Genomic DNA, 57,671 nt, shown 5'->3' with positions numbered 1-57,671 from the left:
ATGACGTCGGCCAGGACGCCGGCCGTGTAGGGCTCGGTGACGCCGGGGCGCTCGCGCAGGGTCGGGTCGAGGGAGGGGTAGAGGAGGGAGCCGTCGGCGGCGAAGGCGCGGTCGGCGATCATCAGCGGCAGCTCGCGCGGTCCGGAGGGCAGTCCGAGGGCCTCTTCCGCGTCGTCGCGCACGATGTGGAGGCCGGCCAGGCCGCGCCAGATGGCGGGGGCGGTGAAGTCCATGCGGTGGTCGTGGTACCAGAGCATGGTGGGGCGCTGGTCGTTGGGGAAGGTGTAGTCGCGGGTGAGGGTGGTGGTGACGGCGCGGGGGTCGGCCATCCCTCCCATGCCCTCCATGCTCTCCGTCCCGCCCGAGCCGTGGCCTGCGCCCGGGGACCAGTCGGTGGGCAGGACGAGGTCGGTGGGGTAGCCGTCGGACTCGGCCGGGGTGCGTCCGCCGTGCAGGTGGACGACGGTGGGCACCGGGAGCTCGTTGCGGTGGGTGACGGTCACCGGGCGGCCGCGGCGGGCCTCGATGGTCGGGCCGGGGAAGGTGCCGCCGTACGTCCACAGCGGGGTCCGCAGGCCGGGCAGGATCTCCGCGACGGTCTCGCGCTGGGTGATCTCGTAGCGGTCGACGCCGCCCGAGACGGCCACCGGGGCCAGGACCCGGGGCAGTGGCAGCGGCACCTGGTACGCGGGCGGCAGCGGGGCGGTGCTGCGCAGTTCGCCGCCGGTGGCGGCCGGTCGGCGGCCGAGCACGGTGGAGGTGATGAGGCCGCCGGCGGCCAGCGCGCCGAACGCCCCGCCGAGGGCCAGCAGCCGGCGCCGGTCCATCCGCGGGCCCTGGAGGCGCTCACTCATCGCCGGCCCCCTTCGGCCGGGCGGTGCGGGCGGGGAGCGACGTGCGCCACAGGGCGATGGTCAGGGTGACGATGCCCGCGATGGTCATCACGCCCAGCGGCAGGTGCAGCCACAGGGCGCCCTGCAGTCCGGCGAAGTACTGCACGAACTCGGCCAGGACGATGGCGAGCGTGCAGAAGAAGGGCCAGGAGCGGCGCGAGCGGTTCCAGACGACGGCGGCGACGGCCAGCTGCAGGTAGCTGAAGTAGGTGGTGACGTTCGCACCCTGTCCGTGCCAGCGCAGACCGTCGAAGTCACCGGTGAGGTAGACCCCGGCGAAGACGGGCTGACCGAAGACGACGACGGTGTGCAGGGAGGCGATGACCCTCAGGAGCCGTCCGGCGGGCTCGGTCCGCCCTCCCTCCTCGTGCTGGGCCGTGTCGGCTGGGATGGCCATGGGAGTTCCTCTCGTGCGCTGCCGCACCGGTCTTCGGTGCTCGGCCTCCTCCGAAAGTTATTACCTGGCTGTTATCCCGTCTAAGATCAATATTGCTATGGAGCTATGTCGTAGAGGCATGGAGAGAGGTCAGGCCGTGGACATGAACACCCTCACCCACTTCCTCGCGGTGGCCCGGACGGAGCACCTGAGCCGGGCGGCGCAGCAGCTGCACGTCGCGCAGCCCTCGTTGAGCCGCTCCATCGCCCGGCTGGAGGCCGAACTGGGCACGCCGCTGTTCGACCGGGGCGGGCGGCTGCGGCTGAACGACACCGGGCACCTGTTCCGCGGCTACGTGGAGCGCGCGCTCGGCGAGCTGGAGGCGGGACGGCGGGCGGTGGCCGAGGTCACCGGGGACGGGGCGGGGACGGTGCGGCTGGCCTCGGAGACGTTCATGGCCTTCAGCGGGCCTCTGGCGGCGTTCAAGCGGCAGTGCCCCGGCGTGGAGCTCGAACTGCACCAGCTGCCGGTCGCCGAGATGGCCAGGTGTCTGCGGGCCAAGGACACCGACCTGGCCATCGCCTCGCAGCCGATCGCCGCCGACGGCCTGGAGTCGGTCCGGCTCCTCGACGAGGAGGTGGGGCTGGCCCTGCCGCTGGGCCATCCGCTGGCCGACCGCAGCTCGGTCACCCTGGAGGAGCTGGCCGGTCTGCCCTTCATCGCCACCCGCCCCGGCCACTGGCAGCGCCGGCTGCTGGACCGGGTCTTCGCCGGGCGGGGCCTGACCCCCCGGATCGTCTGCGAGGGCGACGAGGCCGGCGCCATCGCCGAACTGATCAGCGCGGGCCTGGGCGTCGGCCTGGTGCCCGTCATCGCCCTGCGCACCGTCAGCCAGGTCCCGATGGCCTTCGTCAGCGTCGACAGCCCCGACTGCCGGCGCGTCCTGACGCTCTACTGGGCCAAGGGCGGACGTCTGTCCACCTCCGCCCGCCGGCTGCGCGACGCCATCGCCGGGTGGGACTGGGAGACGGGCGGGAACGGCGTCGGCTAGGAGCTGTCCGGCCGATCGCTGGTCGGTGCGCACGGTCCACGGCGGTTGTCAGCGCGATCCCACAACCTGCGCCCGCGCCCACCGACGAGCACCTCTCGACCATGGACGCGTTGGCCGTGCAGTCGTTCCCCGGGGTGACCCATGTCGACGCCTCCGGGGGCGGTGGACCAGGGCATCATGTGCGCGAGCTGCAGGTCGGTCGGGACTTCTGATGTGACGACGACGGCGGTGAACTCGCATGCCCCGACGAGGCCGGCGAGGCCGGCTGCGACCACGATGACGTCCGTGTCCACGTGTGCGTGCCTGTCGGTGGAGGGGTGGAGGAGGCCGGGGTGGGGGGGGGGCCCCCGCGGGGGGGCCCCCACCACCAAAACGACCTGCGCCGCCCCCCAAACCGATGGGGGGCGGGGGGGGTCGGGGGGGGGGCGCCGGGGGGGGGGGGGGGGGGGGGGGGGGGGGGGCGGGCGCCCGGGGGGGGGGCCGCCGCCACCTCTACAGGGATCGGGCGCAGCGGAAGCCGGTGTGGCCGCTGGTGCTGTCAGGGGTGTTGGCGGTGCGGGCGGCGACGCGGTAGCGGTTGCAGTAGGAGCGGTGGCACATGTGGGAGCCACCGCGGATGACCTTCGCGGTGCCGGTGGCGGGGCCGGCGGGGTCCAGGAGGGGGCGTTCGCCGGGGTGGTCGGTGGTCCACCAGTCGGCGCACCACTCCCACACGTTTCCCGCCGTGTTGAACAGGCCGTACCCGTTGGGTTCGAAGGCGTCGACGGGGGCGGTGCCGCGGTGGCCGTCGGCGGCGGTGTTCTTCGAGGGGAAGGTGCCGCGCCAGATGTTGCAGCGGTACGTGCCGTCCGGGTCCAGTTCGTCGCCCCACGGGTAGCGCTTCTGCTCCAGGCCGCCGCGGGCGGCGTACTCCCACTCGGCCTCGGTCGGCAGCCGCTTCCCGGCCCAGGCGGCGTAGGCGGCGGCGTCGTTCCAGGAGACGTGCACCACCGGGTGGTCGCCGCGTCCGTCGAGGTCGCTGCCCGGGCCTTCGGGGCGGTTCCAGGCGGCCCCCTGCACACCGCACCACCACGGCGTGTGTTCGGGCCTGGGGGCGCCGCGGCGAAGGGCCGCGGGCAGGAACCCCGCGAACACGTACGACCAGCCGAACCGTTCGGCCTCCGTGACGTGTCCGGTGTCGGCGACGAACGCCGCGAACCGGTCGTTGCTGACCGCGTGGGCGTCCATGAGGAACGGTCTCAGCCGCACCGCGCGCACCGGCCCCTCCCCGTCCCCGGGGAATCCCTCGGCGTCCTCCGTCCCCATGAGGAATCCGCCGCCGGGCAGCGGAACCATGGTGTCGGCGGACTCCGCGTCCCCGGCCGTCCGTGCGGACGTCGCGGGGAGCAGGGCCCGGGCCGGGGCCGGTCCCCTGGGTGGCGTGCAGCAGCGCGGGGGTGCGGTGGGGTCCGGGGTCACGAGTCGCTCCGTGTGCCGCGGACCGGGGCCGGCAGGTCGACCTTCGGCAGGCGGGGGTCGCGGTCGGCGGGGATGACGTCGGCGGTGTCCACCAGCCAGGTGAACAGGGCTTCGTGCAGGCGGCGCCGGGTCCGGTCGTGCTCGGGCCGGCCGGCGAGGTTGTGGCGTTCGCCGGGGTCGGTGGCGCGGTGGTAGAGCTCCGGTTCCTCGTAGCGGCGCCACACGTAGGTCCATTCCTGGTCGCGGACCGCGACGGCCTTGCCGACCACGGCCGGCTGCTCCTGGGCCAGTGTGATGCGCAGGTCGTACGGGAATCCGCCCTGCTCCAGCTGGTCGTGCTCCTCCAGCGAGAACCCGGCCTCCGTGAAGGCGTACTGGCGGTGCTCCGAATCGAGGTCGCGCAGGTGCGGGACGAGGCTGCGGCCGAAGTGGCGCTGGGCGGGGGCGGTCCCGGCGAGTTCGAGGAGGGTCGGCATGACGTCGATGAGCTCCACCATGGAGTCGCTGACGCCGCCCTCCGGCAGGCCGCCGCCGGCGATGATCAGCGGGTCGCGGGTGATGCAGGAATGCATGGCGGTGGGGAACTTCTCGACCAGGCCGAAGTCGCCGAGGTACTCGCCGTGGTCGGAGAGGAAGACGGTGACCGTGTCGCCGGGGTCGATGTGCTTCATCACCCGGCCGAGGTGGTCGTCCAGACGGGAGACCATGCCGTAGTACGTGGCCTTCACCTCCTGCCACAGCTCGGGGGTGACCCGGTCCCAGCCGTGGCGCTCGCGCAGGGCGGCCATGTAGGCCGGTTCGGCGCTGTCGGGGTCCGGTTCCAGGGGAAGGGGCAGGGTCTCGCGGTCGTATATCGAGTACCAGGGCTCGGCCACCTCGAAGGGCGGGTGCGGGGCGAGGACGGGCACGAACAGCACCCAGGGGGTGTCGGGCGGGGTGGCGAGCCACTGCTCGGCGGTGCGGACGGTGGCCTCGTCGACGTCGACGCGGCCGTCGTCGGGCACTTCGCCGCGGTAGTACAGGCGGGCCCACAGGTCGCCGCCGGGCCACTGCGCGGGGTCCTTGCCGTGGCTGGGCAGAACGGTCGGGAACTCGCTGAAGCCGTGCTCATCGACGCTGGTCTCGGTGGCCCCGGGGGCGAAGAGGTCCCCGCGCATGCCGGCCCAGGTCACGTGGTAGCCGGCCGCCTTGAGGGTGCCGAGGAGGTTCGGCTCCCAGGGCTTGACCAGGTGGTTCTGGGTGCGGTGGCCGAAGGTGTGCGGGTAGCAGCCGGTCATGAGGGAGGCCCGGCTGGGGGCGCAGATGGGGTTCTGGGCGTAGGCGTTGGTGAAGCGGGTGCCGCGGGCGGCGAGGGCGTCGATGTTCGGTGTCCGGACGTGCGGGTTGCCGAAGGCGCCGACGGCGTCGGCGCGGAGCTGGTCCGCGACGAAGATGACGAAGTTGGGACGGTCGTGCATGGGGGTGCTCCTGGTGGGCGTGGGGTCAGTTCCCGGTCCGCTGCTGTCGCTGGGCCAGCTCGCGCCACTTCTGGACGAGTTCCGCGGTGCGGGGCTTGTGGGGGGTGTGCCAGGGGACGGGCACGGTCAGGCTGTGGAGGCGCGCTTCGAGGTCCTCGGCGAGGTGGGCGCGGCCGGTGGCCCGCAGGTGGTCGGCGTAGCGGGCGGGGTCGTTGTAGTAGACGGGGCCGGCCTGGAGGGTGGACTGCATGGGGTCGGGCTGCGCGCCGGGGTGGCCGGCGTACCGGTTCCACCATTCGGCGAGGTGGGAGCGCATCCGCGCGGCGAGTTCCGGTTCGTCGTCGAGGAGGTCGCGGGTGAGGTGGGGGTCGTCGGTGACGTGGAAGAGGTGTTCCCACTCGGCGCGGAAGGAGCCGGGGTGGTAGGTGCGGACGTAGAGGTGGTCGCGGGTGCGGACGGCGCGCTGGTAGGTCATGGCGCCGTGGCCGAGGACGAGGTACTCGCGGGAGTCGATCCGCTCGCCGCGCAGGGCGGGGGCGAAGGACTCTCCCTGCCAGCCGGGCGGGGTGTCCAGGCCGAGCAGGTCGCAGAGGGTGGGGGCGAGGTCGATGTTGTAGAGCAGGGCGTCGTTGCGGCGGGCCTCCTGGGGCAGGGCGTCGGTCAGGCCGGGCCAGTACACGACCAGCGGGAGGCGGTGGACGGGCTCGGTGGCCATGCCGTGCTCGGCGTACATGCCGAGTTCGCCGAGGGATTCTCCGTGGTCGGCGCTGACGATGACGGCGGTGTCGTCCGCGATGCCGAGTTCCTCCAGCGCGGCCAGCAGCCGGCCGAAGTGGTGGTCCCAGTAGGCGATGGCGCCGTCGAAGCCGTTGATCAGGTGCTCGAAGTCGGCGCGGGAGCGGATGGCGTCGGGCATGTTGTGCGGGACGGGCGACTTCGATTCGCCGATGCCGGCCCACATGGAGTGGTGCAGGTCGAGGGCGCTTCGCGGGCCGTAGACCTCGGCGTGTTCGGCGATGGTCCGCTCGTCGGGCCACTCCTGTACGGGTCCGGAGGCGGCCATCGTCTCGGTCCACTCGACCGGCTGGGTGTAGTTGGTGTGTGGTTCCCAGTAGGTGAGGTGGAGGTACCAGTCCTCCTCGTCGGCGTGGCGCCGGATCCAGTCGATGGCGGCCTTGTTGACGTCCTCGGCGTCCTCGTCGCCCCAGTGCGGGGTGGCGCGCAGGGTCTCGCGGAAGTTGCCGTTGAAGAAGTAGGCGCGGTGGCGTTCGGCGAAGACGGAGATCGCGGCGGTGTAGTGGCCGGCGAACTGCAGGGCCTGGCCGAGCAGCGGCCGGTCGGGCTCGGGGCCGTGGCCGGTGTCGAGGCGGAACTGGGCGGCTTCGCCGTAGTGGCCGATGACGCCGTTGGTGATGCCGAACTGGCCGCTGGTCAGGGCGGCGCGCGAGGGCATGCAGGGCGAGTCGGAGCAGTAGTAGCGCTCGAAGGTGACGGACTTGTCCGCCAGCCTCTGCAGGTTGGGGGTGGTGGGGCGGTGGTAGCCGTAGGGGGTGGTGTGGTCGGCGCGGAGGGTGTCCACGTCGACGTAGATGATGCGCATGCGTCTTCTCCGTACGGGTGCGGGTCTTCGGGGTTCAGGGGGTGGTGAGCCACCAGGTCCAGGCGTACTCGCCCGGTCCGACGCGGAAGGCCGGGAGGGTGTCGGGGCCGACGGAGGCCGATCCCAGGCCGCGGTGGGCGACGTCGAAGTGGACGATCGTCTCCGCGCGGGGCGTGAGCTCCCAGTAGTGCGCGGCGGCTTCGAGGTCGGCGACGGTGTGGTGGGAGACGTTGAGTTGCAGGGGCCGGTCGAAGCCGAGGGTGAGGGCGGTGTCGCCGGGGCCGGTGAGGCGGGCCTCCACGGTGCGGCTGCGGCCGCCGTTCTCCTGGGGGCGGAGGTAGGGGACGGGCAGGTCGTCGATCGGTGCCGTCCAGCGGCCGGTCAGCGCGGAGGCGCGGCGGTCCGGGTAGCACTCGTGGGGTCCTTCGCCGAGCCACTGGACGGTGTCGAATCCGGCCCGGGCTTCGAGGACGACGCCGAGGCGGGGGACGTCCGGGAGCGTCGTGGGAATCACGACCCGCTCGTCGAACCGGATCCGCCCGGAGGCCTCGCGGGTGACGGTCTGCTGGTGGAGGACCTCCTCGCCGTGGGGGGTGAGGTACCGGGCCCGGACGACCGCGCTGTCTCCGGCCGGTGACACCTCCCGGCGGTCGACCTCCCGGACGGTCCTGTCCAGGCCGGTGGCGCTGAGGCGTCCATGGACGAAGCGGGACTTGTCGTTGTCGGTCAGGGCGCGCCACAGGCTCAGGCGCGGTCCGGTGGCGAGCAGGGGGTGCTGGAGCAGTCCGGCCTCGTCGAGCACGAGGGCGGGCGGGTCCCCGGCGGTGCCGCGCCCGGCCCGGGCCTCGGCCGCCGGCCGGTGCGCCGGGTGGCCGAGCGGCAGCTGGCGGACGGTGAGCTCCGTTCCCGCCGGCGCCCAGGCCTGGTCATGGGCGGTGACGACGGTCAGCCGCAGGGCCAGGACGCCGGTGCGCTGCCGGAGCTCACGCACCACGGTCTCCGGCAGCCGGACCTTCGCACGGCCCCCGGCGGCCAGGGTCGGGACGGGCAGGCCGGCGGCGGGGCCGGTGCCGGTTTCGGTCACCACCTGAAGGGCGAACCGCAGGTCGTCCAGGTCACGGAAGTGGCGTTCGTTGCGCACCTCGATCCAGCCGTCACCGGCCTCGACGGCGCCCGAGGTGATCGTCACGGGGGCGAAGAGGTGGCGCAGCTCGTACATCGCGGGGTGCGGGGTGCCGTCGGGGAAGAGCAGGCCGTCGATGCAGAAGTTGCCGTCGTGCGGCTGCTCGCCGAAGTCGCCGCCGTAGCGGTGGCGGCCGTCGCCGTCCGGGTCGAGACCGTGGTCCCACAGCTCCCAGACGAAGCCGCCCTGGAGGCCGGGGGTGGAGCGGATCGTGTCCCAGTAGTCGTCCAGCGAGCCGTTGGAGTTGCCCATGGCGTGCTGGTACTCGGACATGATCAGCGGGCGGTCGGCGCGCGGGTGGGCGGCGTAGGCCTTGAGCGCGTCGAGGGTGGGGTACATCGGGCACACGATGTCGGTCTGGGTGCGGCCGCCGTACCAGTCGCGGTTGATCGCGCCCTCGTAGTGCAGGGGGCGGGTGGGGTCGTGGCGGCGCACCCAGGCGGCGGCCGCCTCGTGGTTGGCCCCGCTGCCGCTCTCGTTGCCGAGGGACCAGGCGATCACGCACGGGTGGTTCTTGTCCCGGGCGACCATCCGCGCGACCCGGTCCAGGAAGGCGCCGAGGTAGCGCGGGTCGTCGCAGAGGGCGGAGGCGTGGTCGTGGGCCTCGATGTCGGCCTCGTCGACGACGTAGAAGCCGTACTCGTCGGCCAGGTCGAGCAGGTCGGGGTGGCCGGGGTAGTGCGCGGTGCGGATGGCGTTGACGTTGAAGCGCTTGAGCAGGCGCAGCTCGCCGGCGATGTCCTCGCGGGTGAGGGTGCGGCCGGTGCGCGGGTGGAAGTCGTGGTGGTTGACGCCCTGGATCCAGATCCGCTCGCCGTTGAGGAGCAGGTCGCGGCCCTTGATCTCGACGCGCCGGTAGCCGACGCGCAGGCGGGTGGTGTCGAGCCGGATGCCGGCGGCGTCGAGGAGGTCGACGTCCACGTCGTACAGTGCGGGCCGTTCGGCGCTCCAGGGGGTGACCGGGTGGGCCGGGACGGTGAGGTGCGCCCGGCCGCCGGGGGGCGGGAACATCCGGGCGAGGGCCTGTTCGGCCACGCCTTCAAGGCCGGGCGGCAGCGGGACGCCGGCGGCGGTGGCGCTGTAGAGGCCGAACAGGTCGGTCCCGGCGACGGCGGCCGGCAGCGCCGGGGACCCGTTGCCTTCCTCACCGGGGAGCGCGCGGGCCCGGCGCAGCGGGACCGGGGCGAGCAGTTCGTGCCCCGCGGCGCGGACCCGGACGCGCAGGTCCTCGTCCAGGGCGGTGCCGCGCGTGCCGACGGTGATGGTGAGGGTGAGGGTGCCCTCGCCGGACGCGGGGTCGTAGTCGGCGACGGCGGCGACGTCGGCGAGGTGGGTGGGCGGGGTGCTGTAGAGGTGGACGCCGCGGGTAATGCCGCCGTGCCACCACTGGTCCTGGTCCTCGATGAAGCTGGCGTCGGACCACTTGACCACCGTCAGCACCAGTTCGTTGACGCCGTCGTGCAGGGCGTCGGTCACGTCGAACTCGGCCGCCAGGTGGCTGTCCTTGCCGATCCCGACCTGCTGCCCGTTGACCTGGACGAGCAGGACGCTCTCGGCGGCGCCCACGTGCAGCACGATCCGGCGCCCGGCCCACGTCGCGGGAACCTCGAACCGGCGGCGGTGGACGCCGGTGGGGTTGTCCTTCGGCGGGTGGGGAGGGTGGGTGTCGAAGGGCATCCGTACGTTGGTGTAGTGCGGCAGGTCGCCGGTGTGCTGCATGGTCCAGGCGCCGGGCACGGTGAGCGGGCGCCAGTCGTCGGTGGGCTGCGCGCCGGGCGCGGGCAGGAGCTGGAAGTCCCACACGCCGTTGAGGTCGAGGCGGTCGTGGTGGGACAGGGCGTGGGCGGGCTCGCGCCCGACGGCGACGAGTTCGGGGGTGTTCCACGGCTTCATGAGGGTCCTCAACGAACGGATTTGATGGGAAGCAGGAACAGGGCGCCGAGGAGGGCGGCCGTGCCGGCGAACAGGAAGAGCACCGGGTAGCCGCCGGCGTTGACGACGACGAAGCCGGCCACAGCGGGTGCGAGGATCTGCGGCAGGTGGCTCGCGAGGTTCGCCACCCCGAGGTCCTTCGCGGCGTTCTCCCGGGACGGCAGCACCATGGAGACCAGAGCGGCGTCGAGCGCCTGGTAGCAGCCGAAGCCGAAGCCGACGACGGCTCCGTACAGCAGGAAGCCGGCGACGGACGGCAGGAGGAACGGCATCAGCAGGCCGAGGCCGATGGTCAGCGTCGAGGCGAGGAGGAACGGCTTGCGACGGCCCGTCCGGTCCGAGAGCCAGCCGGACAGCAGCAGCGACACGAGCATCACACCCATCGCGATCAGGATGGTCCTGGGCAGGATGCGCAGGGCCTCCGCGCGGTCGAGCCCGATGTGGTCCTGGAGGATGTAGAGCTGGTAGGCGCCGACCGTGTGGTAGCCCAGCAGCAGGAACAGGCGTGACAGGAAGGCGAAGGCGAAGTCGGGGTGCTTCCTCGGGTCCACCCACACCAGCCCGAGCAGCGACCGGAACGAGAACGCCTGCCGCTGTGCCGCGAGGCTCGGCTCGTCGGGGTTGACGAGGACGAAGACGGCCGTGGCCGTCACCAGCACCACCGCGACGACCGCGTAGGGCAGCAGGTGTCCGCGCGGGACGAGGGCCGCTGCCACCAGTTGGCCGCCGAGGATCCCGGTCATGGTGCCGAGCCCCATGACGGCCGAGAAGATCCCCCGCACGCCGACCGGCACGCGGTCGGGCAGGACCGCGGTGAGGATGCCGTTGGCGCCGGCGACCGCGGCCTGTACGACGCACCAGGCGAGGGCGATGGTCAGGACGGTGTCGGCGAGGGCCGTGGCCAGCAGCCCCAGGGCGCCGAGGGCGGCGCCGCCGAGCAGGTAGGGCGCGCGTTTGCCGTAACGGGTGCGCGTCCGGTCGGAGGCCATGCCCCACAACGGCTGGACGACGGTCGACACCAGCGCGCCCAGACCGACGACGAGCGCCAGGTTGGCCTCCTTGCGGCCGGGATCGAGGTCCTCCAGGTGGACGGCCAGCAGCACGCCCGGGACGGAACCCCACACCAGGAAGTGGCCCAGCTGCGCGAACCCAAGAGAGGAGGCGAGCCTTCGGTCGACGCGTCCTCGCACGCCGGGCGGGGGCTTCACCGGGGCCATAGACGTCTTTGCCATGTGCATCCCTTTCGGGCGGAGGCGGGGAGCGCCTCCTGCTTGGAACGGGTTTCTATCACAGCGATTGACCATGTGGTAACTTCCTTTGACCAGATGGTTACATCCCATCGGTTCGCGATAGCCTCGAACCCCTGAACCCGCCACCGGAAGGAAGCGATCGAGTGCCTCACGTGAGCGGCGCGCCGAACCGCCGGGGACTGCTGCGCCGCGAGCAGATCCTCCGGGCCGCCGAGGAGCTGTTCGGCACCGACGGCTTCGAGGCCACCTCACTGCGCACGCTGGCCAAGCGCGTGGGGGTCACCCACGCCGGCGTCCTGCGGCACTTCTCCTCGAAGGAGGACGTGCTGCACGCGCTGCTCGACCGCCTGGCCGAGGACCCGGCGCCCGGCGCGGACCTCCCCCGGGCCGCCGACCCCCAACGGGCGCTGGAGGCGGCGGCGCGGACCAGGACGCGGTCCCGGGCCGAGCTGTACACCACGCTCCTCGGCGAGGCGGTGCCGTCCGGACATCCGGCGCACGCCTTCGTCGAGCGGCAGCTGCGGACCGGCAGGGCACGGCTTGAGCAGGCGTTCGGAGACCGCGGGGCCGACGCCCTCGCCGTCTGGGACGGCCTCCAGGTGCTCCGGCTGTACCTTCCCGAGCGCGTCTCACCGCCCGACGTCCTCGCGGCCCGCCCCCTGCACCGCCGGCACGGCGCCGGCGAAGCCGAGACGGCGGCCTGGATCACGGCGGCCGTCGGCTCGGCGCGCGGTGAGGGCCGGACGTCCGGACATCCGGCGGTCACCGCCGCCGCCGACCGCACCGACGAGATCATCGACGCCGCCGCACGCGCCTTCGCCCGCCAGGGGTTCCAGGCGACGAGCCTGCGCGGGCTCGCCGGCGAACTGGACCTGACGCACGGCACCCTGCTCTACTACTTCGACTCCAAGGAAGCCCTGCTGGAGGCGGTCCTCAACCGCCGTGACCGCCAGGCCGACACCGCCTACATCACGCCCGTCACCAGCTACGACAAGGTGTACAACGTCTACCGGCGGGCCCTGCACAACGAGGCCCACCCGGAACCCGTGGCCCTCTACTCGGCCATGCTCTGCGAGGCCACCGACCCCGGCCACCCCGCCCACGCCTTCTTCGCCACCCGCTACACCCGCGTCCTCGACACGCTCACCACCGAGATCGCCTCCCTGCAACAGCAGGGCTTCCTCCACCCCCGGCTCGATCCCGAGACGGAGGCCGCCCTGCTGACGGCGCTGTGGGACGGCCTTCAGCTGCACTCCCGCTACCTCGGCGACGCGGGCATCCCCGAACGGCTCCTGCGTCACCTCGACGACCTGATCGCCGACTCCGTCCCCACCGAGCGCCGGTCCGACCTCCTGACCCGCGCGCCGGCCTCCTGACGACGGCCGGAGCAGCGCCCCCTCACAGCCCCCGTCCCGTACTGATCGGAGCCCTCATGGCCAGCCGTGATCCCGGCCGTCCCAACGTCCTGCTCATCCTGTCCGACGACCAGGGCGGCTGGGCGATGGGCTGCGCGGGCAACCACGAGATCCACACCCCGAACATCGACGGCATCGCCCGGCGGGGAATCCTCTTCCACCGGTTCTTCTGCACCTCCCCGGTCTGCTCACCGGCCCGGGCGTCACTGTTCACCGGCGAACTGCCCTCGCAGCACGGCGTCCACGACTGGATCTCGTACCACGACGGCGGCCGCACCGACACCGACTTCCTCGCCGGCCGCACCCTGTTCACCGACCTGCTGGCCGACGCCGGCTACCGGTTGGGCCTGTCCGGCAAGTGGCATCTCGGCGCGAACGACAAGCCCCGCAAGGGCTTCGTCCACTGGTACGCCCACGAGAGCGGCGGCGGCCCGTACTACGGCGCCCCCATGTACCGCGACGAGGTCCGCACCGAGGAACCCGCCTACCTCACCGACGCCCTGGGCGCGGACGCCGAACGGTTCCTCACCGCGGAGGCGGCGCAGGAGGACACGCCCTTCTACCTGTCCCTCCACTTCACCGCCCCGCACAAGCCGTGGAAGGGCCAACACCCCGAGCAGTACACCGACCTGTACGCGGACTGCGCCTTCGAGACCTGCCCGCAGGGCCCCACCCATCCGTGGCAGGCGCTGACCCCGAAGGGCCACCCGGTCGGCGGCGAGGCCGACACCCGCGAGGCACTGATCGGCTACTTCGCCTCCGTCACCGCGATGGACGCCGCGATCGGCCGCGTCGTGGACCGCCTCGACGCCCTCGGCCTGACCGAGTCGACCCTCGTGATCTTCAGCAGCGACAACGGCTTCAACGCCGGCCACCACGGCATCTGGGGCAAGGGCAACGGCACCTACCCCCAGAACATGTACGACAGTTCGGTCCTGGTCCCCTGCGTCATGGCCCAGCCCGGACGCATCCCCGCGGGGCAGGAGTGCGACACCCTGCTGTCCCAGTACGACGTGCTGCCCACGCTCACCGAGTGGCTGGGCCTCGACCACACTCCCGACCCCGCCCGGCCCGGCCGGTCCTTCGCCGACATCCTCGCGGGCACCGCCACCGGCGACGATCCCGACCGCGAGCGCGTCGTCGTGTACGACGAGTACGGGCCGGTGCGCATGATCCGCACCCGGGACTGGAAGTACGTCCACCGCTACCCCAACGGCCCTCACGAGCTGTACCACCTGACCGCCGACCCCGGCGAGGAGCACAACCTCGCCGCCGCCCCGGACCGCGCCGGCGTCCGGACCGACCTCGCCTCCCGGCTCGACGCCTGGTTCGCCCGCTACGTCGACCCCACCCTCGACGGCGCCCGCCTGCCCGTCACCGGCGCGGGACAGCGCAGCCCCGTCACCCCGGGCTCGCTACCCACCGCCTTCTCGGCAATACCCGACGCCGTCCGCTTCGCCGGCGACCCCGAGCCGCGGCCCGCCCCACTCCCGTAGAGCCCTCCGCGGGCAGCCGGACCCCCCGCGGTCCCGGGCCTGGCAGGGCCAGGAGCAGACGGCGCGCGGGGGCGGCCGTTCGAGCCGTCGACGGCCACCGCCCCCGGTCCACCGCGGTTCTCGCCGACCGCCTCACCGAAGGGAAGCCCCGTGCCCACCCTGCCCCGGCCCAGCCGCACCGTTCCCTGGTACGAGGAGGGCGAGGAACCGGACTACCGCTTCTCGCTGGCCAACGAACGGACGTTCCTCGCGTGGTTCAGAACCGGTCTCGCCCTGATCGCGGCCGCCCTCGCCGTGGCGCAGTTCGTCCCGCCCCACGCCCGCGGGACGGCGGGGACCGTGTTCGGCGCGCTGTTGGCCGCGGTGGGCGCCCTGCTCTGCACGACCGCCTACTTCCGGTGGCGCGCCGTCCAGCGGGCCATGCGCCACAACCGGCCACTGCCGGTGACCCGGCTCCTGCCCGTCCTGGCCGCAGGTGCGTCGGTGACCAGCCTCGGCCTGCTCCTCCTGATCGTCAGGTCGTCATGACCCCACAACAGGACAGTGGCCGGCCGGACGACCCGGGGCTGCAACCCGAACGCACCGCACTCGCACGCCGCCGCACCGCACTGTCCGCACTGGTCACGGCTCTCCTGGCACTGCGCGGCGCACTGCCCCACCGCGCCGTGACCGAGACGGCCGCGGCAATCCTGCTCGCCATGGCGGCCGCGCTGGCCGTCGCCCCGCCCACCGGCACCCGGGTCAGGCAGGCGGCGATGACGACCTGCGCGGCGGCCGCGGGCCTCCTCGTCGCCGTACGGACCACCACTCCGGGAAGCTGATGAATCCGGACCGGCGGCCGGTCACCCGGTCGCGGCGCGGCCTGTGGACGGGGCGCCTTTCAACCGCACCCCGCTCTTCCCCGCCAAGCCGATGTCCGGGCCCGGACCCTCCGGCTCGACGCCGCCGGCTGCCGCCACCACGGCCACCACGGCCACCACGGAGACAAGCGTGACGGCCTCGGCGCCCTCGGTGGAGTTGGCACGGCGCCATACCCTGACGGAAGCTTCGCTTCGCTCCGCGAGATCGCGGCTGCGCTTGGGCAGGAAACTGCCGCCGTGAATCGTAAGGGGTTCAGTGTCTATTCAGATATCCGCTACCGGGCCGCTCGACGGAGAGGTCCTCGCGCAGAAGGTCTGCGACCTTCTCGGAGTCTTCAACTCGGTCCCCCAGTTCATCGCATCGGCTGACTGGGAGATCGAGATCCTCGACGATGAGGATGACGATGAGTCGGAAGGGTGGACGATCGAGTGCTACCCCTCGGACGGACTCAGCCCAGAAGAGATTTCCCGAGTGATCTCAGCCATCGAGGGATTCATTGCAGAGTCAGGGGGGCTCAAAACCTCGACGCATCGCGATGTGTGAGATTCGGGACTGACTCTCCGGGGGCCGGACTTGCGGCAGCGTCCAGGGGCTCGCCGCCTTGACGTCGTGACCGTGCTGGGTGACGGGGTACCGGCCGGTGCTGGTGCGGCCTTCGGGGCAGTGCGGCGAGGCTGCTGAGCGGCCCGCTGACCCCGGCCGCAATCCGCCTCCGGCCCCGCTCCCGGCCGTCCCCGTCGCCCCCCACGGGTCGATCGTTTCCTGCACATGGGTGCCGGCGCTGTTGTCCGCCACGGCCCTGCGCGTCCTTCCGGCTGGTTCGCTGCCGTCCTGGGCACCAGCCAAGCCCTCGGACGGCGGAAGGAACGTCGTGACGCGACACCCCGCAAGGGTGGACGGGGCGACACCGGCGGACGAACAGCCGGGGGCCGAGGCACCCGGACGGTCGGGGCGACCTGCGGGAACGCGGCACCTCCCACCTTCCAGGGACTTTCGGGGGCCGGGGAGGCGACCCGAGGATGCCGGTGCCCACCTGCCTGCCCGTCCCCGACCGGGAGTCCACGCCCATGCTTCGCCTCGCCGCCCGGGCCGCCTCGGCCCTCGCGCTGGCCTCCGCGCTGGCCCTCACCGTCACCACCCCCGCCCTCGCCGACCCGCCCCAGCCCGTTCCGGTGCCCCCGCCCGCCGCGACCGACATCGTCGGGGTGGGCGCGGGGGTGACCGAGTCCCTCCTCAACCAGTTCTCCACCGACTACAACGCCGCCCTGACCGCCGCCGGGGACAGCACTTCGCCCCGGCTGTACAGCTGGGACTCGACCGGCTCAAAGGTCATCACCCCGAAGTCGGGAGCGACCCCGATCGTCCGGCCGGAGACCTCCACCGCGGGCATCCTCACGTTGAACGCGAACACCCGCGGTACCGTCGACTTCGCCCGGAGCACCCGTGCCCCGCGGACCGACGACCCCACCACGGACCTGTTCGTGGCCATGGCCAAGGATGCCGTCAGCTGGGCCGCCCCGACCGGCGGCAACGCCCCGGCCAGCCTGACCACCAGCCAGTTGACCCAGATCTACACCTGCACGATCACCAACTGGCGGCAGATCGATCCGGCCCTGCCCGACGCCACCATCCGCCCGGTGCTGGCCGGCCACGTCCTGGTGGACCGCAGCGGGGCGGAGGGTACGTTCGTGGAGTCCTCCTCCTTCCTCCTCCAGGCAATCGACTACTTCCCGGCCCTGTGGCGCGACTCCTGGACCGACCACTCCTGCGTCAGCGTGGTCGAGCGGGGGAACCAGGGCACGGACCCGGTCCTGCACGACCCGAACGCGATCGTGCCCTACTCCGTCGGCCGCTACGTCGGCCAGGCGTACGGCGGCTACACCAAGCCCGGGGACGAGCCGGGCCTGCTGGTGCCGCGTGCCCTCGACGGCATCGCGCCGGTCAACCCGGCCGTCGGGGCGATCAGTGCGACGTTCGCGGACACGAACTACGGGTACGTCCTCTACAACACGCTCCGCGCGGCCGACTGGAACGCCATGGACGGCCACGCGGCGGCTCTTCACAACATCTTCGGCGTGACGGGGTGGATCTGCCGGAACGCCGGAGCGGGCGTCACCCTCCGCAAGCACGGATTCCGGACGCTGCCGGCGGGTGCCTGCGGCTCGGGGGTGCACTCCTGAGACTCTGCTGTCGGCTCTCGGACGCGGGCCGCGTCCGAGAGCCGCGTCCGAGAGCCGACGGCCAGTCGTGCGGCTCGACCTGGCCGCGGAAGCGGGCCGTCGCGAGGTCTGTGGTCCGTGTTTCGGCCGCCCGCCACGGGCGAGGCTGCACTTTCGTGCAAGAGCAGGAGCGCGAGCCCTCCGCCGGGAAGCACACAGCCCGTGGCGAAGGCTCGCCGTGCTCAGGAGGTGGCGACACCCCAAGAACGGCTGCTCGGTGATCACGCTTCCACGACGAGCCCGTTCACGGCAGACGGCGCGCGGAGCATTCACGGCGGCGCGCCTGTTGGTGAACGAGGACGAGCGGAACGAGGACCTCGAACGCATCCCCGGCCGGCTGGAGCACGAACTCGCGGACAAGCCGGCCGCACACGCCAACCTCGCCCGACCATTCCTGCATGGGTTCCTGCTTCGACGAGCACGCCAACGGGCGCCCCACCGTCGCCATCCCGCCTCCGCCGACCGCGATCTCCGGCGTCGCGTCAGCGTAGTCCTGGAATTCCTGGCCTGGATGGACCAACGCGGCCTGGCCCTCGCCGACCTCGCCCGGGAACACATCGACGACTGGATCGCCGGGGCCACCAGCCAGCGGCGCTACCTGATCCGCCTCCGCTGGGTCGCCTACGCCCGACGCGGCTGGGCCGAGTACCTCGCCCCCCGAGCTGCGGACAAATCATGAGTGCTCGTTCCAGTCCTCGACTAACCTCGCAAGGTTGTCGTCGCGCGGCGAAACGTCGCAATACCGCCTTACCTCAGCATTCAGATCTCCCCTAGCATCCTCACTATGATGCTGATCAGGAAGCGGGCTGTGAAGATCCTGACGGTCGCGACACTGTCCATGGTCACTGCAGGAATGAGCTCGGTAGCCGCACAGGCTGCCTCCACGGCACAGAACCCGAGCGCAGTCGACTACTGCTCCGAAAGCTACAGCCAGAACCACCCCACCATCGCCCGGGGAAGTGCCGGAAACGCCGTCCGCCACGCCCAGTGCAAGCTCGGCAAGTGGGGCCACCCCGTCACTGTGGACGGCATCTTCGGCGACAGCACCTATAACGCAGTGAGAGCGGTCCAGGGCGACTGCAACCTCACCCGTGACGGCATCGTCGGCCCCAAAACCTGGCGCTGCCTCGACTGAGGCTGCTGGTGCGTCCACAACCGGCTGAGGAACAGCACGGATGAGGCAGTCCGGAGAAAGGCCGCGCGGGACGGGTGCACTTGGGAGGACGCCGTCATCGCCCAGGAGGCGGCGCATACGAGCCGAAGATTGCGAGTCCTGGAGAGGATCGTGCCCGAGGGCGGATTCCTGCTCGGCTCCTCCTACCACTACGCCCAGGAGCGCACCGGCGCCCTCAGGGCCGACACCCTGAACGTCCGGATCAAGGACTTTGTGACCTGGATCGACCACGAGCCGATCCTGGCTCCAACTCACCACCCACGGAGCAGGCGTTGACCACCGAAACCTCTGGCCCCGGCCCGCTGGCCACGTGAGAATGCTTCATGCGCTTTCCTCGTGCCTCCGCCCCCGTGCTTCTCGACGTCATTGATCGCTACGTCAAACCAGCAACGCAAGGTGGCGCGCGCTACCTGCACCTGTTGCACGGCAACTTCGCGCGTGATGACGAGAGCGAGCGCGCGCCCTTCCTGCAGTCCATGCGTGCGGCCGCCCGGGAGATCACCGATGAAGAACTCGAAATCCTGCTGGAGAGCGAGTGGCGCTCCCGCCTGACGGCATCGTGGCTGATCGGCTTCGACCGCCGCGACCACTTCCGTGACATTCTCGGCGATCTTCTCCTGGCCAGTCAGCTCTGCTTCGCTGGTCAGGGCTACTGCTTTGCCCTCGCGCGCTTCGGCACCGACGAGGACGCCCAGCACCTCACGGTCTACCTGGACCGCTACCTCCAACGGCCCGACTGCCACTACGACCAGGACTGGGCCATCAGCGCGCTCCTCCATGTCGACAGCCTCACGGGAAGCAACCACGCCGCCCTATTCCTGGCGCCCGGCGGCCTCTGGGACCAGTGGAACGAGCCGCAGCCGAGGGCATCGTCGCCGAGCCGGTTCATGGACGATCTCTGCAGCCTCGCTGCGGGCAGCGAAGCCGGCGGAGGCATCGGCTCGGAGCGACCGGAAGGGAAATGACAACACACACCCCTTCGCACACGGCCTCTGCGGACACAAGCCGCACCCTGGCCTGGCACATCGCCCGCAGCCCCGGCGGCCGGGTCGCCCCCGCCCCCCAGTACGGCCACATGCGCCCCGTCCTGGACGCCCGCACCTCTGCCCGCTACGGCTCGCGCAGCCGCGGAGGCATCCACACCGTCCTCGACGTCGGAACCGCGCTCGCCGCGGCCGACACCGCCGCCTGCGCGACCAGCTCGCCGACGGCGCGCGCAGGTGGTGGACGGCGGTGGCCGGCCGGCGGGCGGCCAGCAGCCGCAGGTAGGAGGGCAGTGCTTGGAGCACCTCGTCGCCGCCCTCGCCGCTGAGCCGGATCCGGGCTCCGTGCGCCGCGAGGAGGCGGGCGACCACTTCGTCGCGGGCCCGGGTACGGGTCCAGGGGAACGGTTCGTCGCCCTGCGGCCCGGGGGTGTCGACGGCGGCGAACATCGCATGCCGGGACAGCGCAGTGGCGGGAGGGCCGACCGGCGACGGCCTTGCCGGCCGGGCGAACCGGCGTGGACGTGCGAGCCCTGTGGAGGACCGCCGACCAGGTGGCCTCCGCGTCCCGGGCCGTTAGGTGAGGGCCCGGGCGGGTACGCGACGGAGTCGGAGAATCCGGTTCCGTCCTGGAGGCAACGGTGAAGGCTTCGACCGATCGGATCGCGGACCCCTGGGGCGGCCGCACTCCGTACCCGCCCGGCGCCCCGTGGCCGACGCGCATCGACACCCACCTGGCCGGCGGGCGGCCAGCAGCCGCAGGTAGGAGGGCAGTGCTTGGAGCACCTCGTCGCCGCCCTCGCCGCTGAGCCGGATCCGGGCTCCGTGCGCCGCGAGGAGGCGGGCGACCACTTCGTCGCGGGCCCGGGTACGGGTCCAGGGGAACGGTTCGTCGCCCTGCGGCCCGGGGGTGTCGACGGCGGCGAACATCGCATGCCGGGACAGCGCAGTGGCGGTTGGGCCGACCGGCGACGGCCTTGCCGGCCGGGCGAACCGGCGTGGACGTGCGAGCCCCGTGGAGGACCGCCGACCAGGTGGCCTCCGCGTCCCGGGCCGTTAGGTGAGGGTCCGGGCGGGTACGCGACGGAGTCGGAGAATCCGGTTCCGTCCTGGAGGCAACGGTGAAGGCTTCGACCGATCGGATCGCGGACCCCTGGGGCGGCCGCACTCCGTACCCGCCCGGCGCCCCGTGGCCGACGCGCATCGACACCCACCTGGCCGCCGGGCTGACGCCCGCCGACGTGGACCGTTGGGCGCAGAGCGCGTCACTGCTGCACTCCAATGGCGACGCGATGGACATCGCGGTGAAGGACGGCCGGATCGTCGGCGTGCGGGGCAGGGCGGACGACCGGGTCAACCGGGGACGACTCGGCCCCAAGGACCTGTTCGGCTGGCAGGCCAACGCCTCGCACGACCGCCTCGCCCGCCCTCTGGTGCGCACCGGCGGGCACCTGGTGGAGTCCGACTGGGACACCGCCATGGACCGGATCGTCGCCCGGACCAGGGAACTCCTGCGCGAGCGAGGACCCGGGGCGATCGGCTTCTACACCACCGGCCAGCTGTTCCTGGAGGAGTCCTACACCCTCGCGGTCATCGCCCGCGCCGGCGTCGGCACCAACCACCTCGACGGCAACACCCGGCTGTGCACCGCCACCGCGGGCGAGGCGCTGAAGGAGACGTTCGGCTGCGACGGACAGCCCGGCTCGTACGGTGACATCGACCACGCGGACACCATCGCCCTGTTCGGCCACAACATGGCCGAGACGCAACCGGTGCTGTGGATGCGGGTGCTCGACCGGCTGGCCGGGCCGGACGCGCCCCGGTTGCTGTGCGTCGATCCGCGCCCCACCCAGGTGGCCCGGCACGCCGCGGTGCACCTCGCGCCACGCGCGGGCACCAACGTGGCACTGATGAACGCCCTGCTGCATGAGCTGATCCGCACCGGCCGGGTGGACCACGACTACCTCCGGGCGCACACCGTCGGCTTCGAGGAGCTGGCGGCCCAGGTGGCCGCGTGCACGCCCGAGTGGGCCGCCGGGATCTGCGACGTGCCGGCGGCCCGGATCGCCGAGGCCGCCGCGCTGCTGGGCAGCGCCGAGCGGCTGCTCTCCACCGTCCTGCAGGGCTTCTACCAGTCCCACCAGGCCACCGCCGCCGCCGTCCAGGTCAACAACCTGCACCTGATCCGCGGCATGCTCGGCCGCCCCGGCTGCGGCCTGCTCCAGATGAACGGCCAGCCCACCGCCCAGAACACCCGCGAGTGCGGAGCCAACGGCGACCTGCCGGGCTTCCGCAACTGGGAGAACGACCAGCACGTCGCCGACCTCGCCAGGATCTGGAACGTCGCCCCCGAGAGGATCCCGCACTACGGGCCCCCGACTCCGGCGCTGCAGATGTTCCGGTTCGCCGAGCAGGGCAGCATCCGGCTGTTGTGGATCAGCGGCACCAACCCCGCCGTCTCCCTGCCCGAGCTGCACCGCATCCGCCGGGTCCTCGGCCAGGAGCAGCTCTTCACCGTCGTGCAGGACCTCTTCCTCACCGAGACCGCCCAGCTCGCCGACGTGGTGCTGCCCGCCGCGACCTGGGGCGAGAAGACCGGTACCTTCACCAACGCGGACCGCACCGTCCACCTCTCGGAAGAGGCCGTGGAACCGCCCGGAGAGGCCCGCCCCGACCTGGACATCTTCCTCGACTACGCCCGCCGGATGGAGTTCCGCGACAAGGACGACGGCCCGCTGATCACCTGGCACGACCCGCAGTCCGCCTTCCGGGCATGGCAGGAGTGCAGTGCCGGCCGTCCCTGTGACTACACCGGGCTCAGCTACGACAAGCTCCGGGGCGGCGGCATCCAGTGGCCCTGCACCGAACAGGCTCCGGACGGCACGGAGCGCCTGTACGCCGACGGGCCCGCCTGGGCGCACCCCGAGGTCTGCGAGAGCTTCGGCAAGGACCTGGTCACCGGCGCCTCCGTGACCGAGGTCGAGTACCGGGCCCTGAACCCCGGCGGAAGGGCGGTGCTGAGGGCCGCCGAGTATCTGCCGCCGCACGAGGACACCAGCGACGAGTACCCGCTCCAGCTGACCACCGGCCGCACTCTCTACCACTTCCACACCCGTACCAAGACCGGCCGCGTCCCCCAGCTCAACGCCGCCGCCCCCGACGTGTGGGCCGAGATGTCAGCGGCCGAAGCCACCGCCCGCGGCCTGCACGAGGGCGACCTCGTCGAGGTCACCACCGCGCGCGGGGCGGTGTCGGCCAGGCTGCGCATCACCGCCATCCGCGACGGCATGGTGTTCCTGCCCTTCCACTACGGCTACTGGGACACCGCCGAGGGCCACCTCCCGCCCCCGGGCGGCGCGGGACGGGCCGCCAACGAAACCACCATCACGGACTGGGATCCGGCGTCCAAGCAGCCCCTGTACAAGACCGCCGCCGCCCGGGTCACGCTCCTGGAGCGCACCGACGGCACCCCCGGCCCCGCACCCACCACGACCGCTTCCGCGCCCGTCGACCCCGACAGCGCACCGGCCACCACCGGTGGGCCCGCCGCCCACGCCACCCAGCACACCGCCGGCGAGGAAGGAACAGGAACGCGGCCATGAGCGGCATCACCCTCACCCTCACAGCCCTGCACCGCGGCGAACGCGGCCTCCAGGAGGAACTCCTGAAGGCCGCCGAACGCCACCGCACCGACCACGAGATCCACCACGTCGCCACCGACATCGCCCGCTGGTCCCGCGAGCACGCCGCCCGCCTGGCCGACACCGGCCGGCACTACGGTCTCGACCTGTCAGGTCCGGCCGCCGACCCGTCCTCCGGCTTCCCGGCGATCCTGCGCGAGAAGGCCGCCGAGGCCACCGGCCGCCACCCGGAACCCGGTCTGCTGCTCCTGCACGACCTGCGCGACCTCCACCTGGCCGCCACCGAGAACTCCCTCCACTGGGACATGCTCGCCCAAGCCGCCCGGGCAACCACCGACAGCCGCCTCGTCGAGCTGGCCGCAGCCTGCCACCCACAGACCCTGCGGCAGATGCGCTGGACCAACGCGATGATCAAAACGCTCTCCCCCCAGCTCCTCACGAGCGTGTGACCGCGGCGCTCCCGAACCCTGCGATCATGAGCGCCGCGTCCCCGTAGCGGGTCCTGCTCGGCAGAACCGCTACCGCTCCGACGGGGGCCGAGACCGGCCGGATGCCCCTGCCGGAGGTCGGTCAGGTGCTTCGGCCTTCCAGACGATGCGCTGGACGGCGGCTGCGGAGATCCACGTTTCGTCTCCGTCGTCGGCGGGGCGGACCCTCACCCAGCGGCCGCTCAGGCGTACCCGCCCGGCGACGTGCACGGCGGCGGTGCCCGTCACCGCGCCGGGCAGGCAGTGCACGACGGCTGCGGCCCACTTCTTTGTGCCCATGCCTCCGACCATCGGTGCTCCTCGGGCGGCCTGCTACCGGTGTGCGGCGTCCGGGTCAGCGATGTGTTCTCAGTCGGGCCAGGTGCCGGTGAGCCGGCGAGTGGCGGCGGCACCGCCCCGGTCCACCGCCGCCTTGACCAGGGCGAAGACCGCACCCTGCAGCGCGGCTGCGGTCAGCACCTCTTTCCAGGTGCGCTCGGGGTCGGTGGGGGACGGCGCGTCCTCCTCGTGATCGAGGAGCGCCCACAGGCGCCGGAACAGCGCCCCGGCGGCCACTCCGCCGAGCGCGCCGAAGAGCAGCCCGAGCGGCTTGTAGAGGATCTTGACCATGACGGGCCTCCCGTGCGCGGTGCCGATGGTTGTGGTCATCAGCCCGTCTTTCCGGAGGATCGGACAGCAATCCCTCGGCCCCGAGGTCATTGAGCCTCGACCGGCCGGCGGTGGCGCCGGCCGCGCCCCTGGCGCCACCGCCTGACGCCGGGCGGACGCCACCTGCCCGGCAGCCGGCCTGCGGCCCCTCCGGCGCCGCGTCTCAGCTGACAGGATTTTCAGCACCGTGGGCGATCTTCCCCCGGCCCGCGGGTAAGGTGGTGGATCATGTCTAGCCGTAAAACGTCGATCATGGAAGCAGCGGCGCGGGTGATCGCGCGGCGCGGGGTGCGCGGGCTGCGCGTGGAGGAGCTCGCCGCCGAGGCGGGCGTGTCCACCGCGCTGATCTACTACCACTTCAAGGACCGCACCGGGATCCTCCGGCAGACGCTGGAGTTCATCAACGACCGGGCCGAGCGCTACACGACCGAGCGCGCCGCGGACGCGCCGCCGCTGACCGCCCGCGAGGAGTTGGAGCAGACGCTGCTGCTGGAGCTCCAGGACACGGTCGAGGTCCGGGAGAACAGCACCGCCTGGGGTGAGCTGCGGGCGAGCGCGGTGTTCGACGAGACCCTGCGCGAGGACCTGGCGCGGGCCACCCGGGTCTGGGTCCAGGAGATCGCCGAACTGCTGGGCAGCGTGCAGCCGATGTCCTCGGCGGTCGCGCTGGCCGGCGCGGCGGAGCGGCTGACCGCGCTGCTGGAGGGGCTGAGCACCCGCTGGCTCAGCGGCAGCCTGCCGCTGGCGCACGCCAGAACGCTGATGATGGACGCGATCGACGCCGAGGTGTCCCGGCTCGGGTCCTGAGCGGCACCTGATCAGGCTCTGACCGGCTGCTCCCCCGCCGAGGCGGCACCAAGCCCGGTTCGTCACGCTCCGTACGCGCCTTCCATCCACAGAGTCATGGCGCGTCGCCGAGTTTGACTGATTTTTCAGTCAGTGCGAGCCTGAACCACAGGCAGGATGCTGCCGCCGGCCCGCTTCCCCTGGGCGCCGGTGCGTCGCCTCGCGAAGAGCCCGGCGGCCCCGCACCCTGGCCCGGCACCGTCGCACGAACTGGAGACCCTCATGACCGGCTACCACGACGTCCCCTCCGCCGAGACCTTTCCCTGGGTGCCCGCGGACGATGTCCCGCACGCGCGGACCTGGATGTCCTGGCCCTCCCGACGGGGCGTATGGGGACTGCGCCTGGGCGGCGTCCAGGACGACATCGCCCTGATCGCCCGCACGATCGCCGAGTTCGAGCCCGTCGTCATGTGCGCCCCCGACGACTACACGGCCGGCAAGGCCCGCGCGAAGTGCGGGCCGGGCGTCGAGGTGACCACCGCCATCCCCACCGACGACCTGTGGATGCGCGACATCGCCCCGGTGTTCCGTCGGGACGGCTACGGGGGCCTGGACGCCGTGGTCCTCAACTTCAACGGCTGGGGCAACAAGCAGGTCCACCACGACGACGCACGGGTCGCCGAGCTCCTGGCCGCCCGCCGCGGGCTGCGCCACACCTACGCGGACTTCGTCGGCGAGGGCGGCGCGATCGAGACCGACGGCGACGGCACGGTGATGGCCACCGAGAGCAGCCTGGTCAACAAGAACCGCAACCGCGGCATGAGCCGGGACGAGATCGAGGAGGCCGTCCTGGAGGCCTACGGCGCGGACACCATGATCTGGCTGCCCGGCATCAGGGGCCAGGACATCACCGACGACCACGTGGACGTCACCTCCCGGTTCGTCCGCCCCGGCGTGGTGATGGTGCAGCTGCCGCCGGCCGACCGCAACGACGTGTGGGCGCGGGACGCCCGCGAGCAGTTCGCGATCCTCTCCTCCGCGACCGACGCCCGCGGCCGCCGCCTGCAGGTCCTCGTGGTGCACGGACCGGACACCGTCCGCTCGCGCAGCTCCAGGTTCGTGGACTCCTACCTCAACTTCGTGCTCGTCAACGGCGGGGTGATCACCGCCGGGTTCGGCGACGCGTACAAGGACGCCGCAGCCCGGGACACCCTCGCCGCGGCCTTCCCCGGCCGCGAGGTGGTGCAGCTCGACGTCGACCGTCTGATGGCCGGAGGCGGCGGCATCCACTGCTCGACCATGCACGAGCCGATGCCCTAGCGGCACCGGCCACCCTCCGCACGACCACCCGGGGGCCCGCGCACGCCTCCGTCCTGCCACCCTGACCGGAGTTACCCGTATGACGAACGCCCTGTCCCGCCGCGCCGTGATCCGCTCCCTCGCCGGCGTCGGCGTCCTCACCCTCGGCCTCACCGCCTGCGACCCCACCGAGGCCGAGGACATGGAGGGCGCCGCAACGCCGTCCCAGCCCGGCAGCGTCCCCGGCACCCCCGCCACCCCTGGCACCCCCGCCACCCCCGGCACCCCGGGTGCCCGGCGCTTCGGCGCCGAGTGGGAGAAGCACCTGCGCACCGTGATGTCCTGGCCCGCCTCCGAGGACGTCTGGGGCGACCAGCTGCCCGACGTCCGCCGGGACGTGGCCGGCCTGGCCCGGGCGATCTCGGCCCGCGAGCCGGTCGTCCTGATGGCCCGCCCCGAGCAGGTGGACGCCGCCAGGAAGGCCTGCGGCTCGGCGGTCGAGGTGGTGCCGATCGCCGTCGACGACCTGTGGGCCCGGGACACCCTGCCGGTGTTCGTCGAGGAGGGCGGCAAGGTCAAGGGCGTCGACTTCAACTTCAACGGCTGGGGCGGCAAGCAGCAGCGCGGCAACGACTCCAAGGTCGCCCGGGCGGTGCTGGCCACGTACGGCGTGGAGCGGATCGAGACCCGGCTGGTCGGCGAGGGCGGCTCCTTCGAGACCGACGGCCTGGGCACCCTGATGGTCACCGAGAGCTCCGTCGTCAACGACAACCGCAATCCGGGGATGAGCCGAGACCAGGTCGAGGCGGAGCTCAAGAAGGTGCTCGGCGTGACCAAGGTGATCTGGCTGGCGGGCGTCAAGGGCAAGGACATCACGGACGCCCACGTCGACTGCCTGACCCGGTTCGCCGCCCCCGGCGTCGTCCTGCTCGACCAGGCGTTCCCGGGCGGCCCGGCCGACGTCTGGTCCCGCGCGGCCGACCAGGCCCGTGGCGTCCTCACCGGCGCCACCGACGCGACCGGCAGGAAGCTGCAGGTGATCGAGCTCCAGCAACCCGACCCGGACAGGATCACCGGGCGCGGCGACGCCTTCGTCTCCTCGTACATGAACTTCTACATCGGCTCCAAGGGCGTCTACCTGCCGAAGTTCGGCGACGCCCGGGCCGACGACCGGGCGCAGCAGGTGCTCAAGCAGTACTTCCCGGACCGGGAGATCGTGCCGGTGAAGATCGACGCGATCGCGGCCGGCGGCGGCGGGATCCACTGCGCCACCCACGACATCCCCGCGCTCGGCTGACCGGGTGGCCGGCCCGCGACCCGTGGTCGACGGGCCCGGGCCGGCCGCCCTCCGGGGCCGGGTCCGGTCGGTGGGCCGGCGGGTCGGCGACCGGACCCCGTCGCGCCGGGCTCGCGCGCGGCTTCAGGCGGCGGGCTGCTGCTGGGTGGCGCAGTGGATGCCGCCGCCGCCCGCAGCGATGTGGTTGATGGAGACCTGGGTGACCTTGCGGCCGGGGTGGAGGTCGGCGAGGATGCCGGCCGCCCGGTCGTCGGCGGCCCTGTCGCCGAACTGCGGCACGATCACGCCGCCGTTGCAGACGTAGTAGTTGATGTACGTGGCCAGGAAGTCCTTGCCGGCGCCCTGGAGCAGGTCCACGTCCGGTTCGGGCAGGTCGACGATCTTGAGGCTGCGGCCCTTGGCGTCGGTGGCGGACTGGATCACCTGGATCGCCTGGTCGGAGGCGGTGGTCCAGACGTCCGGCGGGGCGTCGGCGGTCGGCCGGTGCAGCACGACGGTGCCGGGTTCGGCGAAGCGGGCCAGGGCGTCGACGTGGCAGTCGGTGATGTCCTGTCCGGCGACGCCCTTGAACCAGATCACCTTGTCGACGCCGAGCAGGTCCTTGAAGGCCGCCTCGATCTGGTCCCGGGTCCTGCCGGGGTTGCGGTTGTCGTTGACCCAGCAGCTCTCGGTGGCCATCAGGGTGCCCTCGCCGTCCACCTCGATGCCGCCGCCCTCACCGGTCACCGGCGCCTGCAGGCGGGTGATGCCGTAGTGGCCGAGGAGGGTGCGGGCGACCTCGGCATCGTGGGCGTGGGTCTGCTTGCCGCCCCAGCCGTTGAAGTTGAAGTCCACCCCGGCGAGGCCCTGGGGGCCGGTGACGAAGGTGGGGCCGGTGTCCCGGGCCCACAGGTCGTCGACCATCAGTTCCAGCACCTCGACCGAGGAGCCGCAGGCCTGCCGGGCCTGGTCCGCCTGGTCGGGCCGGGCCAGCAGGACGACCGGCTCGAAACCGGCGACGGCCTGGGCCAGCGAAGCGATGTCCTGGCGGACGCCGGGCAGTTGGTCGCCCCAGACCTCCTCCAGGGCCGGCCACGCCATGAAGGTGCGGGCGTGCGGGGCGGACTCGGCGGGCATCGCCCGCCGGGCGGCTGCCGGACCGCTGGACGGCGCCGCGCCCGAGGTCGCGCCACTCGGCCCGGGCTGTTCCTCCGACGGACTGCCGGAGGAACAGCCGCCGGCCAGGGCCAGAGCAGCGAACGCGGCGCCGGACTGGAGGAGGGTGCGGCGGGACGGCCGGGAGGGAGCCATGGGGCCTCGTTCCGGTAGGTGTCGGGTTCGGCTCCGCACGCTACTGAGGAAGCGGCCGGGTTCCGGCGCGGCGTGGCTCCGCCGTCCGGGGGAATCCGAGGCGCCCGGCGCCCCTCGCGGCGGCCCGGCGCGGTCCGCCGGCGGTGCTCGTTCGCCCTGGGGCGAGTCCTGCTGGTCCCGGGGCCCGGCAGGTCCCACCACCTGCCGGGCCCCGGGCCGTCTCACAGCGCGCGGCGCGCGGCGGCGATCCGGTCGGGATCCCAGCCGGGCCGGGGGACGGACTCCAGCAGCAGCCTGGTGTAGGCGTGCTCCGGGGAGTCCAGGACGTGGGCGGTGGGGCCGGATTCGACGATCCGTCCGTGGCGCATCACGACGACCTCGTCGGTGACGCAGCGGACCACGCCGAGGTCGTGGGTGATGAAGAGGTAGCCGATGCCGGTCTCCTCGCGGATGTCGGCGAGCAGGTTGAGCACCTGCGCCTGGACCGAGACGTCCAGCGCGGCGACCGCCTCGTCCAGGACCAGCACGGCCGGTCGCACGGCCAGTGCCCGGGCGATGGCGACGCGCTGGCGCTGGCCGCCGGAGAGCTGCCGGGGCCGTGCCTCGGCGGCCCGGGTGCCCAGGCCGACCTGGTCGAGGAGTTCCCGGATCCGGGCCGGGTGGTCGGTGCCGGGGAAGTGCAGCCGCAGGGTCTCGCGGAGCACGGCCTCGACGCTGGTGCGCGGGTCCAGGGAGAGGTACGGGTCCTGGAAGACCATCTGGACCTCGCGGGCGCGGGCCAGCCGCTCCGCTCTCCCCCGGGCCCGGCCGCCGCGGGCCCGGCCGTGAACCAGCACCTCGCCCGCGTCGGCCTGGTCGAGGCCGACCACGATCCGGGCGGTGGTGGTCTTGCCGGAGCCGGACTCGCCGACGATGCCGAGCGAGGCGCCGGCGTCGAGGGTGAAGGAGACGTCGTCCACGGCCTGCACGGAGCCGAAGGTGCGGCGCAGTCCGCTGACCCGAAGGACGGGCTCAGCCATCGGTGCGGCTCCCTTCGAGCGGGTGGTGGCAGGCGGCCGGGTGCTCGCCCTGCTGCACGGGCGCCTGCTCGCGGCAGATCCCGATCGCGTGGCGGCAGCGTTCGGCGAACGCACAGCCGGTCAATTCCTGCCGTAGGTCCGGCGGTTGTCCGTCGATGGCGGCGAGCCGGCCGGCCGGGGCGTCCAGCGCCGGGGTGGCCGCGAGCAGCGCGGCGGTGTACGGGTGGCGGGGCCGCTCGAACAGCGCCCCGGCGGGGCCGTGCTCGGCGATCCGCCCGGCGTACATCACGTAGACCCGGTCGCTGATCGCGGCGGCGAGGCCGAGGTCGTGGGTGACGAACAGCAGGCCGGTGCCGAAGCGTTCGCGCAGCCGGCCGAGCAGGGCGGCCACCTCGGCCTGGCTGGTCACGTCGAGCGCCGTGGTGGGTTCGTCGGCGAGCAGCAGCACCGGGTCGCCCATCAGGGCGGCGGCGATCATCACCCGCTGCAGCATGCCGCCGGAGAGCTGGCCGGGGTAGCGGCGCAGCAGGTCCGGCGTGAGGCCCACGGCGTCGAGGAGTTCCACGGCCCGCCGGTCGGCGTCCGCGGCGCTCATCGTGCCGGTGAGCCGCACGCTCTCGGTGAGGAAGTCGCCGATCCGGCGCAGCGGGTTGATGGCGGCCCGGGGGTCCTGGAAGATCATCGCGGCCCGGCCGGTGCGCAGGGCGCGCAGCCGGCCGCGGTCCATGGTCAGGACGTCCTGGCCGCCGACCAGGACCTTCCCCTCGGACGCGGCGCCTGGTGGCAACAGGCCGAGGGCGCTGCGGGAGGTGAGGGTCTTGCCGGAGCCGGACTCGCCGACCAGGGCGACCGTCTCGCCGGCACCGACGGTGAGGTCGACGCCGTCGAGGAGGGGGCGGGCGGTGCCGGGCAGCCGGAGCCGGAGGCCCTGGATGTCGAGGGCGTTCACGCGGTCCTTCCAGTGGTGCGGTGGTCGTTCACGTGCTTCCCGTTCATGCGGACCTCCGGGCGACCTGATCGGCCCAGCGTTCGCCGACCACGTTGAAGGCGACGACGGTGAGCACGATCAGGGCACACGGCAGGACCGCGGAGAGCGGGTAGCCGTGCTGGATCGCGGTCTGGCCGTCGAAGACCATCCGGCCCCAGTCCGGGGTGAGCGCGGGGACGCCGAGCCCGAGGAAGGACAGGCCGGCGAGGTCCATCAGGGCGTAGCCGAAGTTGACCGCGGACTGGGCGAGGACGATCGGCGCGGTGTTGGGCAGGACGTGCCGCAGGCAGATCTGCACCGCGGAGTGGCCCTGGACCTGGTACGCGGAGACGTACGGCCTGGTCCGTTCGGCCAGCACCAGGGAGCGGGTGAGCCGGGAGACGTACGGCAGATAGGCGATCGCCAGGGCGACGACGGGGGCCATCAGGCCCTCCCCGTACACCGAGACGATCAGGATGGCGAGCAGCATGCCGGGGAAGGCGAAGACCAGCTCGGTGCTGCGGGAGAGCACGGAGTCGATCCAGCCGCCGCGCCAGCCGGCCGCGAGGCCGACCGCGAGGCCGGCGACGGTGGAGAAGACCACCACGCCGAGCGGGCCGAGCAGCGAGGTCCGGGCGCCGGTCAGCAGCCGGGAGAGGGTGTCGCGCCCGGCGGCGTCGGCGCCGAGCAGGTGGTCGGTCGAGGGCCCGGCGAGTGCGTTGCCGAGGTCGACGGCGTTCGGGTCGTAGGGCGCGAGCCAGGGCGCGAGCAGCGCGGCGAGCACCAGGAGGGCGGCGAAGCCGAGGCAGACCAGGTGCAGCGGTCCGCCGGCGGACCTGAGCCGGGCGAGGCCCGGGCGCCGGGTGAGGCCCGGCCGTTGGGTGAGACCGGTACTCATGCGCCGGACCTCCTGGAACCCAGGGTGACCCGGGGGTCGACCAGCGGGTGGAGCAGGTCGACGATCAGGTTCACCGTCATGAACAGGGCGACGATGATCAGCGAGATGGCCTGAACGGTCGGGAAGTCCTTGGTGGTGCTGGACAGTTCGAGGAGCTGGCCGAGTCCGCCGATGCCGAACGCGGACTCCACCAGGATCGTGCAGACCAGCAGCGTGGAGACGATCAGGCCGCCGGTGGTCAGCACGGTGCCCAGCGCGTTGCGGAACACGTGGCGGCTGATCACCTCGCGCTCCGGGACGCCCCGGCTGCGTGCGACGGTGACGTGCTCGCCCTCCAGGGCCTCCAGCATCGCGGAGCGGGTGACCCGGGCGAGCATGCCGATCAGGTACAGCGCGAGGGCGATCGCCGGGAGGGTGAGGTGCCAGAGCATGTCGCCCAGGCCGTCCCCGGCGCCGCTGGTCGGGAACCAGCCCAGCTTCACCGCGAACAGGCCCTGGAGCAGGACGGCCGCGACGAAGGAGGGGGTGCCGAGGGCGAAGGTGGTGGTGACCAGGATGGTGGCGTCGGTCGCGCCGCCGCGTACCGCGCCGAGCCGGCCGAGCAGCAGGCCGACGACGACCACGACCACCAGGGCCATGGCCACCAGCAGCACGGTCGCCGGGAGCCGGTCCGCGAGCAGCTTGGAGACGTCGGTGCGGTAGGTGAGGGAGCGTCCGAAGTCACCCTGGATGACCTGGCCCAGCCACCGGAGGTAGCGGACCAGGAACGGGTCGTCCAGGTGGTACTGCGCGTTGATCGCCCGGAGGGCCTCCGGGGAGGCCGACCGGCCGGACAGCAGGAAGCTCGCCGGGTTGCCCGGCGCGAGGTACATCGCGCCGAAGACCACGAAGGACGCGCCGAGCAGGGTGACCGCCATCTCGACCAGCCGCCGGGCGGCGAATCGGAGGAAGCTCACCGGGCGGCCCCCACGTCGGCGGCCCACGGGTAGTACATGTACGAGATGGTGGTCGGGGCGCCGGTGATCCGCTTGTTCAGGAACAGCGCGGTGGGCCACTCGGCGACCGGGATCCAGAGCAGCTGCCGGGAGGCGGTCTGCTGGAGCTCGGCCTCGATCGCGGCGCGCTTGGCCGGGTCGTACTCGGCGGTGGCACGGTCGACCAGGTCGTCGTAGGCCGGGTCGGTGTGGCCGCCGAAGTTCTGGTACGCGCCGGTCTTGAAGTTGGCGAGCAGGTCGAGCGGGTCGGTCACCGAGTCGTAGTAGGTCTCGGGGAAGAGGTCCAGGCCCTCACGGGCCTCGGGATCGGTGAACAGCGCGGTGAAGGCGTTCGGGGCGATCGTCTTGAGCCGGACGTTCAGCCCGATCCGCGCGCCGGCCGACTGGACGGCGGTGGCGAGCAGCGAGACGTCCTGGCCGATCGTGCTGGTGGCGACGGTGACGGTCTTGCCGCCCGCACCGGCCTCCTTGATCAGCGCCTTGGCCTGCTCGACGTCCTGGGCGGTGGGGGTGAGGTTCTCGAAGGCGGCCTGGCGGACCTCGTCGGGGGCCCCGGCCCAGGCGGCCCTGGTGGTGAGCGAGCCGGTGACGGTGCCGGCGCCGGCCAGGCCGGTCTTCACGAAGCCGGAGCGGTCCAGCGACAGCGACAGCGCCCTCCGGACCCGGACGTCGCCGAGCACGCCCCGCAGGTTGGTGACGTTGAGGTTGACGGTGCTCAGGCCCTCGCCGAAGTACAGCGTGCCCGGGCCGGTCCTCTTCAGCCGGTCGTAGCTCTCGGTGGGGATCAGGTAGCCGCCGTCGACCTCGCCGCTGAGCATCGCGTTGGTGCGGGCGGAGGGGTCGGTGAGGAAGCGGAAGACGACCTTCCCGGCCTTGGCCCTGGTGCCCCAGTAGTCGTCGAACCGCTCCAGCTCGATCGACTGGCCCTTGGCCCAGGCGCCGAGCAGATACGGCCCGGTGCAGTCCAGGCCGCCGGTGGTGCCGTAGTCCTTGCCCGCCGACTCGACCCCGGCCTTGGCGGCGACCACGCCGGCCGCGGTGGCCATGTACTGCGGGAACTGGGAGTCGGGGCGCTTGAGCTTGACGGTGACCTGGAGCGGGCCGGTCGCGGTGACCGAGTCGACGTTCTGGAAGGTCTGGGCCCAGGCCGCGGCGTTGTCCGGGGCGGTCTGGCGGCCGAGGCTGTAGACCACGTCGTCGGCGGTCATCACCGAGCCGTCGTGGAAGTGCACGCCGGAGCGCAGGTCGTAGACCCAGGTGGCCGGGTCCGGGTTGGAGGCCTTCTCGGCCAGTCCGGGGGCCAGGGTGAGCTGGGGCGTCCAGCGCATCAGGCTCTCGCAGACGTTGGACAGGATGGTGTTCTGCGGGTAGTCGAAGGCCTGGACGTAGTCGAGCGTGGGCGGCTCGGCGTAGGTGGCCCAGGTGAAGGAGTCGATGTCGCCCTTGGCGGTCGGCGTGGTGGCGGAGAGCTGGACGTCGGCCTGGTCGCTGCCGTTGCGCGGCGGGCCGGAGCAGGCCGCGACCAGGGACGCGGCCGAGAGGAGGGCCGTGGTGGCGAGGACGAGCCGGCCCGGGGAGGGGGTGCGTCTCGCGGGGGTGAGGGTCATGAGGGTGGGCTTTCGGTCGGAGCGGGGAAAGGCCGTGGGGGCCGCGCGGGGTGGGACGTCAGGCGCGGGCGGCCGGGACCTGCTGGGTGATGCAGTGGATTCCGCCGCCGCCCCAGGCGATCACCCGGGAGCGGACACCGACGACCGTGCGGTCCGGGTACGCCCCGGCCAGCACGGCGAGGGCACCCTCGTCGGCGGGGTGATCGGCGACCGGGACGACGACCGCGCCGTTGGCCAGGTAGTAGTTGAGGTAGCCGACCTCGACCTCCCGGCCGTCGACCTCCACGAACGCGGCCTGCGGCACGTCGACGATCTCGAAGGGGCGGCCCTGGGCGTCGGTGGAGTGCTCCAGCACGGCGCGGTTGGCCCGCATCCGGGCGTAGTCGGGGTGCTGCGGGTCGGCCGGGAGCTGGACCACGACCTTGCCGGGCGCGGCGAAGGCGCACACGCCGTCCACGTGTCCGTCGGTTTCGGTGTCCAGCAGCCCCCCGTAGGGCAGCCAGATCACCTTGGTGACGCCGAGGCGCTGCTTGAGCTCGGCCTCGATCTCCTCGCGGCTCATGCCGGGGTTGCGGTTGGGGTGGAGCAGGCACTGCTCGGTGGTGATCAGGGTGCCTTCGCCGTCGACGGTGATTGCGCCGCCTTCGAGGATCATCTCGGAGCGGACGGCCGGGACGTCGAGGTGCTCCAGCAGCAAGCCGCTGATCCGGTCGTCGGCGTCCCAGGGGTGGTGCTTGCCGCCCCAGGCGTTGAAGCGGAAGTCCACGCCGGCCCGGCGGCCCTCGGCGTCGAGCACGAAGACCGGCCCGGAGTCGCGGAACCAGGAGTCGTCCAGCGGCAGCTCGACGACCGTGACGCCGGCGGCGCCCGCGCCGCACAGGGCGCGCGCCTCCTCGCCGTGGCCGGGCGGAGCGACCATCGTCACCGGCTCGAACTCGGCGATGGTGCGGGCGACTTCGGCGTACTCGCGCTTCACCTCGGCGAGCGTGTCGCCCCACAGGTCCGCGCGGACGGGCCAGGCCATCAGGCAGCCCTCGTGCTCGGTCCACTCGGCGGGCATGCGGTACGGGACGGTCACGGGATACCTCTTCGGGGTCGGGTGTGCGGGTGGAACGGTGTGCGGGTGGGACGGTGGCCCCGGCGGCCCGCTCCGTGGGGTCGGCCCGCGGGCCGCCGGGGTCTCGGGTGGTGGCTCAGCCGGCCGGCGGGACGCTGGGCTGGGACTGGGTCGCGCAGTGGATGCCGCCACCGCCGCCGGCGATGTTGTCGATGTTCAGCTGGACGACGTCGCGGTCCGGGTGGGCGGCCTGGAGGATCGCGTAGGCGGTTCCGTCGGCCACCGCGTCGCCGAACTGCGGGACGAACACGGCGCCGTTGGCGGTGTAGTAGTTGGTGTAGCTGGACAGGAAGTCCCTGCCCCCGCCGCGGATCAACCGCCGGTCCGGACCGGGCAGTTCCGTGACGGCCAGCGGGCGGCCCTGCGCGTCGGTGGCGTTCGCCAGGATCCGCTTGGACTCCTGGTAGACGTCGATCCAGATCTGCGCGGTGCCCGGGCCGGGCCGGTCGAGGATGACCTTGCCGGGCGCGGTGAAGCGGGCCAGGCAGTCGATGTGGCAATCGGTGATGTCCTGGCCGGCCAGGCCCGGGAGCCAGATCACCTTGCTCACGCCGAGGCCGGCCTTGAGGGCCTGCTCGACCTGGTCCCGGGACCTGCCGGGGTTGCGGTTGGCGTTGACCAGCGAGCTGACGGTGGCCAGCAGGGTGCCCTGGCCGTCCGTCTCCAGTGAGCCGCCCTCACCGGTGAACGGGGCGGTGATCCGGTCGACGCCGCAGCCGCGGAGCAGGGTGGCCGCGACGGCGGCGTCCTCGGCGTAGGGCTGGTAGTAGGGCGTGCCGCTCTTGCCCCAGCCGTTGAAGTTGGTGTCGAGCCCGGCGACCGCGCCCGGGGCGGTGAGGAAGGTCGGGCCGAAGTCCCGGATCCACAGGTCGTCGTTGGCGATCTCCAGCACGGTGATGCCGTAGGTGCTGCCCCGGCCCAGCCAGTACCGGGCGTCGGCGGCCTGGCTCGGGCGGGCCACCACGACGACCGGCTCGTACCTGGAGATCGCGTGGGCGACCCGGGCGATGTCGTCGCGGACGCCGGAGAGCTGTCGGCCCCAGATCGAGGACAGGGCGGGCCAGGCCATGAAGGTGCGGTCGTGCCGGTCGGTCTCGGCCGGCATCCGCAGCGGCGCAGTGGCTGTGGCCGCCTGGAGACCGGCGCCCGCCGCATGGGCGGCGGTGGGCAGCACCGCGCCGAGGGCGAGTACCGGCAGGGCTGCGGCTCCGAACTGGAGCAGTTTTCTGCGCGAGGTCGTGGAAGCGACCTCGGGGGACGTGGAGATGGTCATGAAACGCTCCCTGGAAGTGGTGGGAGGTGTGAGGGTTGCCCCGCATCCTGCATCTAACTGAAAATCCAGTCAACCCTGCGGGACGAATCAAGTGAAATGAACTGATAAAATGATCAGACTTTCTCCAAGATCGCATCCGGGGCGGGTACAGTTGGCGTCCATGTCAGACCGCCGGACAGCGATACTCCAGGCCGCCACCCGTGTCATCGCCCGACGCGGGGTGCGCGGACTGCGGATGGGCGAGCTGGCCTCCGAGGCCGGCGTGTCCACCGCACTGATCTACTACCACTTCACCGACCGGGCGGGGATCCTGCGGCAGACGCTGGAGTACATCGGCGACCGCGCCGACCACTACACCGCCGAGGACCACCCCACCCCTGACCAGGGCCGCAACCAGCCCAAGGACCCGCGCGCCGACCTCGAACAGGTCCTGCTGCTGGAGCTCCAGGACACCACCGAGGTCCGCGAGAACAGCACCGCCTGGGGCGAGCTGCGGGCCACCGCGGTGTTCGAACCGGAGCTGCGCCAGGACCTCGCCCGCAGCACCCACGGCTGGGTCCACGACATCGCCGGCCTGCTCTCCCAGGCCGCCCCGGACGGCACCGCACCCTCCCACACGGCCGCCGCCGAGCGCCTGACCGCGCTGGTGGAAGGCCTCAGCGTCCGCTGGCTGAGCGGTTCGCTGCCGATCGAGCAGGCACGCCGGCTGCTCCGCGGCGCGGTCGAGGCCGAGCTGGACACCCCGCGACCGGGTCGGGCAGCCCCGGTCGCCGGGGGCGGATTCGGCGGATCCTGACGAAACCTCTAAACTCTGCGGCGCCAGCGGGCCGCGCCTGCCCACACCCGGGCGGCCCGGCTCCGCCGTCCCGTCCCTGTCCGCCGAGAGAGGCAGCCCGCATGTCCGCTGACCGATCCCCCTTCGCCCTCCAGCCCGTCTTCCAGGCGCTGACCGCGGACGACCCGCGCGAGATCGACGGCCACCGGCTGTACGCGCGGCTCGGCGCGGGCGGCATGGGCCGGGTCTACCTCGCCCACACCCCCGGCGGGCGCCCGGTGGCCCTCAAGGTGGTGCGCCCCGAACTCGCCGGGGACCCGGACTTCCGGGCCCGGTTCGCCCAGGAGGTGGCCAGCGCCCGGCTCATCCACGGGCTCTTCACCGCCCAACTGGTCGACGCCGGCCCGGACGCCCCCACCCCCTGGCTGGCCACCACCTACGTACCGGGCCCCTCGCTCCAGCAAGTGGTGCAGCGCTTCGGCCCGCTCCCCGAGCGCACCGTGCTGCTGCTCATGGCCGGCATCGCCGAGGCGCTCCAGGCGATCCACGCCAGCGGGGTGGTCCACCGCGACCTCAAGCCCGCCAACGTGCTGATCGCCGCCGACGGCCCCCGGGTGATCGACTTCGGCATCGCCCGGGCCGCCGACGCCGTCGCCCTGACCGGCACCGGACTGCAGATCGGCTCCCCCGCCTACATGGCCCCCGAACAGGCCACCGGGCAGGCCGCGACCACCGCCACCGACGTCTGGGCGCTCGGCGCCCTGGCCGTCCACATCGCGGGCGGCGCCCCGCCGTTCGGCGACGGCCCGCACCCGGCGACGCTCTACCGGACGGTCCACGAGGAACCCGCCCTCGACCACGTGCCCGAGGCCCTGCGCGACCTGCTCCGGCGCTGCCTGGCCAAGCACCCCGGGGACCGGCCGACCACCACCGAGGTGATCGCCGCCGCGGCCGGGCACCCCGCGGTCGGCGGGCAGCTGCGGTTCGGCGAGGACTGGCTGCCCCAGCCGCTGACCAGCCAGATCACCCGGCACGCCGACCTGCCGCAGGTACCCGCCGAGGCCTCCGGGCCGGGGCTGGACTCGGCCCCGACGATGCCGGCCCCGGCCGCGGTGCCGACGCCCACGCGGCTCGCCTCCGTCCCGGGCGCGCCCGCCGTCGCTGCGGCGACGTCCGTTCCGGCGGCGACACCCGTTCGGGCGACGGCCGCTCAGGCCGCTCAGGCCGCTCCGGCGGGACGGCTTCGGCGGACCCGGGGGCGCACGCCACTGATCGCCGTGGCCGCCCTGGCCGTCGGCGCGGTGGCCACCGCCTTCGTGCTGGACGACTCGGACCCGGTGGAGGCGGCCACGGCCGACGCCCCGGTCGCCGGCTCCCCCGCGCCGGGCGCGCCCGTCGTCACACCGACGCCGGCCGGCCCCTCCGGTCCCGCCCGCCCGCCCTCCGCCACCGCCGGTCCGGGCCGCACGACGCCGCCGCCCCCCACTGCCGCCTTCGCCCCCGACTACCGCGCCGTCGAACTCACCTCGGCGGACCCGGGCTACGAGTTCGACCTGGCCACCGGCACAGTGGTGCCGGTCGACACGGTGAACTGGTACGTCGGGCGCACCGACAGCGAGTTCCTCGTGCCGGAGACCGCCGACTCCTACATCGGCCGGGACTCCGGCCTCGGCCTCGCCGAGTGCCTCCAGGGTCTCGGCAGCCGGCCGACCGCACGGCTGCCGTTCAGCGCCCTCGGAGCGCGCGGGGCCTTCTGCGTCCGGTCCGCGGACGGCAAGGAGCTGGCTCTGGTCCGGGTGCTGTCGACGGCGGGCTCGGACGGGCCGGTCAGCGTCTCGCTGGACCACTACCGCCGCAACGACTGACACCCCCGGGAGCGGCCGTTCCGGAGGTTGCCGTTCCGGAGGTTGCCGTTCGAGGGGTTGCGGTCCCGGGGGCGGGCCGTGACGGCGGACTGGTCCTCCGCCCGCAGGGCCGCCGTCTCCGCCTTGAGGCTGCGCAGCGCAGCATCGTCGCCCCACCCGGCCCTTCGTCGCCGGGACTGCCGGGACCCGGCCCGCACGCGGGGGCGGCCCGGCTCGCCCCGGGGAGGCGGGCGGCTTCACGCGAGAACTTGACTGACTTTTCAGTCAATGCAAAAGTGCAGTACACACGACGTCGGGCCGCTGAGCCCGCCGCCGAGCGGCGGCCCCGTACGGCATTCCCCGGAGGCTCGCCGCCGCGCCGGACCAGATCCACCCTCGGCCCACCGGAGTCCACCGTGTCCCAGTCCTCCCTCGCGCGCCGCACGGTGCTGCGTTCCCTTGCCGGCGCCGGCCTGATCGCCGTCGGCGCGACCGCTTGCGCCGCGGCCGGCGACGACGCGGCGGAGCCCGCGGCCCCGTCCTCCACGCCCGCCGGACAGCCCTCCCCGCACGCCACCGGCGCGCCTGCCGCCCCCGCCGGCGGACGCCGGCTCGGCGGCGAGTGGGAGAAGCACGAGCGGACCTTCATGGCCTGGCCCGCCTCCGAGGACGTCTGGGGCGAGCAGCTCGGCGCCGTCCGCAAGGACATCGCCTCCGTGGCCCGGGCGATCGGCAGCCGCGAACCGGTGGTCCTGCTGGTCCGCCCCGGTCAGGAGGACTCGGCCCGCAACGCCTGCGGCAAGGACGTCGAGCTCCTGTCCGTCCCGGTGGACGACCTGTGGGCCCGCGACACCGTGCCGGTGTTCGTCGAGGAGGGCGGCAAGGTCAAGGGCGTCGACTTCAACTTCAGCGGCTGGGGCGGCAAGCAGCAGCACGACAACGACGCCCGGATCGCCCGCGCCGTCCTGGACACGTACGGGATCGAGCGGGTCACGACCCGGCTGGTCGCCGAGGGCGGCTCCTTCGAGACCGACGGCCAGGGCACCCTGATGGTCACCGAGAGCTCCGTCGTCAACGACAACCGCAACCCGGGCCGTGACCGCGACCAGATCGAGGCCGAGCTCAAGCAGAGCCTCGGCGTGACCAAGGTGATCTGGCTGGCCGGCGTCCGGGGCAAGGACATCACCGACGCCCATGTGGACTGCCTGGCCCGGTTCGCCGCCCCCGGCGTGGTCCTCCTGGACCGGGCCTTCCCGGGCACCCCGCCGGACGTCTGGTCCCGCTCGGCCGACCAGGCCCGGGCCGTGCTGGCCGAGGCCACCGACGCCACCGGCAAGAAACTCAAGGTCATCGAGGTCGGCCAGCCCGACCCGGACAGGATCACCGGGCACGGCGACTCCTTCGTCTCCTCGTACATGAACTTCTACATCGGCAACAAGGGCGTCTACCTGCCGCTGTTCGGCGACGCGAAGGCCGACGGGCAGGCCCAGGAGGTCTTCAAGGACCACTTCCCGGACCGCGAGATCGTCCCCCTGCAGATCGACACCCTCGCCTCCGGCGGCGGCGGCATCCACTGCTCCACCCACGACCAGCCCGCCGGCTGACCCCTCCCGACCACCCCCACCCCTTCGCACCGAGGGAGAAGAGACCCCCGTGCAGCTGACCCCCACCGAACGCGACCGGCTGCTGATCTTCACCGCCGCCGAACTCGCCCGCGCCCGCCGTGCCCGCGGCCTGCGGCTGAACGTCCCCGAGGCCACCGCGCTGATCTCGGACACCGTCTGCGAGGCCGCCCGCGACGGCCTGCGGCTGGCCGAGGCCGTCCGGCGCGGCCGTGACGTACTCGCCCCCGGCGACGTCCTGCCCGGCGTCCCCGACCTCGTCACCGAGATCCAGGTCGAGGCGGTGTTCCAGGACGGCACCCGACTCGCCGTCATCCCCGACCCGTTCGGCGGCGGCGGCCTGGGCGGGGCCGCACCGGGCGCCGTGCTCCCCGGCCGCCCCGCCGAGCCGGTGCCCGCACCGGAGCGCGTCCTCACCGTCCGCAACACCGCGGACGTGCCGGTCTCGGTCACCTCGCACTTCCACTTCTTCGAGGCCAACCCGCGCCTGGCCTTCGACCGGGCCGCCGCCTACGGCATGCACCTGGCTGTCCCGGCCGGTTCCTCGGTGCGCTTCGACCCCGGCGCGGACGTCGAGGTCGGGCTGGTCCCGATCGGCGGCGAGCGGGTCGCGATCGGCTTCGCCGGGCTGGTGGACGGACCGTTGGACTCGCCGCGGGTCCGACGGGAGGCACTGCGCCGGGCGGCCGAACAGGGCTACCTCGGGGCGGACCGTGACAACGAGGCAGATCAGGCAGAGGAGAGCCGGCGATGAGCAGCAGCGAGGCGATCGAGGCGTCCGAGTACGCCGCCGTGCACGGCCCGCGGGCCGGCGACCGGGTCCGGCTCGGCGACAGCGGGCTGGTCGTCCGCGTCGAGTCCGACTCCCAGCGGCCGGGTGACGAGTTCCTGGTGGGCTTCGGCAAGACCGCCCGCGACGGCCTGCACCTCAAGGCCGCGGCCGTCCGGGACACCTGCGACCTGGTGATCAGCAACGTCCTGGTGATCGATGCCGTGCAGGGGATCCGCAAGACCTCGATCGGCATCCGGGAGGGCCGGATCGCCGCCATCGGGCGAGCCGGCAACCCCGACACCCTGGACGGCGTGGAGGTGGTGGTCGGCACGGGGACGGCGATCGTCTCCGGCGAGGGCCTGATCCTCACCGCCGGGGCCATCGACACCCATGTCCACCTGATGTCCCCCCGGATCATGGAGGCCTCGCTCGCCTCCGGCGTCACCACGATCATCGGCCAGGAGTTCGGCCCCGCGTGGGGCGTCGGCGTCAACTCCCCCTGGGCGCTGCGCCACGCCTTCAACGCCTTCGACGCCTGGCCCGTCAACATCGGCTTCCTGGGCCGCGGCTCGTCCTCCCACCCCGCGCCGCTGGTCGAGGCGCTGGCCGAGGGCGGCGCCTGCGGGTTCAAGGTGCACGAGGACATGGGCGCGCACACCCGGGCGCTGGACACCGCGCTGTCCGTGGCCGAGGCCCATGACGTCCAGGTCGCCCTGCACACCGACGGGTTGAACGAGTGCCTGTCGGTCGAGGACACCCTGCGCGTGCTCGAAGGCCGGACCATCCACGCCTTCCACATCGAGGGCTGCGGCGGCGGCCACGTCCCCAACGTGCTCAGGATGGCCGGCGTGCCGAACGTCATCGGCTCCTCCACCAACCCCACCCTGCCCTACGGGCGGGACGCGATCGCCGAGCACTACGGCATGATCGTCTCCGTCCACGGCCTCAAGACCGACCTGCCCGGCGACGCCGCGATGGCCCGCGACCGCATCCGCGGCGGCACGATGGGCGCCGAGGACGTCCTGCACGACCTCGGGGCCATCGGCATCACCTCCTCCGACGCCCAGGGCATGGGCCGGGCCGGCGAGACCGTGCGCCGCACCTTCGCCATGGCCGGCAAGATGAAGGCCGAACGCGGCCCGATGGAGGGCGACGGCCCCTCCGACGACAACGAGCGGGTGCTGCGCTACATCGCCAAGCTGACCATCAACCCCGCCATCGCCCACGGGCTCTCGCACGAGGTCGGCTCCGTCGAGGTCGGCAAGCTCGCCGACCTGGTGCTCTGGCACCCGGCCTCCTTCGGCGCCAAGCCGTACATGGTGCTCAAGGCCGGCTTCCCCGCGTACGGCGTCACCGGCGACCCCAATGCCGCCACCGAGAGCTGCCAGCCCCTCGTCCTGGGGCCGTTGTTCGGCGCCCACGGCGCCACCCCGGCCGACCTCTCGGTGGCCTTCACCAGCCGCGCCGCCGCCGAAGCGGGCACCACCGCCCGCCCGTACGACACCATGACCACCCGGCGCCGGCGCGTCCCGGTCCGCCACACCCGCGGCATCGGGCCGGCCGACCTGGTCCGCAACAGCCGCCTCGGGCAGATCCTGGTCGACGGGCAGCGCGGCCTGGTCACCCTCGACGGCGCCCCGCTGTACTCCGACCCGGCCGAGGAGGTGTCACTGAACCGCCTCTACTTCCTCTGACACCGCCGCGGAGGCACGGCTCGCCCTCGGCGCCGCAGGCAGACTCGGCCGGCCGTTGACACGCTCCGCGCCCGGCCCGCACCGGCGTTGCCCGCAGAACCTCGACGATGGCGAAGGCCCAGAACGAAGGCGCAAGCCCCGCGTCGGGCGTCGGCGCCGGGCCGAGCTGTCGCCGGGTCCGCGAGGGGTGGGGCCGGGCCGAGGGGTCAGCCCCAGGTGAGGGGGTCGAGGTCGAGGTAGTAGCGCAGACGGTCGTGGTCCAGGGCGAGGCCGTACCTCTCGGCGAACGCCACGTCTGCGGCCCGCGCCTGGTCCTCGTGCCTCCAGGTCTCCCGCGCATTGGCCAGGAGCAGTGCGAGGTCGGCGTAGCGGTCGGCCCGTCCGAGGCGGCCCAGGTCGATGAAGCCGGATACGTCCAGGGTCTGTGGATCGAGCATGATGTTGGGCAGGCACAGGTCACCGTGGCAGACGACTGCGTCGTGGGCCTCCTGGGCCCGTCGCCGAGGAATCTGCGGGGTCAGGCGGGCCAGCAGGTCGGCGGGAGGGGTGTGCTGCTGCTCGACGGGGAGGAACTGCGGATTCACGGCGTCACGGGCGACGACGTCGCGTGCCAGGGCGATCATGGTGTCCAGGCCCCGGTGGTACGGGCACTGTGACACGGGCACCTCGTGCAGCCGACGGACCGCGTCCGCGACGCGGTCCCAGGAGCCCCGCAGATCCTCGGCCGACACTTGATCAGCAGGAACACCGGAGACGGCGCTGGTCACCAGACAGGCTCCCGCGCCGGTGTCGCACCAGTCGAGGACGGCCGGGCCCGGTATCCCCTGGGCGCCCAGCCATGCGATCCGGTCGCGCTCCGCCGCCAGGTCCGCCGCCTCCGCCGCGCGGACGCACTTGGCGTACCGGCCGGCATCCGCGCTGCGAAAGACGAAGGCCCCCGACTCGCCGGCGGTGACGGGCCGCCAGTCGCCGCCGATGCCGAGCCATGCCGGTGACAGGCGCCGGGGTGCCGAGTGATCGTCCATGGCGGCCACCCTACCGAGTGCTGTCTCCCCCGCCGCGGGAGCCGCCTGAGCCGTTGTCAGCGCGCGGCGGCGGGGGCGGCTTCGGCGCTCTCCAGGGCGGCGAGGGCGGCGAGGGCGCTGCGGGCCCGGTCGCGGTACTCCGCGAGGCGGGCCAGCTTGATGTCCTCGTAGCCGCGGACGCCGTCGACCAGCCCCACCAGGGTCTCGACCTCGGCCGCGTTGTCCGGGGTGAGGTGCCTGAGCGCGGTGCGCACCAGGCGCGGGTACTCCTCGCGCAGGGCGCGCTCCTCGCGGCGGACGCGGGCGTAGCCGAACACGTCCAGCGAGGTCCCCCGCAGTCCGCGCATGGCGCGCAGGGTCCGGAAGGCGAGCGGGGCGGTGCGCCGCAGCCGGATCTTGCGCTTCATGCCCAGGGCCCGGAGCACGGGCGGGTGCAGCATCACCGACACCTCGGCGTCCGGGCCGAACTCGTCGGAGAGCCTGGCCTTCTCCACGGTGTCCAGGTGCAGCCGGGCGACGTCGTACTCGTCCTTGAACGCCATGACCTTGTACAGGCCCTTGGCGTACGCCACCGCGATCCGCTCGCCCGCCTCCTCGCCGGCGAGCCGCTTGGCCGTGGCGGCCACCGAGTGCACCTCCAGGACGAACTTCCGCGCGTACGCGTCGTTCTGGTAGGCGATGAGGTCCGCGGAGCGCAGGGCGACCGCGTCCCGCAGCGCTCCGGCCGCCAGGTGCTCACCGGCCATGGCGAGCGCCTCCGGGGTGACCTCGACGACCGGCCGGGCGGGCCCCCGGACGGCCTTCAGCACGGCCGCGTGGTCGAGGACGGCGGCGCGGCCCCACCGGAAGGCCGCCAGGTTCTTCTCCACGGCGGCGCCGTTGAGGCGGATCGCCGCTTCGACCGCCGCCGAGGACAGCGGGAGGCAGCCGTGCTGGAAGGCGGCGCCGATCAGCAGCATGTTGGCCGGCATGTGGTCCCCGAAGAGGTCCTCGGACAGCCCCTGCGCGTCCAGGTGGAGGTTGCGCTCCGAGCGGGTCAGGGCGGCGATGCGCTCCAGCGCGTCGTCGGGCGAGTCCGGGACGACGACCCGGTTGGTCACCATCGCCGCCGTGGGCACGATGGCGGTGTTGATCACCGCGACGGTGCGGTCGGGCCGCGCCACCGACAGGTTCCCCTCGGCGGCGGCGCCCAGCAGGTCGAAGCCGATGAGCACGTCCGCGGTGGCGCGGGAGGCGCGCAGCGCCCCGGTGACCGGCGTGCTGGAGATCCGCAGGTCGCTGACCACCGGTCCGCCCTTCTGGGCCAGACCCGTCTGCTCCAGTCCCGCGGCGTAGCGGCCGTCGAGGTGGGCGGCCATCTGCAGGATCTGCGAGACCGTGACGACCCCGGTACCGCCGATGCCGGGCATGCGCAGCAGCACGCTGTCGCCCGGGACGACGCGGACCGGTTCGGTCAGCTCCACCGGGAGCGGGGGGACCTCCCGGCGCACCGCCTTCCCCCGCTTCGGTTCCACCAGCAGGAACGAGGGGCAGTCGCCCTTGAGGCAGCTGAAGTCGGAGTTGCAGGACGCCTGGTGGATCCGGGTCTTGCGGCCGAACTCGGTGTCGACGGGCAGCACGGACAGGCAGGTCGACACGTCGCCGCAGTCGCCGCAGCCCTCGCACACCCGCTCGTTGATGACGACCTTCTCGGCCGGGGTCGGCAGCTCGCCGCGCTTGCGCAGCCGGCGTTCCTCGGCCGCGCACCGGTCGTCGTGGATCAGGACGGTCACGCCGTCGACGGCGGCGAGGTCCTTCTCGGCCGCGGCCAGCTCGTCGCGGTGGCGGACCTCGGCGATCGGGTCGAGGCGGACGCCCCGGTAGCCGGCCGGAGCGGCGGTGGTGACGATGATCCGCCTGACGCCCTCCAGGGCGAGCGAGCGGGTCAGCGCGGGAACGTCGAGGCGGCCCTCCGGCCGCTGACCGCCCGTCATGGCCACGGCGTCGTTGTAGAGCAGCTTGTAGGTCATCGTCACCCCGGCGGCGGCGGCCGCGCGGATGGCGAGCGAGCCGGAGTGGTGGAAGGTGCCGTCACCGAGGTTCTGGACGAAGTGCCGGTCGTCGGTGAAGGGTGCCATCCCGATCCACTGGGCGCCCTCGCCGCCCATCTGGGTCAGCCCGGTCCGGTTGCCGCGGCCCGCGCCGTCCAGCGCGATCATGACGTGGCAGCCGATGCCGACGCCGACCAGGGTGTCGTCGGAGGCCTTGGTCGACGCGTTGTGCGGACAGCCGGAACAGAAGTAGGGCGTGCGCGAGGGAACCACCGGCAGGGAGATCCGCTGCTGGGCCTGCGGGGCCAGCGCGGCCAGGTACGCGCCCGCCGTGCGCGGCAGCCGCTCCGGTCCGATCCGCGCGGCCAGCGCCCGTGCCACGTCCTCCGCCGCCAGGGTGCCCCGGGCGGTCAGCAGCGGGCGGCCGTTCTCCTCGCGCCGTCCCACCACGACGGGCGGGTCGGCGATTCCGTAGAGGGCCTGCTTCAGGTGCCCCTCCAGGAAGGGGACCTTGTCCTCGACCACCAGGACCTGGTCCAGGTCCCCGGTCATCGCCACCAGCTCCTCCGGGGAGAGCGGGAAGGGCATGCCGATGCGGATCAGCCGGAGCCCGAGGGCTTCCATGGCCTCCTCGTCGAGGCCGAGATCGGCGAGCGCCCGCTGCACCACGGCGAAGGAGGTGCCCGGGGCGAGGACGCCCAGGGTGGCGTGCCGGGCGCTGAAGTCGATGCGGTTCAGGCCCGCCCGGCGGGCGTAGTCGCGGGCCAGGTCGAGCCGGCGGGTGAGCATGTCGTGCTCGGCGTCCAGCGAGGCGGGGCCGACGAGGGTCGGGGGCGCGCCGCGGTCGGTCCGTGAGGGGGCCGGGATGTCGGGCAGCAGCCGGTCCAGGTCGACCACCGCGGAGGCGTCCGCGATGTCCGCGACGATCTTCAGCCCGGCCCAGAGGCCCGATGCCCGGGAGAGCGCCACGGCATGCAGGCCGAACTCGATGATCTCGGCCACCGAGCCCGGCGCGAGCAGCGGCATGCTCAGGCTCTGGCACATCGGCTCGCAGGAGCTGGGAACGGTCGAGGACTTGCTGCCCGGGTCGTCACCGATCCAGGCCACCGCGCCGCCCAGCGCCGTGGTGCCCGCCACGGTGGAGTGCCGGATGGCGTCGGCGGCCCGGTCGAGCCCCGGGTTCTTGCCGTACCAGAAGCCGGTGACGCCGTCGTGGCGCCGGCCGGGGACCTGGCCGAGCATCTGGGTGCCGGCCACGGCGGTGGCCGCGAGTTCCTCGTTCAGCCCGGCCCGGAACACCACACCGGCGGGGTCGAGGAAGCGGCGGGCACGGCCCATCTCCAGGTCGACGCCGCCGAGCGGGGAGCCCTGGTAGCCGCTGACGAAGGCCCGGGTGTCCAGGCCGTGCGCCTCGTCGAGGCGACGCTGCTCCAGGGTCAGGCGCACCAACGCCTGGATGCCCGACATCAGGACACGACCGCCGCGGGCGGCGTACTTGTCGTCCAGTGTCACGGCGGCTGGGTCGGTGCTCATGCGAGCCTCCTCGGCGATCGGGTGGGGCGCCCAGGACAGCAAGTCCCCCGGAGCACCCGCAAGCACGTTGCGAGTTGTCGGGGCAAAGACGCAAACCACTGGTCATATACGAGCATTTCGTTGAAACTTATTGCTTCCCCACCACTGCTGCGCCGGGAGTTCCAGGTGACCGAGATCGACGACGTGGACCACCGGCTGCTGCGCCTGCTGAGGGAGGACGGCCGGCGGACGTTCTCCGAGATGGCCCCCGAGGTGGGGCTCTCGGTCGCCGCGGTCAAGCGCCGGGTCGACCGGCTCCGGGACAGCGGCGTGATCACCGGCTTCACGGTCCAGATCGACCACGCGAAGCTCGGCCGGGCCGTGGAGGCCTTCGTCGAGATCACCTACACGGGCAGTACCCCGGTGGGCGAGATCGTCCGCACCGCCTACCGGGCGCCCGAGGTGCAGGCCGTGTTCACCATCGCCGGCGCCCCCGACGCCCTGGTGCACGTGCGGGTGCGCGACATCGCCCACCTGCAGCAGGTCATCGACGGGCTGCGCCGCACCGGCCACGTCACCGGCACCAAGACCCTGATGGTGCTGGGCTCCTGGACGAGGAACTGACGGGCCGTCCGGCGACGGGCCGCCCTGTCACGGGCCGCCCTGTCACGGGCCGTCCTGTGACGGGGCGTCCTGTGACGACGGTCCGCCGGGTGACGGAGCGCCCGGGCGGCCTCCTCAGCCGAGGTGGGCCGGCACCCCGCGCCGCCGGCGCAGGGCGAGGTGCATGGCGGCGCGTCCACCGAGTTCCAGGTCGTCCTCCAGCGCCCGCAGGGCCGTCTCCCCGCCCACCAGGAGCTGGTCGAGCAGGTGCCGGTGCACCAGGGCCAGCCGGGCCGCCGAGAAGTCGGTCCGGATCGTCGCGAGCATGCAGTTGAGCTCGTTCTGGCAGGCCCGGTGGGCGGCCACCACCCGGGGATTGCCGCCGGCCGCCACGACACCCGCGTGCACCGCGCTGTGGGCCTCGACCACATGACGCCACGGGGCCCCGGCGGGGAGGGCCTCCAGCCGGGCGACCGCCTCGGCGGCCTCCGAGAAGTCCGCGTCGCGGGCGAGCGCCAGCCGCAGTGCGCCCAGTTCCAGGATCGACCGGTAGGAGCACATGTCGTCGATGCGTTCGGCCGTCACGGCGGGGACGACGATCCCCTTGTTCCGCTGGTGTTCGAGGAGACCCTCGGCCACCAGGGTCCGCAGGCCCGCCCGCACCGAGTGGCGGCCGCACCGGAAGCGGGCGCTCAGCGCCTCCTCGGTGAGCCGGGCCCCGGGTTCGAGGACGCCGTCCAGGAGGTCGTCGCGCAGCGCACGGGCGATGCCGTCCGGCGTGCTGCCCGTCTCGGCTCCGTCACCCACATGCGTCACCCGATTCGGCAAGGACTCTCCCGGTGGCCCCTGATCATAGTCGCCCGCCGGCCGGCGCGGCGCCGCCGGTGCGGGGGCGGGTGCGGGTGCGGGCGCCCGGCCCTCATCGGCGTCTCAGCGAGGCGTGCTCGGCGCCGATCCCGTCCGTGCTCGCCACCCCCAGCAGCCGCATCGTCCGCGCGTACTCGGCGCCGAGGATCTCGATCGCCCGGTCGACGCCCCGCTCCCCCGCCGCCATGAGGCCGTAGAGGTAGGGCCGGCCGACCATCGCCGCGGAGGCGCCCAGCGCTCGTGCGGCGAGGAGGTCGGCGCCGGTCCGCACCCCGGTGTCGAGCAGGATCTCGCAGTGGTGCCCGACCGCGTCGACCACCCGGGGCAGCAGTTCCAGCGGCGTGGGCGCCCGGTCGAGCTGCCGCCCGCCGTGGTTGGAGAGCACGATCGCCTCCGCCCCGAGGTCGGCCACCATCCGGGCGTCCTCGACGCTCTGGACGCCCTTGACGACCAGCTTTCCCGGCCAGCACTCCCGCAGCCGGCGCAGGTCCTCGACGGTGACCGACGGGTCGAACATCCTGCCGACCAGCTCCTCGACCGTGCCGTCGAAGCCGCTCAGCGCGGCGAACCGCAGCGGCTCGGTGGTCAGCAGGTTCATCCACCAGGCCGGACGCACCGCCATGCCCGCGAGCGTGCGCAGCGTCAGGGTGGGCGGGATGGTGAGCCCGTTGCGGATGTCGCGCATGCGCGCGCCGCCCACGGGTGTGTCGACGGTCAGCACGAGGGCCTCGTACCCGGCGTTCGCGGCGCGTTCGACGAGCGCCTCGCTCGCCTCGCGGTCCTTCCAGAGGTAGAGCTGGAACCACTGGCGCGCCGTCGGCGCGCAGGCCCGGACGCTCTCGGGGTCGGTGGTGCCCATCGTCGACAGCACGTAGGGGATGCCCGCCCGGGCCGCGGCCCGGGCGACGGCGATCTCGCCCTCGTGGTGCATCATCCGGGTGAACCCCGTTGGCGCCAGCACGAGCGGGAGGGCGGACCGTGCACCGAGGACGTCGGCGGACGCGTCGACCCGCGAGACGTCGCGCAGCACCCGGGGGTGGAACTCGACCTCCTCGAAGGCACGCCGGGCCCGGCCGATGCCGATCTCCTGCTCCGCCGCGCCGTCGACGTAGTCGAAGACCGACCGGGGGGTGCGGCGCCGTGCGGCGATCCGCAGGTCCTCGATGGTGTGGGCGCGCGCGAGCCGGCGCTCGCGGGCGTCGAAGCGGGGCCGTCGGAACGCGACGAGCGGCCGGATCTCCGAGGGCCGCGGGAGCCGTCGCTCCGGCCTCCTCCTCGGCAGGTTCGCGGTTCCGGGGTCGGGCGTGGTCATGTTCGGATCCTCCTCGTCGCCGAAGCGGACGTGCTTACGGGGTGACACTCGGCAGGATTGGGACACAATGTCCGGTCAGGCTGCGGGTCGGTGACGGGGTGCCGCCGGAGGACCTCATCGTGGCCGGATGCCCCGTGCCCCGTTATCCGGCGGCTGCTCCTGGGCTGCGGACCTGTTCGGGTGCGGGCATGGCCGCCCTGGTGGCCGGTGCAGGGGTGACCGGCCACCGACTGCAGGGATTGTGACACAATTTCTGACGGCAGGGCGAGCAACTCGGCGGCCGGATCAACGACTCGCGGCGCCCAGCGCGTCCAGGGTGTCGAGCTCGCGCTCGAACGCGGTGCGGGCGAGCGCCGTGCGGTTGGGGCGGTCGAGCTTGATCAGCAACGACTCGACGTGGCTCCGCACGGTGCGGACCGCGATGCCGAGGGCCAGCGCGATCCGCTCGTTGGACCACCCCCGGGAGACCAGGCCGACGACGTCGAGTTCGCGGCCGGTGAGCCCGCCGAGCGCGGGGGCCCGGCCGATCCGGACGAGGACGGCGTCCGGCCGGCGCACCGCGCGGACGTGCCACCAGGTGCCGTCGGCGGACCGGTGGTAGAAGCCGACGCGGCCGCCCGCGCCGAGGGCGGCGGCCCGGACGGCGAGGCGCAGCTCGGCGCGGCCGAGCGGCGCCCGGGCGAGGTCTCCGGCCCTGACCTCGACCGCCTCCCCGGTGATCCACAGGACCAGGTCGGCCGGGTCGCCGTCGCCGTCCGCCCCGGGGTCGACGAGTCCGGCGAGGTCGTGCGACAGCATCGTCAGCGCCAGGCACGACCCGTCGTCGAGCGGCACGGGGCGACTGGAGCTCATCACGACGTATCCCGGGGCCGGTTCGCGGGCGGTGGCCGGCGCCAGGGGCAGCGTCAGCCCCTCGCGGAAGCCGTTGGGCAGGATCGCGTCCCGGTACGTCCGGGTCTCCCGGACGTCGAACGGGACGTCCACGAAGCGCACGGGGGTGCCGCGGCGCAGGGCGAGCTGGTGGACCGGGCAGGTGCGGCCGTACGTCGTGGTGACGTAGGCGAGGGTGTCCGCCGGGTAGCCGAGGTTGACGACGGCCGCGTGCGGGCCGGCACCGGAGGCGATCAGCGCGGCGCAGTCGAAGCCGAGCCCGTCGCGCATGGCGCGCAGGGGCACCTCGGGCGCAAGCTCACCCCGGCCGGCCGCGCGGACGTCCTCGGCGAGCCGGACCCACCACTGCATGTCGGCGGCCATGCGAGAACCTCCCATATGGGACGAATGGACGAATCATGGGGAGGGCCGCGCGGCGGTGTCAAGACCAGAAGCCCCTTTGTGGAGCGATGTCGCGGGGGGATCGGGCTCCTGGTGGGAGCGATGGTGCTCCATGGTGGCGCGCTCACCACCCCCTCTCCCCCGCCGGACGCACATCCCGGGCGTGCGGGGAACGGCTTTTCGGCCGAGGTGCGGAACGTCACAGGCTCGTAGCTTCGGCACACCAAGCCGGCCAACGGGCCCCCTCCTCGTCACGGCAGATGGAGACCTTGATGAACATCGACGAATACGCCGCCCTCGACGCCACCGCCCTCGCCGCGGTCATCGCGTCCGGTGAGGTCACCGCCGACGACGTGGCCGCGCTGGCCACCGAGGCCGTCACCACCGTCAACAAGGAACTGAACGCGGTCGCCGAGGGCCCGTTCGACCGCCCGCTCGACCACGCCGCCGACGGCCGGTTCGCCGGCGTGCCGTTCGCGATCAAGGACCTCGTCCTCCACGCCGCCGGCGTGCCGACCCGGATGGGGACGCGGCTGCTGGGCAAGGACGGCTATGTGCCGGCCGCCGACACCCACCTGATGGAACGCTTCCGCGCGGCGGGCCTGGCCACGCTGGCCGTGACGACCACCCCGGAGCTGGGTTTCAACGGCAACTCCGAGGCGCTCGCCTACGGCTCGACCCGCAACCCCTGGAACACCGCCCACAGCGCCGGCGGGTCCAGCGGCGGCTCGGCCGCGCTCGTCGCCGCGGGAGCGCTCCCGGTCGCGCACGCCAACGACGGCGGCGGCTCGATCCGGGTGCCCGCCGCCTGCAACGGACTGGTCGGGCTGAAGCCCAGCCGGGGCCGGGTACCCGCCGGTCCGGACCACGGGGACGCGCTCTACGGGATGGGCGTCGAGCTCGCGGTGAGCCGCACCGTCCGGGACACCGCCGCGCTGCTCGACGAGGTGGCCGTGAGCTACCCCGGCGATCCGGTCGTCATCGCCCCGCCCGCGCGCCCGTTCCTCCAGGAGGTGGGTGCCGACCCGGGACGGCTGCGGATCGCCGTGCACACCGAGTCCTGGGCGGGCAGTTACGTGGACCCGGAGGTCGCCCGGGCCGTCGAGGCCGCCGCCGGGACCCTCGAAGCCGCGGGCCACCACGTCGACCGCGCGACCCCCGTCGTCGACTGGGAGCGGATGCTGACCTCGAACATCGCCCTGTGGTCGGCCTTCCTCGCCGAGGGCGTCGCCGGGATCGAGGCCATGACCGGCGCGACGGCGGGGCCGGAGAACCTCGAACTCACCACGCTGGCCTGCGTCGAGTACGGCCGCAGGCTCAGCGCGCTCGAACTCAACGGCGCCCTCGCCTCGATGAACGCCGTCTCGCGCGAGCTCGGACGGTTCTTCACCGGCTACGACCTCCTGCTGACGCCCACCATGAACACCCCGGCGCCGCTGCTCGGCCACCTCGACGGCAACGCCGACCTCGGCGCGCTGGAGTGGGCCGAGCGGATCTTCGGGGTCTGTTCCTTCACCCCGCTGTTCAACCAGGCCGGCACCCCCGCCGTCAGCCTGCCGCTCGCCCAGTCCTCGCAGGGCCTGCCCATCGGCGTCCAACTCGCCGGTCCCTTCGGCTCGGAGGCGCTGCTGCTGCGGGTCTCGGCCCTGCTGGAGAGCGCGATGCCCTGGGCGGACCGGCGCCCGGCCGTCCACGCCGCCACGCTCATGTCCCGCGACGCGTAGGCCCCACCCACCGCACGGGCCCGTTCCGCCGGAACCGCACCGGCGGAACGGGCCCGTCGGCCCACACGCCTCCTCCCCCGGCGGGGCGGCGACCAGGATCCCGGCACCCGGCCGGGAGGAGCGAAGGACATCATGACGAAGACGCCCGATCTGATCGTTGTCAACGCCGCCGTGTTCACCGCCGACGCGGCCGGCACCCGGGCCGAGGCGTTCGCCGTCGCCGACGGCGAGTTCACCGCCGTCGGCGCCTCCGCGGTCATCGCCCGGCTGGCCGGCCCGGACACCGCCGTCGTCGACGCGGGCGGCCGGACGGTCATGCCGGGCATCTGTGACGTCCACACCCATCTCGGGCTGGGCGGGGCGTCGGTGGCCTGGGACCTCCCGCTCCCGCCGCACTACTCGCCCGAGGAGATCTGCCGGGCCGTCGCGGCGCACGCGGCGACACTGGGGCCCGGGGAGTGGATCACCGGCGGCCTCGTCGGCTCGCCGACGATGGAGCGGCTCGCGACCGTCGAGATGCTCGCCGCGCTCGACCGGGCGGCGGGCGGACGGCCCGTGGTGCTCAAGGACGACACCCAGCACAACAGGTGGGTCAGCAGCGCCGCGCTGAAGGCGATGGGCGTCACCGAGGACTCGCCCGACCCCGAGGGCGGGACGTTCGTGCGCGACGCGGCGGGCCGCCTGACCGGTGTGCTGTGGGAGCAGGCGTCCCGCGCGGCGGAGGAGGCGTTCGCCAGGAGCATCGAGGACCCCGGGGCGCGCGACCGCGTCACCTTCACGACCGCCGCGCGGATCTGCAACCGGTACGGGATCACCACCGCCTGCGACGCCGCGACCATGGAACCGGCCCTGCGCACCCTCTCGGCCCTGGAGGCGGAGGGCGCGCTCACCCTCAGGGTGGTCGCCTCCACGGTGGCCCGGCCCCTGCTCGCGGAACCCGGGATCTGGGGCCGGGAACTCCTGGAGCTCTCCGGGCGGTTCGGCTCCGAGCTGCTCCGCGTGGGCTTCGTCAAGGTGTTCCTCGACGGCGTCCCCATGACCCGCACCGCCGCGATGCTGGACCCCTACCTCCCGCACCCGTGCGCCGGCCACGAACCGGAGTCCGGCGAGTGCCTCTACGACCTGGACGGGCTCGTCGGGGAACTGGAGCAGGCGGTGTCCGCCGGGCGCGGGGTGAAGCTCCATGCGGCCGGGGACGCGTCGACCAGGCTGGCGCTGGACGCGATCGCGGTCATCCGCGAACGGCACGGGTCACGGCCCGTCTTCCACCTGGCGCACACCGAGTACATCGCCCCGTCCGACGTCCGGCGCCTCGCCGAACTGGACGTCGTCGCCGACGCCTCGCCCTACCTGTGGTACCCGAGCCCGATCCAGGACGTCCTGGCCGCCTGCGTCCCGGCCGAGGTCATCGACCGGGCCTGGCCGCTCGCGGACCTGGTGGCCTCCGGGGCCACCGTCGCCGCCGGTTCCGACTGGCCCGCCGGCGCCCCGCTGCCGCACCCCTGGACCGGGATCGAGACCATGGTCACCCGGCAGGCGCCGGGCGGGAGCGAGGACGCCGTCAATCCCGCACAGGCGCTGACGCTGCACGAGGCACTGCTCAGCTTCACCCGGCGCCCGGCGGAGGCCCTGGGCCTCGGCACGCGGGTCGGCAGCATCGAGCCCGGCAAGTCCGCGGACTTCATCGTGCTCTCGCAGAACCTGTTCGACGTCGACATCCACCGGATCCACGAGACGGCCGTGCTGGAGACCTACCTGCGCGGCTCGCGGGTCCACGACGCGAACGCCTGACGTCCCCGCCGCCAGGGCCCCGACGGCGGCCCGCGTCTTCCGGGGTGGCAGGGTCACGGGGTCATGCCTCCCGCGGGCCGTGGACCGCGCGGTGCCGGCTGGGCGTGGTGCCGTAGTGGTCCAGGAAGACCTGCCGCATCGTCTCGGCGGAGCTGAACCCGCAGCGCCGCGCGATCGCCGCCATGGGCAGTGTCGTGGAGACGAGGAGCTGTGAAGCCGCCTCGGCGCGGGCGAGCCGGACGAACTGTGCCGGGGTGCGTCCGGTGTGGCCGAGGAACAGGCGGGCCAGGTGGCGCCCGCTGACACCGGCGAGTTCGGCGAGCGCGCTCGTGCCGAGGTCCCCGGTGAGATGCGCGGTGATGTGCTCGACGGTCCGTCGCACGATCCTGTGGTCCGGGGCCGGCGCGTCGACGAAGGTGCTGATCTGGGCCTGATTGCCGGAGCGCTGGAGGTAGGTCACCATCTGGCGGGCCAGCGACCGTGCCAGAGCGGGGCCGTGGTCCTCCTCCACGAAGGCGAGAGTGAGGTCGAGGGCTCCGGTGACCCCGGCCGACGTGCAGATGTGCTCGTCGCGCAGGTACAGCGGGGTCGCGTCGACGCGGACGGCCGGGTGGCGCTGCGCCAGTTCCCGGGCGAACGCCCAGTGGGTCGTGGCACGCCGCCCGTCGAGCAGCCCCGCCTGCGCAGCACGCTCGCGCCCGTACACACCGACGCCACCCGGCGGCTGACGCCGGCCAGACGGCGGACGTGGCCGACCAGCGAGGTGTCCAGGGCCGCCGCGCCGTGGCCGGGGCCGCCGACGACCAGCAGCGTGTCGAGCGGTCCGCGGGTGCGTTCCAGCGCCGCCTGCGCCGCCAGGACCAGCCCCGAGGAGCAGCGCACCGGTCGGCCCTCGGGCGTGACCAGACGGGTCTCGTAGGACGGATTCGCGCCGAGCCGGTTCGCGGCGTCGAGGGCGGTGGTCACGCAGGCGATCTCCACGAGTTCCGCATCGTCGTAGGCCACGACCACCACGCGACGACGAGTACCTGCTGTCATGGCCGTGATCCTACAGACGGCGTCCGGAAGACAGGCATCCCAGGATTTCGGACACGGCAGGGAGAGGGTCCGGCCCTGGGCGGCGAGGGTGTCGCAGGGTGGCCGCAGCGGCGGTCCGCGCCGCGACGAAGCCATCGACCGTCTGGAGTTCCGTCATGACCGAACCGTCGTCCGCCCCGGCCGGGGCACCGGTGACGACCGTCGCCTTCGTGCTGTACCCCGGCCTCACTCCCCTGGACCTGGTCGGCCCGCTCCAGGTCTTCGGCGCGCTGAGCGAGCTGGTCCCCGGATACCGCACCGTCGTGGTCGGCGAGCGGATCGAGCCGATGGACAGCGACATCCCGCTGCAGCTGGTGCCCGGCCACACCTTCGAGGACATGCCCGACCCGTACGCCCTGATCGTGCCCGGCGGCTTCCAGCCCACCCTCGCCGCCATGGCCGACGAGAGCCTGCTGCGGAAGCTGCGCGAGGCCGCGGCCCGCTCCCGCATCGTCGGCTCCGTGTGCACCGGCTCACTGCTGCTCGCGGCGGCCGGCCTCCTGGAGGGGCGCGAAGCCACCTCGCACTGGATGTACCGTGACCTGCTCGGACGCTTCGGGGCGAAGCCGGTCACCCGGCGCTGGGTCGAGGACGGACCCGTCATCACCGCCGCGGGTGTTTCGGCCGGCATCGACATGGCCCTGCACCTCGTCGACCGCCTCGCCGGCCGCGAGGCCGCGCGTACGGTCCAGCTGTTCCTCGACTACGACCCCGAACCACCGCTCGGCCCGGTCGACTGGACGCCGGTCGACGCCGGCGCCTTCGTGCCCTTCGCCCAGGAGAACCTGCGGGCCTCCCTCGCCGACCACCCGGGTGTGCTGGCACGCCTGACCGACTGAGCATCCGCGCGCCGACGGGTGCGCTCACCGGCCCGCAGCGCGAGGAGCCGGCCCGGCTGCGGCGGCAGATCCGGGACCAGCGGACGACCATCGAGGTCCTGACGAGAGCCGCGGCCTGTCGAGCAGGAGGCCACCTCGGCGGTCACCCCCCCCCCCCCCCCCCCCCCCCCCCCCCGGCCCCCGCCCCCCCCGGGGGCGGGGGGGCGCCCCGGGTGCGGGCGGGGCGGCGGCCGGCGAGC

The 57,671-nt window shown here is 73.2% G+C and carries 47 protein-coding genes and 2 pseudogenes (1 of these 49 running past the window's edge); 26 read left to right on the top strand and 23 right to left on the bottom strand.

What is annotated here, in order from left to right:
• Together ACF1AK_RS18455 and ACF1AK_RS18450 are read right to left on the bottom strand one after the other, a co-directional pair.
• Positions 1-854: the 5' portion of a multicopper oxidase family protein gene (locus tag ACF1AK_RS18455; protein WP_391499828.1), read on the bottom strand. The gene continues 772 nt to the left of window position 1, outside the view; only the first 854 of its 1,626 coding nucleotides appear in the window; it begins with the start codon at positions 852-854; its stop codon lies beyond the left edge, outside the window.
• On the bottom strand, positions 847-1,290 hold the full coding sequence (locus ACF1AK_RS18450) for a hypothetical protein (protein WP_391499827.1): 444 nt from the start codon (positions 1,288-1,290) through the stop codon (positions 847-849). Before ACF1AK_RS18450 ends, ACF1AK_RS18455 begins: the two co-directional genes overlap by 8 nt.
• Before the next feature lie 118 nt (positions 1,291-1,408).
• Between ACF1AK_RS18450 and ACF1AK_RS18445 the strand changes: the two genes are divergently transcribed.
• A complete protein-coding gene (locus tag ACF1AK_RS18445; RefSeq protein ID WP_391499826.1) occupies positions 1,409-2,320 on the top strand; it encodes a LysR family transcriptional regulator in 912 nt (303 codons plus the stop codon).
• Between the two features lie 492 nt (positions 2,321-2,812).
• On the opposite strand, the gene ACF1AK_RS18440 is transcribed toward ACF1AK_RS18445, so the two are convergent.
• The 5 genes from ACF1AK_RS18440 to ACF1AK_RS18420 all read right to left on the bottom strand — a co-directional run bounded on the left by ACF1AK_RS18440 (position 2,813) and on the right by ACF1AK_RS18420 (position 11,182).
• Positions 2,813-3,655: a formylglycine-generating enzyme family protein gene (locus ACF1AK_RS18440; protein WP_391500105.1), complete on the bottom strand. Its 843-nt coding sequence runs from the start codon at positions 3,653-3,655 to the stop codon at positions 2,813-2,815.
• Positions 3,656-3,774: 119 nt separating this feature from the next.
• On the bottom strand, positions 3,775-5,235 hold the full coding sequence (locus tag ACF1AK_RS18435) for a sulfatase-like hydrolase/transferase (protein ID WP_391499825.1): 1,461 nt from the start codon (positions 5,233-5,235) through the stop codon (positions 3,775-3,777).
• Positions 5,236-5,260: 25 nt separating this feature from the next.
• On the bottom strand, positions 5,261-6,835 hold the full coding sequence (locus ACF1AK_RS18430) for a sulfatase (RefSeq protein ID WP_391499824.1): 1,575 nt from the start codon (positions 6,833-6,835) through the stop codon (positions 5,261-5,263).
• Positions 6,836-6,869: 34 nt separating this feature from the next.
• Positions 6,870-9,911: a glycoside hydrolase family 2 TIM barrel-domain containing protein gene (locus ACF1AK_RS18425; RefSeq protein WP_391499823.1), complete on the bottom strand. Its 3,042-nt coding sequence runs from the start codon at positions 9,909-9,911 to the stop codon at positions 6,870-6,872.
• Positions 9,912-9,919: 8 nt separating this feature from the next.
• On the bottom strand, positions 9,920-11,182 hold the full coding sequence (locus ACF1AK_RS18420; protein WP_391499822.1) for an MFS transporter: 1,263 nt from the start codon (positions 11,180-11,182) through the stop codon (positions 9,920-9,922).
• 161 nt (positions 11,183-11,343) lie between these two features.
• Here ACF1AK_RS18420 and ACF1AK_RS18415 point away from each other — a divergent pair, with 161 nt between their 5' ends.
• The 13 genes and pseudogenes from ACF1AK_RS18415 to ACF1AK_RS18355 all read left to right on the top strand — a co-directional run bounded on the left by ACF1AK_RS18415 (position 11,344) and on the right by ACF1AK_RS18355 (position 23,438).
• Complete coding sequence (locus ACF1AK_RS18415) at positions 11,344-12,576, top strand: TetR/AcrR family transcriptional regulator (RefSeq protein WP_391499821.1); 1,233 nt, start codon at positions 11,344-11,346, stop codon at positions 12,574-12,576.
• Between the two features lie 56 nt (positions 12,577-12,632).
• Entirely contained in the window at positions 12,633-14,111 is a 1,479-nt protein-coding gene (locus ACF1AK_RS18410; protein WP_391499820.1) for a sulfatase-like hydrolase/transferase, read from the top strand.
• Positions 14,112-14,261: 150 nt separating this feature from the next.
• Positions 14,262-14,639 carry a YidH family protein gene (locus ACF1AK_RS18405; protein ID WP_391499819.1) on the top strand — a complete coding sequence of 126 codons (378 nt, stop codon included), beginning with the start codon at positions 14,262-14,264 and terminating at the stop codon, positions 14,637-14,639.
• Positions 14,636-14,932, top strand: coding sequence for a DUF202 domain-containing protein (locus tag ACF1AK_RS18400; protein ID WP_391499818.1), 297 nt, complete (start codon positions 14,636-14,638; stop codon positions 14,930-14,932). The genes ACF1AK_RS18405 and ACF1AK_RS18400 overlap by 4 nt, the downstream gene beginning before the upstream one ends.
• Before the next feature lie 295 nt (positions 14,933-15,227).
• Entirely contained in the window at positions 15,228-15,515 is a 288-nt protein-coding gene (locus ACF1AK_RS18395; protein WP_391499817.1) for a hypothetical protein, read from the top strand.
• Between the two features lie 476 nt (positions 15,516-15,991).
• Positions 15,992-17,152 (top strand): substrate-binding domain-containing protein, encoded by a 1,161-nt coding sequence (locus ACF1AK_RS18390; protein WP_391499816.1) that lies wholly within the window; start codon positions 15,992-15,994, stop codon positions 17,150-17,152.
• 328 nt (positions 17,153-17,480) lie between these two features.
• Positions 17,481-17,870, top strand: a complete 390-nt coding sequence (locus tag ACF1AK_RS18385) for a hypothetical protein (protein WP_391499815.1) — start codon at positions 17,481-17,483, stop codon at positions 17,868-17,870.
• Between the two features lie 105 nt (positions 17,871-17,975).
• Positions 17,976-18,326, top strand: a complete 351-nt coding sequence (locus tag ACF1AK_RS18380) for a peptidoglycan-binding protein (RefSeq protein ID WP_391499814.1) — start codon at positions 17,976-17,978, stop codon at positions 18,324-18,326.
• Positions 18,327-18,455: 129 nt separating this feature from the next.
• On the top strand, positions 18,456-18,641 hold the full coding sequence (locus ACF1AK_RS18375; RefSeq protein ID WP_391499813.1) for a hypothetical protein: 186 nt from the start codon (positions 18,456-18,458) through the stop codon (positions 18,639-18,641).
• Positions 18,642-18,715: 74 nt separating this feature from the next.
• Positions 18,716-19,330 carry a DUF6000 family protein gene (locus ACF1AK_RS18370; protein ID WP_391499812.1) on the top strand — a complete coding sequence of 205 codons (615 nt, stop codon included), beginning with the start codon at positions 18,716-18,718 and terminating at the stop codon, positions 19,328-19,330.
• 41 nt (positions 19,331-19,371) lie between these two features.
• Positions 19,372-19,554: pseudogene (locus ACF1AK_RS18365) on the top strand (integrase); the annotation flags it as partial.
• A 915-nt stretch (positions 19,555-20,469) separates the two neighbouring features.
• Positions 20,470-22,950 (top strand): molybdopterin oxidoreductase family protein, encoded by a 2,481-nt coding sequence (locus ACF1AK_RS18360; protein WP_391499811.1) that lies wholly within the window; start codon positions 20,470-20,472, stop codon positions 22,948-22,950.
• The gene (locus tag ACF1AK_RS18355; protein WP_391499810.1) at positions 22,947-23,438 is read left to right on the top strand and encodes a hypothetical protein; all 492 of its coding nucleotides are present in this window, start codon (positions 22,947-22,949) and stop codon (positions 23,436-23,438) included. Before ACF1AK_RS18360 ends, ACF1AK_RS18355 begins: the two co-directional genes overlap by 4 nt.
• Positions 23,439-23,825: 387 nt before the next feature.
• On the opposite strand, the gene ACF1AK_RS18350 is transcribed toward ACF1AK_RS18355, so the two are convergent.
• The gene (locus ACF1AK_RS18350; protein WP_391500104.1) at positions 23,826-24,086 is read right to left on the bottom strand and encodes a DUF4235 domain-containing protein; all 261 of its coding nucleotides are present in this window, start codon (positions 24,084-24,086) and stop codon (positions 23,826-23,828) included.
• Positions 24,087-24,353: 267 nt separating this feature from the next.
• On the opposite strand from ACF1AK_RS18350, the gene ACF1AK_RS18345 reads away from it, so the two are divergent.
• From ACF1AK_RS18345 to ACF1AK_RS18335, 3 genes are all read left to right on the top strand, one after another.
• Positions 24,354-24,932 carry a TetR/AcrR family transcriptional regulator gene (locus tag ACF1AK_RS18345; RefSeq protein ID WP_391499809.1) on the top strand — a complete coding sequence of 193 codons (579 nt, stop codon included), beginning with the start codon at positions 24,354-24,356 and terminating at the stop codon, positions 24,930-24,932.
• Between the two features lie 261 nt (positions 24,933-25,193).
• On the top strand, positions 25,194-26,231 hold the full coding sequence (locus tag ACF1AK_RS18340; protein ID WP_391499808.1) for an agmatine/peptidylarginine deiminase: 1,038 nt from the start codon (positions 25,194-25,196) through the stop codon (positions 26,229-26,231).
• A gap of 79 nt (positions 26,232-26,310) precedes the next feature.
• On the top strand, positions 26,311-27,507 hold the full coding sequence (locus tag ACF1AK_RS18335; protein ID WP_391499807.1) for an agmatine/peptidylarginine deiminase: 1,197 nt from the start codon (positions 26,311-26,313) through the stop codon (positions 27,505-27,507).
• 123 nt (positions 27,508-27,630) lie between these two features.
• Here ACF1AK_RS18335 and ACF1AK_RS18330 read toward each other — a convergent pair whose 3' ends face one another.
• From ACF1AK_RS18330 to ACF1AK_RS18295, 8 genes are all read right to left on the bottom strand, one after another.
• Positions 27,631-28,797 carry an agmatine deiminase family protein gene (locus ACF1AK_RS18330; protein ID WP_391499806.1) on the bottom strand — a complete coding sequence of 389 codons (1,167 nt, stop codon included), beginning with the start codon at positions 28,795-28,797 and terminating at the stop codon, positions 27,631-27,633.
• A gap of 221 nt (positions 28,798-29,018) precedes the next feature.
• Positions 29,019-29,816 carry an ABC transporter ATP-binding protein gene (locus ACF1AK_RS18325; protein WP_391499805.1) on the bottom strand — a complete coding sequence of 266 codons (798 nt, stop codon included), beginning with the start codon at positions 29,814-29,816 and terminating at the stop codon, positions 29,019-29,021.
• Positions 29,809-30,765 carry an ABC transporter ATP-binding protein gene (locus ACF1AK_RS18320; protein WP_391499804.1) on the bottom strand — a complete coding sequence of 319 codons (957 nt, stop codon included), beginning with the start codon at positions 30,763-30,765 and terminating at the stop codon, positions 29,809-29,811. Before ACF1AK_RS18320 ends, ACF1AK_RS18325 begins: the two co-directional genes overlap by 8 nt.
• A gap of 43 nt (positions 30,766-30,808) precedes the next feature.
• Entirely contained in the window at positions 30,809-31,681 is an 873-nt protein-coding gene (locus ACF1AK_RS18315; protein ID WP_391499803.1) for an ABC transporter permease, read from the bottom strand.
• Positions 31,678-32,637, bottom strand: coding sequence for an ABC transporter permease (locus ACF1AK_RS18310; RefSeq protein ID WP_391499802.1), 960 nt, complete (start codon positions 32,635-32,637; stop codon positions 31,678-31,680). The genes ACF1AK_RS18315 and ACF1AK_RS18310 overlap by 4 nt, the downstream gene beginning before the upstream one ends.
• Complete coding sequence (locus tag ACF1AK_RS18305) at positions 32,634-34,283, bottom strand: ABC transporter substrate-binding protein (protein WP_391499801.1); 1,650 nt, start codon at positions 34,281-34,283, stop codon at positions 32,634-32,636. Before ACF1AK_RS18305 ends, ACF1AK_RS18310 begins: the two co-directional genes overlap by 4 nt.
• A gap of 58 nt (positions 34,284-34,341) precedes the next feature.
• On the bottom strand, positions 34,342-35,361 hold the full coding sequence (locus tag ACF1AK_RS18300) for an agmatine/peptidylarginine deiminase (protein WP_391499800.1): 1,020 nt from the start codon (positions 35,359-35,361) through the stop codon (positions 34,342-34,344).
• A 115-nt stretch (positions 35,362-35,476) separates the two neighbouring features.
• Positions 35,477-36,673: an agmatine deiminase family protein gene (locus ACF1AK_RS18295; RefSeq protein WP_391499799.1), complete on the bottom strand. Its 1,197-nt coding sequence runs from the start codon at positions 36,671-36,673 to the stop codon at positions 35,477-35,479.
• Between the two features lie 160 nt (positions 36,674-36,833).
• On the opposite strand from ACF1AK_RS18295, the gene ACF1AK_RS18290 reads away from it, so the two are divergent.
• The 5 genes from ACF1AK_RS18290 (at position 36,834) to ACF1AK_RS18270 (ending at position 43,380) form a co-directional block, all read left to right on the top strand.
• Positions 36,834-37,469 (top strand): TetR/AcrR family transcriptional regulator, encoded by a 636-nt coding sequence (locus ACF1AK_RS18290; RefSeq protein WP_391499798.1) that lies wholly within the window; start codon positions 36,834-36,836, stop codon positions 37,467-37,469.
• A 101-nt stretch (positions 37,470-37,570) separates the two neighbouring features.
• Positions 37,571-39,313 carry a serine/threonine-protein kinase gene (locus tag ACF1AK_RS18285; RefSeq protein ID WP_391499797.1) on the top strand — a complete coding sequence of 581 codons (1,743 nt, stop codon included), beginning with the start codon at positions 37,571-37,573 and terminating at the stop codon, positions 39,311-39,313.
• Between the two features lie 395 nt (positions 39,314-39,708).
• Positions 39,709-40,896: an agmatine/peptidylarginine deiminase gene (locus tag ACF1AK_RS18280; protein WP_391499796.1), complete on the top strand. Its 1,188-nt coding sequence runs from the start codon at positions 39,709-39,711 to the stop codon at positions 40,894-40,896.
• A gap of 49 nt (positions 40,897-40,945) precedes the next feature.
• Positions 40,946-41,668, top strand: coding sequence for an urease subunit gamma (gene ureA, locus ACF1AK_RS18275; protein ID WP_391499795.1), 723 nt, complete (start codon positions 40,946-40,948; stop codon positions 41,666-41,668).
• On the top strand, positions 41,665-43,380 hold the full coding sequence (locus ACF1AK_RS18270) for an urease subunit alpha (protein ID WP_391499794.1): 1,716 nt from the start codon (positions 41,665-41,667) through the stop codon (positions 43,378-43,380). Before ureA ends, ACF1AK_RS18270 begins: the two co-directional genes overlap by 4 nt.
• 206 nt (positions 43,381-43,586) lie before the next feature.
• Here the strand turns inward: ACF1AK_RS18270 and ACF1AK_RS18265 are convergent, their stop codons facing one another.
• Both ACF1AK_RS18265 and ACF1AK_RS18260 read right to left on the bottom strand, forming a co-directional pair.
• Positions 43,587-44,405, bottom strand: a complete 819-nt coding sequence (locus ACF1AK_RS18265) for an APH(3'') family aminoglycoside O-phosphotransferase (RefSeq protein WP_391499793.1) — start codon at positions 44,403-44,405, stop codon at positions 43,587-43,589.
• Positions 44,406-44,461: 56 nt separating this feature from the next.
• Positions 44,462-47,968 carry an indolepyruvate ferredoxin oxidoreductase family protein gene (locus tag ACF1AK_RS18260; protein ID WP_391499792.1) on the bottom strand — a complete coding sequence of 1,169 codons (3,507 nt, stop codon included), beginning with the start codon at positions 47,966-47,968 and terminating at the stop codon, positions 44,462-44,464.
• Between the two features lie 165 nt (positions 47,969-48,133).
• Between ACF1AK_RS18260 and ACF1AK_RS18255 the strand changes: the two genes are divergently transcribed.
• Positions 48,134-48,571, top strand: coding sequence for an Lrp/AsnC family transcriptional regulator (locus ACF1AK_RS18255; RefSeq protein ID WP_391499791.1), 438 nt, complete (start codon positions 48,134-48,136; stop codon positions 48,569-48,571).
• Positions 48,572-48,685: 114 nt separating this feature from the next.
• Here the strand turns inward: ACF1AK_RS18255 and ACF1AK_RS18250 are convergent, their stop codons facing one another.
• The 3 genes from ACF1AK_RS18250 to ACF1AK_RS18240 all read right to left on the bottom strand — a co-directional run bounded on the left by ACF1AK_RS18250 (position 48,686) and on the right by ACF1AK_RS18240 (position 51,983).
• The gene (locus ACF1AK_RS18250; RefSeq protein WP_391499790.1) at positions 48,686-49,357 is read right to left on the bottom strand and encodes a GntR family transcriptional regulator; all 672 of its coding nucleotides are present in this window, start codon (positions 49,355-49,357) and stop codon (positions 48,686-48,688) included.
• A 112-nt stretch (positions 49,358-49,469) separates the two neighbouring features.
• Positions 49,470-50,729: an alpha-hydroxy-acid oxidizing protein gene (locus ACF1AK_RS18245; RefSeq protein ID WP_391499789.1), complete on the bottom strand. Its 1,260-nt coding sequence runs from the start codon at positions 50,727-50,729 to the stop codon at positions 49,470-49,472.
• Positions 50,730-51,014: 285 nt separating this feature from the next.
• Positions 51,015-51,983 (bottom strand): LuxR C-terminal-related transcriptional regulator, encoded by a 969-nt coding sequence (locus ACF1AK_RS18240; RefSeq protein ID WP_391499788.1) that lies wholly within the window; start codon positions 51,981-51,983, stop codon positions 51,015-51,017.
• Between the two features lie 290 nt (positions 51,984-52,273).
• Here ACF1AK_RS18240 and ACF1AK_RS18235 point away from each other — a divergent pair, with 290 nt between their 5' ends.
• Both ACF1AK_RS18235 and ACF1AK_RS18230 read left to right on the top strand, forming a co-directional pair.
• The gene (locus tag ACF1AK_RS18235; RefSeq protein ID WP_391499787.1) at positions 52,274-53,725 is read left to right on the top strand and encodes an amidase; all 1,452 of its coding nucleotides are present in this window, start codon (positions 52,274-52,276) and stop codon (positions 53,723-53,725) included.
• 132 nt (positions 53,726-53,857) lie between these two features.
• Entirely contained in the window at positions 53,858-55,516 is a 1,659-nt protein-coding gene (locus ACF1AK_RS18230; RefSeq protein WP_391499786.1) for an amidohydrolase, read from the top strand.
• A gap of 61 nt (positions 55,517-55,577) precedes the next feature.
• Here the strand turns inward: ACF1AK_RS18230 and ACF1AK_RS18225 are convergent, their stop codons facing one another.
• Entirely contained in the window at positions 55,578-56,222 is a 645-nt protein-coding gene (locus ACF1AK_RS18225) for a GlxA family transcriptional regulator (RefSeq protein WP_391499785.1), read from the bottom strand.
• A 23-nt stretch (positions 56,223-56,245) separates the two neighbouring features.
• A pseudogene (locus ACF1AK_RS18220) lies at positions 56,246-56,554 on the bottom strand (GlxA family transcriptional regulator); the annotation flags it as partial.
• Between the two features lie 155 nt (positions 56,555-56,709).
• Here ACF1AK_RS18220 and ACF1AK_RS18215 point away from each other — a divergent pair.
• Positions 56,710-57,432 carry a DJ-1/PfpI family protein gene (locus ACF1AK_RS18215; RefSeq protein ID WP_391499784.1) on the top strand — a complete coding sequence of 241 codons (723 nt, stop codon included), beginning with the start codon at positions 56,710-56,712 and terminating at the stop codon, positions 57,430-57,432.
• Positions 57,433-57,671: the final 239 nt, after the last annotated feature.

It is taken from the genome of Kitasatospora sp. NPDC015120 (genome assembly GCF_043080305.1).
Classification (GTDB): Bacteria; Actinomycetota; Actinomycetes; order Streptomycetales; family Streptomycetaceae; genus Kitasatospora.
The sequence above is the reverse complement of the archived record's forward strand: the minus strand, read 5'-3'. Positions and strand labels throughout refer to the sequence as shown.

Coding starts and splice junctions, on each gene's coding strand:
- ACF1AK_RS18345 (WP_391499809.1), top strand. CDS start 24,354: ATGTCTAGCCGTAAAACGTCGATCATGGAAGCAGCGGCGCGGGTGATC.
- ACF1AK_RS18410 (WP_391499820.1), top strand. CDS start 12,633: ATGGCCAGCCGTGATCCCGGCCGTCCCAACGTCCTGCTCATCCTGTCC.
- ACF1AK_RS18340 (WP_391499808.1), top strand. CDS start 25,194: ATGACCGGCTACCACGACGTCCCCTCCGCCGAGACCTTTCCCTGGGTG.
- ACF1AK_RS18285 (WP_391499797.1), top strand. CDS start 37,571: ATGTCCGCTGACCGATCCCCCTTCGCCCTCCAGCCCGTCTTCCAGGCG.
- ACF1AK_RS18350 (WP_391500104.1), bottom strand. CDS start 24,086: ATGGTCAAGATCCTCTACAAGCCGCTCGGGCTGCTCTTCGGCGCGCTC.
- ACF1AK_RS18425 (WP_391499823.1), bottom strand. CDS start 9,911: ATGAAGCCGTGGAACACCCCCGAACTCGTCGCCGTCGGGCGCGAGCCC.
- ACF1AK_RS18270 (WP_391499794.1), top strand. CDS start 41,665: ATGAGCAGCAGCGAGGCGATCGAGGCGTCCGAGTACGCCGCCGTGCAC.
- ACF1AK_RS18440 (WP_391500105.1), bottom strand. CDS start 3,655: ATGGTTCCGCTGCCCGGCGGCGGATTCCTCATGGGGACGGAGGACGCC.
- ACF1AK_RS18240 (WP_391499788.1), bottom strand. CDS start 51,983: ATGGCCGCCGACATGCAGTGGTGGGTCCGGCTCGCCGAGGACGTCCGC.
- ACF1AK_RS18420 (WP_391499822.1), bottom strand. CDS start 11,182: ATGGCAAAGACGTCTATGGCCCCGGTGAAGCCCCCGCCCGGCGTGCGA.
- ACF1AK_RS18380 (WP_391499814.1), top strand. CDS start 17,976: ATGATGCTGATCAGGAAGCGGGCTGTGAAGATCCTGACGGTCGCGACA.
- ACF1AK_RS18315 (WP_391499803.1), bottom strand. CDS start 31,681: ATGAGTACCGGTCTCACCCAACGGCCGGGCCTCACCCGGCGCCCGGGC.
- ACF1AK_RS18325 (WP_391499805.1), bottom strand. CDS start 29,816: ATGGCTGAGCCCGTCCTTCGGGTCAGCGGACTGCGCCGCACCTTCGGC.
- ACF1AK_RS18355 (WP_391499810.1), top strand. CDS start 22,947: ATGAGCGGCATCACCCTCACCCTCACAGCCCTGCACCGCGGCGAACGC.
- ACF1AK_RS18215 (WP_391499784.1), top strand. CDS start 56,710: ATGACCGAACCGTCGTCCGCCCCGGCCGGGGCACCGGTGACGACCGTC.
- ACF1AK_RS18330 (WP_391499806.1), bottom strand. CDS start 28,797: ATGGCTCCCTCCCGGCCGTCCCGCCGCACCCTCCTCCAGTCCGGCGCC.
- ACF1AK_RS18230 (WP_391499786.1), top strand. CDS start 53,858: ATGACGAAGACGCCCGATCTGATCGTTGTCAACGCCGCCGTGTTCACC.
- ACF1AK_RS18295 (WP_391499799.1), bottom strand. CDS start 36,673: ATGACCATCTCCACGTCCCCCGAGGTCGCTTCCACGACCTCGCGCAGA.
- ACF1AK_RS18430 (WP_391499824.1), bottom strand. CDS start 6,835: ATGCGCATCATCTACGTCGACGTGGACACCCTCCGCGCCGACCACACC.
- ACF1AK_RS18400 (WP_391499818.1), top strand. CDS start 14,636: ATGACCCCACAACAGGACAGTGGCCGGCCGGACGACCCGGGGCTGCAA.
- ACF1AK_RS18260 (WP_391499792.1), bottom strand. CDS start 47,968: ATGAGCACCGACCCAGCCGCCGTGACACTGGACGACAAGTACGCCGCC.
- ACF1AK_RS18435 (WP_391499825.1), bottom strand. CDS start 5,235: ATGCACGACCGTCCCAACTTCGTCATCTTCGTCGCGGACCAGCTCCGC.
- ACF1AK_RS18335 (WP_391499807.1), top strand. CDS start 26,311: ATGACGAACGCCCTGTCCCGCCGCGCCGTGATCCGCTCCCTCGCCGGC.
- ACF1AK_RS18290 (WP_391499798.1), top strand. CDS start 36,834: ATGTCAGACCGCCGGACAGCGATACTCCAGGCCGCCACCCGTGTCATC.
- ACF1AK_RS18445 (WP_391499826.1), top strand. CDS start 1,409: ATGGAGAGAGGTCAGGCCGTGGACATGAACACCCTCACCCACTTCCTC.
- ACF1AK_RS18305 (WP_391499801.1), bottom strand. CDS start 34,283: ATGACCCTCACCCCCGCGAGACGCACCCCCTCCCCGGGCCGGCTCGTC.
- ACF1AK_RS18245 (WP_391499789.1), bottom strand. CDS start 50,729: ATGACCACGCCCGACCCCGGAACCGCGAACCTGCCGAGGAGGAGGCCG.
- ACF1AK_RS18390 (WP_391499816.1), top strand. CDS start 15,992: ATGCCGGTGCCCACCTGCCTGCCCGTCCCCGACCGGGAGTCCACGCCC.
- ACF1AK_RS18235 (WP_391499787.1), top strand. CDS start 52,274: ATGAACATCGACGAATACGCCGCCCTCGACGCCACCGCCCTCGCCGCG.
- ACF1AK_RS18450 (WP_391499827.1), bottom strand. CDS start 1,290: ATGGCCATCCCAGCCGACACGGCCCAGCACGAGGAGGGAGGGCGGACC.
- ACF1AK_RS18265 (WP_391499793.1), bottom strand. CDS start 44,405: ATGGACGATCACTCGGCACCCCGGCGCCTGTCACCGGCATGGCTCGGC.